The sequence below is a fragment of the Dactylosporangium darangshiense genome, assembly GCF_039537565.1.
GTDB classification, from domain to species: domain Bacteria; phylum Actinomycetota; class Actinomycetes; order Mycobacteriales; family Micromonosporaceae; genus Dactylosporangium; species Dactylosporangium darangshiense.
On sequence record NZ_BAABAT010000004.1, the window covers coordinates 280972 to 338642 of the forward strand.

Below are 57671 nucleotides of genomic sequence, written 5' to 3' on the forward strand. Positions count from 1 at the left end.
CCGGGTCGGCCTGACGGCCATCAGCGTGCTCGCCCGCAACAACGCCGCCTACGCGCTGCTGCAGTCGGGCCGGCCGGCGGCGGCGCGGGCCGCCCTCGAGGCGGGGCTGGAGATCCTGTCGGCCGCCGGCCTGCCACCCAATCCGGTGCTGCTGGACAACCTCGCCTCCGCACACGCCCTGGCCGGCCGGTACCGCATCGGCGTGGACCTGCTCACCCGGGCCATCGCCGCTCGGCGAGAGCACCGCGACGTCCGCGCCGAGGCCAAGGCGATGATGCATCTCGCCAACATCCTCGGCGCGGCGGGCCGAGGGCGCGAGGCGCTCGACGCCGGCCTCGCCGCGGCCGCCATCGCCCGCGACTACGGCGACCGGCGCACCGAGGCCACGGCGCTCGTCGTGATCGCCGCGACGCAGCTGGCCGACGGGCGGACCGACGCGGCCGGTGAGACCCTAGCGGTGGCGGCCGAGATCGCCGCGGCGGGCCAGGCCAGGCTCGTCCGCACCGTCGTGCGGGCCGGCGGGGCCGAGGTGAGCCTGGCCCACGGTGCCGCCGAGGAGGCCCTCGCGCTCGCCGGCGAGGCGCTGGCCGACGCGCGAGCCAACGGGTTCGTCCTGGTCGAGGGCCAGCTGCTCACCCTCGCGGCCCGGGCCCGGCTGGCGCTGGGCGACGTCGCCGGCGGCGTCGAGCACGCCCGGCGGGCCGTGCGGCTGCGCCGCGCCGCCGGCCACCGGCTCGGCGAGGTCCACTCCGGCCGGGTGCTCGCGGATGCCCTGCAGCGCTCGGGCGAGGACGCGCTGGCCGGCGCCGCGCGGCGCCGGATCGCGCGGGTGGCGGCCGGCATCGACGCGCCGGCGGAGTCCGGCCGGTTCCTGTTCGGCGTCGGCTGAGCCGGGGGATCGACGGGGAAGAATCGGTTCGCCGGTACGGGCGCAAATCGCGGCTGTCGGGAATGGGACATCGTTTCGAAGCGAACGATTTCGGATCGGTACAGTGCGTGCCGCGTAAGGCCGCGCGCGAAGCGCTGAATGTCCACTTCGGACCTCGCCGGCGCGGCGGATTCACGAACCTTCCCGTTGATCGTGCGCACGAAACCGGCTGAAGTGGGGCACCGATGGGCCTTCGCATGCGAATTCTGGGCGTGTTGCTGCTGGTGTTGGCGATGGGGGCCGTCGCGGTGCCCCAGCGCGTCTACGGCTCGCCGCCGCCCAACTTTCAGACCTCGCTGGTGCAGGGCACCGACCTCGACGGGCCGTCGGGGTTCGACATCGCGCCCGACGGGCGCATCTTCGTGCTCGAGCGCGGTGGCAAGGTAAAGATCATCAAGAACGGCGTGCTGCTGCCGGAGCCCTTCGCCGACCTGCCGGCCGAGCCGAGCGGGGACCGCGGGCTGATCGGGATCGCGTTCGACCCCGAGTTCGGGGTCAGCAACAACTTCGTCTACTTCTACTACACCGGGCACGACCTGCTGAACCACCTCGTGCGCTTCGACGGGGCCGAGGACGTGGGCACGCAGGGGCCGTACCCGCTGTTCCAGACGTCGTCGCCCTCGACGCTGCTGCACGTGGGCGGAAGCATCGCCTTCGGGCCGGACGGCAAGCTGTACCTCGCGATCGGCGACAACGGCGTGCCGGGCAACTCGCAGGACCTCAGCAACCCGCACGGCAAGATCCTGCGCATCAACAAGGACGGCTCCGTCCCCACCGACAACCCGTTCTACGGGCAGCCGGGCAAGCTCGGTGCGATCTGGGCATACGGGTTCCGCAACCCGTGGCGCTTCCAGTTCGACAGCGCGACCGGGCAGCTCTACGGCGGCGATGTCGGCGACTACACGTGGGAGGAGCTCAACCACATCGTCAAGGGCGGCAACTACGGCTGGCCGCTGCACGAAGGGCTCTGCACCTCCGCCTGCAACGGGTTCATCGACCCGATCCACACCTACAACCACAACGGGCAGAGCGCCGCGGTCACCGGCGGGCCGATCTACCGCGGGTCGATGTTCCCGCCGGAGTACCAGGGCAGCTTCTTCTTCGGCGACTACGCGAGCGGCTTCATCAAGCGGGCCCAGCTCGACGCCAGCGGCAACGTGACCGCGGTGTACGACTTCGACAACCAGGCCGGTGCGGTCGTCGACATGAAGATCGCGCCCGACGGGTCGATGTACTACATCACGTACTACCCGGGCGCCCTCTACCACATCGTGTTCAACACCACCGCGCACGCGCCGGTGGCCAGCGCCAGTGCCAGCGTCACCAGGGGCGTCGACCCGCTGACGGTCGCGTTCTCGAGCGCCGGCAGCAACGACCCCGACGGCGACGACCTGTCCTTCCTGTGGAATTTCGGCGACGGTACGACCAGCACGGAGCCGAACCCGACCAAGACCTTCACGGAGAAGGGCGTCTACACCGTCCACCTCACGGTCTCGTCCGGGACGGACCATACGCAGGCCCAGCCGATCGTCGTCCAGGTGGGCATACCGCCGACCCTGACGGTCGCGACGCCGACCGAGGGCCAGCTGTACCGCGCCGGCGACACGATCACCTACAACGCCTTCGCCAGCGACGCGGCCGGCTTCGACCTCAACGACGCGAACATCAAGACGGTCGTGCGGCTGCACCACGGCTCGCACTACCACCCGTTCGCCGGCCCGCTGACCGGCCGCGCCGGCTCGTTCACGATCCCGACGACCGGCGAGGCCTCCGCGGACACCTCCTACGAGGTGACCGTGACCGCGACCGACGGCAACGGGCTGTCGACGACGAAGACGGTCACGATCCGGCCCCGCACGTCGCACCTCACCCTGCAGACCTCGCCGCCGGGGCTGGGACTCACCCTCGACAGCGTCCCGGTGGCCACGCCGACGACGGTGGAGGGCGTCGCGGGCTTCCAGCGCCAGATCGCCGCGCCGAGCAGCGCGATCGCGCCGGACGGCACGGTGCTGCAGTTCGCCGGCTGGTCCGACGGGCACTCGATCCGCCATGTCATCACGACGCCCGACGCCGACACCACCTACACGGCGACCTACCAGCCGTCCGCGCCGTTCACGGCGACGTTCTTCGACAACCCGACCCTGTCCGGTGCGCCGGTGCTGACCCGCCAGGACCCGAAGGTCGACTTCAGCTGGGGCGACGGCTCGCCCGACCCAGCCGTGCCGGACAACAACTTCTCGGCCCGCTGGACCAAGACGCAGTACTTCGGCGCCGGCCGCTACCGCTTCTCCGCCGTCGCCGACGACGGCGTGCGGCTGTACATCGACAACCAGCGGGTCATCGACGCGTGGCAGGGCCAGGTGGCCACGCAGTACACCTACGACGCCGACCTCGGCGAGGGCAACCACACCGTCAAGCTGGAGTACTACGAGTTCGGCGGCGCAGCGCTGGCCCAGCTGACCTGGGACAGCACCGTCGAGCAGCCCAACGAGACGTTCCACGGCGAGTACTGGAACTCCCCGCCCGACGTCAACGACTTCCCCAGCACGGCACCGGACCTGGTCCGCGAGGACCCCGCCGTCGACTTCGACTGGGGGCCGGGCTCGCCCGCGGCGAACATCTCGGTCGACCGGTTCCTCGGCCGCTGGACGCGCACGCTCAACCTGGCGCCCGGGCAGTACGAGTTCGCGGTGACCGCCGACGACGGCGTGCGCCTGTGGGTCGACGGCGTCGCGGTCATCGACCACTGGATCGACGAGGCGCCGACAACGTACACGGCGACGCTGCCGATGGACGGCGGGCCGCACACGGTGAAGATGGAGTACTTCGAGAACGGCGGCGGCGCGGTCGCCCGGCTGGCGTACCACCAGGTCGGCGACCTGCCGGAGTCCCCGGCGTACCAGGGCGAGTACTGGAACACCCCCGACGCCGGGCCCACGCCGACCCTGCCGGCCCGCCCGGCCGACCTGGTGCGCGACGACCCGGAGGTCGGGTTCGACTGGTACGACGGCTCGCCCGCGCCCGGCATCGCCACCGACCACTTCATGGCCCGCTGGACCCGCACCGACGTGCTCTCCGCCGGCGTGTACCGATTCAGCGGCGCCGCCGACGACGGCATCCGCGTCTACGTCGACAACGTGCCGGTCGTGGACCTGTGGCAGCTGCAGAGCACGACGTTCAGCGTCGACAAGGTGGTGCTCGGCGGGCCGCACGTGATCCGGATCGAGTACTTCGAGAACGGCAGCGGCGCCCGCGCGATCCTCAACTACCAGCGCATCGGCGAGGTCGTGCCGGCCGAGGACCCCTACGCCGCCGAGTACTTCGCCAACCCGGATCTTTCCGGCGTACCGGTGCTGACCCGGCAGGATCCGAACGTCGAGTTCAACTGGGCCGGCGGCTCGCCCGCCGCCGAGGTGCCGTCCGACTTCTTCTCCGCCCGGTGGACGCGCACCAGCACCTTCGAGGCCGGCCGGTACCGCTTCACGGCCACCGGCGACGACGGCATCCGGGTCAAGCTCGACGGCGTCGTCGTCCTCGACGGCTGGGGCGACCACGCCGCGACCACGTACACCGCGGACCTGGACATCACCACCGGCGCGCACACTGTGGTGGTCGAGTACTACGACCGCACCGGCGGCTCGCTGGCCCGGTTCAGCGTCACCCCCCTGGCCGTTTGACCAGGGGGGAGGTGGTCGGACAGGTGAAATGGCGTTCAGCGACGGGTTACCGACAGTAGATGGGTATCGCCCGCCTTCGGCCAGTGCCTAGGCTCTGGGCGTTGTCGTCCTCGGAGGTTGCACTATGGCCGTCTACGTCGACCCGCCGGCGTCCCCGGAGGAGCTCCGGCAGAGGCTGTACGACGGGCATCTGTTCGTCATGACGAAGCTGCCGTCCGTGGCCGCGTTCGTCGAGCACGCCCGGGAGCAGCTCAACGCGCTGTTCGCGCCGCACGACCCGGAGCACGCGCACGAGTTCATCGAGCCCGAGGAGATGGCCAGGCTGCTCGGGCCGTGGAAGCCGCGGTTCATCCACAACGAGCGGTCCAAGACGCTGGTGCGCAACATCATCGAGGAGATGGGGTTCAAGGCGCTCGAGACGCACTTCGACGTGCCGAAGCCGCGCACCTCGTTCCCCGTCGGTCACCTCACGACCGGCGTGGCCTTCGCGTTCCCGTGGCACCGCGACGTGTGGTACTCCGCGCCCAACCAGCAGCTGAACTGGTGGCTGCCGATCTTCCCGGTGCGCGAGACCAACGCCATGTCGTTCGACCTCGACCGGTTCAACGCGCCGGTCGACAACAACTCGGGCGACTTCGACTACTACCGCAACAACGTCGGCCGGCTCACCACGGCGCAGTCGGTGAAGCAGGAGGCCCAGGTCCGGCCCGGCGCCTACGAGCACAACCCGCCCAACGAGCTCATCGTGCTGCCGGCGCCGGGGCAGGTGCTGCTCTTCTCGGGCGCGCACCTGCACCGCTCGACGCCGAACACCTCGGGGCTGGCCCGCTACAGCATCGACTTCCGGACCGTGCACGTGCCGGACGTGGTGGCCAAGAAGGGCGCACCGCTCGCCGACACGTACTGCACCGGCACCGCGATCCGCGACTTCATCAACGTCGCCGACGAGTCGCGCTTCGACGAGGAGACCGTCGTGGAGATCTACGGCCCCCCGCCGGCCGACGCGATGCTGGTGTTCGAGGCCCCGAAGAGCTGAAAGCCCGGATCACGGCAGCAGGGCCGGGTCGACCACGATCGCGGCCAGCTGCGTGCCGGTGAAGGCGGGCGCCGGCAGGCCCGGCCGCCCGCCCAGGATCGTGTGCGGCGCGGTCGTGGCCGGCGGCACGGCGTCCGGCGGCGCGTCGCCGGCGCCGTCGTGCGGCGGGATGCGCTGCGCCGACTCCACCGTCAGCAGGCCGCCGTCCAGCAGCCGGACCGCGGTGTCGACCCGGCCGCGGTCGGGGTCCTGGACGCTCGCCAGGCCGACCGGCACGCCGCCGACCGTGGTCACCTCGCAGGCCGTGACGGCCAGCAGCTTGCGGATCGCGGGTGCGCAGGGGTCGGTGCCGGCGCCGGTCATCCCGCCGTGGATGGTGGCGCTGAGCAGGCCGTCGGCCGTGCCGTCGGTGAGCACGACGTCCACCGTCGACACGTACTCCGGGCCGTTCTCCAGCTGCCAGGTCGACGCGACCGAGTCGTCCGCCGACAGGTCCTGCGGCCACGCCCGAAGCCCCGACGGTGCGACGCCGACGAGGAACTTCGCCGTCCGCGAGCCGTGCGCGTGCGCGGCCTCGCGTGACGGCGCCACCGGCAGCGGCGGCGGTGCAGCGGAGGTCGCCGTCGCGACCGTCGGCGCGGCGACCTGCGGCGCGGGCGCGTCCGGGCGCAGCACCAGGGCCGCCACCACGGCCGCGGCGATCAGCGTTGCGCCGAGCGCCAGCGGCGCGACGGGGCGGCGCGCCCGCGAGATCGCGTCCGTTGCGCTCGGTAGCGCAGGTTCGGCATCGCCGTCGAGCATCGCGGTCCAGATGCGCCCGACGTCGGGGTCGGTGTCGTGCATGGTCACGCCTTCCGGTTCGGTCTGAGGTCGTCCAGGGCGGCGCCGAGCGTGCGGCGCAGGTTGGCCAGTGCGTCGGAGGTCTGGCTCTTGACGGTGCCGGGCGCGCAGTCCAGGGCCGCGGCCGTCTGCTCCACCGACAGGTCGGCCCAGAACCGCAGCACCAGCACCGCGCGCTGGCGGCGGGGGAGCGCGGCCAGCGCGGCCCGCAGCACCACGCCGTCGTCGGTGTGCGGCGCCGCGGCTTCCCCGTCCGCGAGCACCGGTGCGGGGATCTCCCGGTGCCACGGCCGGCGCCGCTCGTCCAGGAACGCGCGCAGGAGCACGCGGTGGGCGAAGGCGTCGACCGGGCCCTGGCGCTCGACGCGGCGCCAGACGCGGTACAGCTTCGTGAAGGTGAGCTGCGTGAGGTCCTGCGCCAGGTGCCAGTCCCCGCACAGCAGGTAGGCCGTGGTGCGCAGCCGGCGGGCGCGGGCGTTGTAGTACGCCGCGAAGTCGTCGTCGTGCGCCTGGCGCCGGTTCCTCACACATTGAATACGGCGCGGCCGCCGGATTCGGTTGGGTCGGCACCGAATACGGTGGTGCGGTGGGCGTTGCGGAGCGGGGGGTCGTGGCCTCGGCCGAGATCGTGCTCGGGCTGTCGGAGGCGGGCTTCCGGGCCGGCGCGGCCGGCGCCCGGGTGGTGAGCGCCGAGCTGCTGGCGAACGTGCTGCTGTCGTGGCTGCGCGCGGGGGACATCCGGTGGGAGGTCGCGCCCGGCTTCGGCGCGTCGGGCGAGGACGTGCCCGACGAGGCCGAGGACGAGGTCGACGCCACCCTGCGGCTGGGCTCCTGGCGGGCGCGTGGGCGGCTGCGCCGGCGGGCCGCCGACCCGGTGCCCGAGTGGGACGAGCGGGTCCGGGTGGCGCTGGGCCGGGCGCTCGCGGCGGCCGGCGAGGGCGAGATCCGCTACGTCGGCTTCAAGCTGTTCCTGCGCTCGCTGCTGGCCGAGTGCGACTCACCCGGCGAGTGGATGGAGTTCGTCCGCCGCTTCCACTTGCGCCCCGACGAGGAGTTCCTCGCCGACGGCACCCCGGACGCGCACGCCTGCCTCGAGACGCTCGCCCGGTCCGGGCTGGTCCTCGGTCCCGAGGACCCGGGGCCGGGCCGGGTGCGGGTCGCCGGCGCGCTGGAGCCCGCGCTGCGGCTCGAGGCGACCCGGCAGGCGGTGCGCGGCGGCTGCGCGCTGGTCGGGCCGGCGCACCTGGTGATGGCGATCTGCGCGCTCGACCACGCGATGGCGCACGTCGGCGCGCGGATGGCCGAGCCGGTCGCGGCCGCCAACGCCGCCGCGCGCGCCCTCGCCGAGTTCCGGGTCGGCTACCCCGAGGTCAAGGACTTCGCCATGGACCTCGAGAGCGAGCCGGCCGACCCGCCGCGCGGCGACCGGACGTGGCGGCCCGACCGGGAGAGCCCGGCGTACGCGGCCGGCCTGCTGAAGGTCAGCACCGACGCGGCGCGCCTGGCCAGCGACCTCGGTCAGCGGGCCGTCGGCACGTCGCACCTGCTCTACGCGATCGCCGCCGACGGCGAGAGCCCCGGCGCCCGGATGCTGCGCGGATGCGGCGTCGATCCGGCCGCGCTCGCGATGCGCCTGGGCCGCGAGCTGGCGCCGTGACCGCACCGCACCGGTTCGCATAGGCTTCGACGGTGAGCGGGCGACTGCTGGCCATCAGCGACCTCCATGTCGGTTACGACGAGAACCGGGCGATCGTCGAGCAGATGCGCCCGACGCACGACGACGACTGGCTCATCGTGGCCGGCGACGTGGCCGAGCGCTTCGCCGACGTCACGTGGGCGCTGCGCACGCTCGCCGGCCGCTTCGCCAAGGTGATCTGGGCGCCCGGCAACCACGAGCTGTGGACCCCGGCCAACGACCCGGAGCAGGCGCGCGGCGTGGCCAGGTACGACCTGCTCGTCGAGGCCTGCCGGTCCATGGGCGTCCTCACGCCCGAGGACCCGTATGCGATGTGGCAGGACCGCGTGGCGATCGCGCCGCTGCTCGTGCTCTACGACTACTCGTTCTGGCCGAAGGGCGCCGCCTCGACCGAGCAGGCCCTGGCCATGGCGCACGCCGCCGGCGTGGTCGGCACCGACGAGGTCCTGCTGCACCACGACCCCTACCCGGGCCGCGCCGAGTGGTGCCACGCGCGGGTCGAGGCCACGGAGCGGCGCCTGGCCGCCGTCGGCGGGCCGACGGTGCTGGTCAACCACTTCCCGCTGGTCCGGGAGCCGACGGACATCCTGTGGTACCCCGAGTTCGCGCTCTGGTGCGGCACCACCCGCACGGCCGGGTGGCCGGTGCGCTACCGCGCGGAGGCGGTCGTCTACGGCCACCTGCACATCCCGCGCACGACGTGGCACGACGGGATCCGCCACGAGGAGGTCTCGGTCGGCTACCCCCGCGAGTGGCGCAAGCGCTCGGACCCGCCCGGGCGCCTCCGCCCGGTGTTCCCCGGCGCGTAGCCGGCCGCCCCCACGGGACCGGGGATCTCGGGCATGATCGATGCCGTCGATCCCCAAACCACCCAACGGGAGCGCATCTTGCGCAAGCATGCCCTGCGCCGTCCGCTGCTGTATGCAGCGCTGACGGCCACCGTCGCGGCGATCGCGGCCGTGCCCGCCGGCTCGGCCGCGGCCGCGACCGGCGGCACCATCACCGGGCACCTGACCGACGCCGCCGGCAACCCCGCCGCCAACGCGTTCGTCACGGCCCGGGCGGCCGACTGGAGCACGACCTCGTCGGCGATGAGCGACGCCTCCGGGGCATACACGATCGCCGGCCTGCCCGCCAACGACTACACGGTGTCGTTCCAGCCCCAGGGCGAGATCTTCACGCAGTACCTCCACCAGAAGTTCGTCCCGGCCGACGCCACGCACTTCGCGGTGGCCGAGGGCGCCACGGTCGTCGCCGACGACCAGGTGGTCCGGACGGGCGCGATCGCCGGCACCCTGCTGGGCCGGGACGGCGCGCCGGTGCCGGCCCGCCTCAGCGTCTTCACCGCCGAGGGCTACAACTGGGTCGGCGGCAAGGACGTCGCCGCCGACGGGTCGTTCTCCGTCGCGCTGCCCCCGTCCGCCTACAAGCTCGAGTTCACCATCCGGGGCACGCGGGTGCAGTACACCTGCGTCTGGATCGCCGCGCAGCCGCCGTGGTCGTCGGGCGACGGCTGCCCGGCCGTCACCGGCGCCGACGGCACCTACAGCCTCGCCGGCCTCGGCCCCTACGCGTGGCCGGTGCAGTTCGTGCAGCGCAACTACCAGTGGCGCTGGTCGGGCAACGCGGTGAACCGCCACGAGGCGACCGCCGTGACCGTCCGGCCCGGCCGGAGCGTCGCCGCGAACATCAAGCTGCGCAGCACCGCCGGCGGCACGCTCACCGGGGCCGTCCGCGACGCCGCTGGCAACCCGCTCGACGCGAGCGTGTACGCCTTCGATGCGGTCTCCGGCGAGGCGGTGCAGTTCGGCAGCGGCACCCCTGACGGCACGCCCTACACGATCGCGCTGATCGCGCCGCAGCCGGTCAAGCTGTGGTACGTCCTGGCCGACGGGCGCCGCGGCTGGGCCGGTGGCGCCGACCTCGCCTCCGCGACGACGTACCAGGTGCGCAACAACAAGACGCTGACGGTGAACATCACCGTCACGTGAACGAACCGGCGGCCGGGGTTTGCCGAACCCCGGCCCCCGGTGTGCTCAGCGGTTGAACTGCCGGTCGAGGGCCAGGTTGTGGTCGTCGAGCGACGGGATGTACACCGGCGCGCCCGAGGCCGACAGCGAGGCCGCCGGTGCCGTGACGCCGGCCCAGCGCTGCACCGCCGCCGTCGCGGTGGCGGTCTCGTCGGGCTTCAGCAGGCCGATGTTCGCGCCGTGGTTGGCGCCGGCCGCCACGTACCACAGCGAGTCCCGCGTGCCGGGGCCGAGGCGGAACGGCTCCGCGCCCCAGGGGTCGTTGCCGCCGTACACGAACAGCAGGCGCTTGCCGGAGAACTTCACCCACGCGTCGATGTCGAGCATCGCCAGCGGCCGGAAGCGCGGCACCAGGTCGCGGGGGATGTAGGACTGCGCCCGGTCCTGGCCGCGGTAGTGCTGCAGGCGGGCCAGGTGGGGCAGCGTGATCTCGGGGTACCCGAGCTGGTAGGACGCCTGGAAGTAGTAGGGGATGAACCCCTCGATGCCCTGGTCGGTGTTCGAGTCCAGGCCGTAGACGGCGTCGAGCCATGCCCAGATGTCGTCGCTGGACGCGCTCGCGGGCGGGACGCCCGCGCACTCGCTCTCGGCGCTGTACTGCCAGAACGCCCAGGTCGTGCCGTTGACCATGAACTCGAAGGCCCGGTCGACCGAGCCGACGATGCCGAACGTGCGCTCGTTCTCGGTGGCCCAGGCCTGGTACCGCGCGTCGAACTCGGCCCGCCGCTTCAGCGCCTCGATCTGGACGCCGTCCAGCGCCGCGCGGCACTGCGCGGTGCCGACCTTGGTGAAGAACCGGTCGTAGGCGGAGTCCTCGTTGTTGACGACGTCCTGGGGCGCGACGTAGGCGACCGTGCCGTTGACGTCGTCGGGGTAGAAGCGGCGGTGGTACACCGACGTCATGCCGCCCTTGCTGTCGCCCGTCGAGATCCACTCCTTCGAGTAGATCCGCTCGAGCGCCTGCACGATGCGGTGGTGGTCGGTGGCGGCCTGCCAGATCGTCATCTGCCGGTCCCAGTCGGCCGGGTCGGGCCGCGACGGCGTGAAGAACCGCTGCTCGACCGAGATCTGGTTGCCATCGACGAGCCGGGTGGGCTCCGACCGGAAGGCGTACTCCGGCACGTTGTACCCGGTCGTGTGCAGCACCATCGGCCGGTCGGTGCCGCGGTGCAGCAGCGTGAAGCGCTGCTCGAAGGTGCGGCCGCGCGGGTTCAGGTGGTCGACGGGCTGCGTGATGCTCAGGATGAAGAACCGGTAGGGCGCCACGACCGGCTGCTCCTCGAGCACGGTCACGCCCGGCACAGCCTCCAGCCGATCCTTGATGTCGGTCTCGGCCGCCGCCGCGGGCCCGGCCACCCCGACGGCGCCGACCAGGCCGGCCATCAGCGCGACCGCCATCAGCGCTCTTCGGAGTCGGATCATGCGAGTACCTCCCCATCGAGATGTTCGCATGTCTCGATGGAAGCTACCGGCGATCGGTCAGTCCCGACCCCGCGCTCTGACCCTCGTCGGATCGAAGAGTGTCACCGGGTGTGCGGTGGTCCCGTCCAGCGCCAGGTCGGCCAGGATCTCGCCGACGACCGGCACGAACTTGAACCCGTGCCCGGAGAACCCGCAGGCCACGGTGACCCGCTCGTGCCGCGGATGGCGTCCGATCACGAAGTGCTCGTCGGGGGTGTTGGTGTACATGCAGGTCTTGCCGCGCAGGAAGCGCCCGGCCGCGGCCGGCACGCGGGTGGCCAGGTGCGCGGCGACGAACTCGATCTCCTCGGCGCGGATGCTGCGGTCGATGGTCTCCGGCGTGGTGACCTCGCCACGGCGGAAGAACGAGACCTTGATCCCGCCGCCGGGCCCGTCGAGCGCCGGGAACCCGTAGACCTGCGTCCCCGGCGGCCCCTCCCAGATGAAGATCGGCTGGACCTCGGGCCGGAACGGCTCGATCCCGCCCACCGGCTCGAACCAGAACTGCACCTGCCGCTCGACGACCAGCGGCACCCCGAGGTCGGCGAGCAGCTGCGGCGCCCACGCGCCCGGGCACACGACGAGGGCGCCGGCGGTGTAGGTGCCGGCTGCGGTGCGCACGGTGACGCCGCCGTCATCCGCCGTCCACGACTCGACCGGCTCGTGGAAGCGCAGCTGCGCGCCGTGCCCGGCGGCCAGGGCGAGGTTCGCCTCCACCGCGGCCTCCGGGCGCAGCAGCCCCGCCTTGGCCTCGTAGAGCGCGACGTCGCCGGGCGCGGGCCGGAACACCGGGAAGCGCCGGCGGATCTCGGTGGCGTCGAGCATCTCGTGCGCCAGGCCCCACTGTTCGGCGCTGCGCCGGCTGCCGGAGACGGTCAGCGAGTCCGGCGCGCCCATCAGCAGGCCGCCGGTGAGGGTCATCAGGTCGCGGCCGGAGTCGCGCTCGAGCCGCTCCCACAGCTCGTAGGCGTGCAGCAGCAGCGGCACGTAGGCCGGGTCCTCGAAGTACGACTGCCGGGTGATCCGCGAGCCGCCGTGGCTGGCGCCGCGGTCGTGCGCGGGCCCGAACCGCTCCAGGCCGAGGACCCGCTGACCGCGGGCGGCCAGGTGATACGCGGCCGAGCCGCCCATGCCGCCCAGCCCGGCCACGATCACGTCGTAGGTCGCATCGCTCACGTCAGCGATGCCCGGATCTGGAAGGTCCACAGCCGCGTGCTGTCCGGCTGCGGCCCGCCCGACGGCAGCGGCTCGGAGGCGGACTGGATCGAGCCCTCGCCTGCCGCTCGCGCGGTGAGCGCGTCGAAGTACAGCACGTAGGTGGCACCCTGGTCGGTGTAGCGCAGCGCGTAGTTCCGGTGTCCGCCGGTGGTCAGCTGGGACGCGCTCAGCCCCGGCACGGTGGCGATGAGCTTGATCAGCCCCGACCGGGCCTTCCCCGGCAGCAGCGGGTCCGCCCTGGAGAACAGGTCCCAGGCGATCGCGGCCGGCGACCGTGGCCCCGTCTTCGGCGCCAGGACTCCGGCCAGCCCGGGGATGTCGCCCGGCAGCCCCTCCAGCCACTCGGGCGTCGGGCGCTCGGCGCTCGGCCCTTCGCGAGCGAGCGCCGCCCGCATCGACTCGGCGGTCTCGGCCAGGCTGGGCCGGCTTTCGAAGTCCTTGCCGTTCTCGCGGATCTTGACCGGGACCAGGCCCTGGATCTCGAACCATTCCTCGAGCTCGCTCGTGCGGTCGCCCTCGTGGATCTCGGAGCGCCGGTAGAGGTAGCTCTTCGCCGCCGCCGTTTGCGGCACGGTCTTCAGCGCGACCTGCTGGAGCTCGCGCACCGCGACCTCGGCGTCGATCGGGCCGTCCGGCGTGTTGCCCGTCGAAGCGGGCTTCGCCACCGATGACGACGATGGCGCGGCTGCGGGCTTCTGCTCGCCCCAGCAGCCCGCGGTGAACAGCACCACGACGAGCGCGGTGATGATGCGGTACCCCCGATGCATGGCGAGAAGATACGCCGAGACGCGAACGGCCGGCACCCCCTTGTACGGAGGCGCCGGCCGTCGGGGTGCGAGCTAGGGCAGCGTCCAGCGCTGGTTCGCGCCGGCGAAGCAGTCCCAGATCTGCAGGCGTGCGCCGTCGGCGGAGCTGTTGTCGGTCACGTCGAGGCACTTGTTCGACGTCGGGTTGCGCAGCGTGCTGTTGGCGGTGTTGTACTGCCAGACCTGCGCGCCGGTGCCGTTGCAGTCCCACAGCTGGATCTTGGTGCCGTTGGCGGTGCCGGCCGAGGTGATGTCCATGCACTTGCCCAGGGCCCGCAGCGTGCCGTCCGACGCCACCGTCCAGTTCTGGGCGGTGGTGCCGTTGCAGGTGTACAGCTGGATCGCCGCGCCGTTGGCGGTGGAGGCCGCGGCGACGTCGACGCACTTGCCGGCCAGGCCGGTGATGCGCCCGGTGCGCCCGGACGGCGGGGTGGTCGGCGGCTGCGAGGTCGGCGGGGTGCCGCCGGTGGCCGTCGTGTAGGCCGCGTTGATCAGCGAGTTGTTGCCGGTCGCGTCCTGCGAGAGCTCCCAGAACATGATGCCGCCGCCGTTGGCCATGGCCCACTGGGTCTTGCGGCGCACCGTGGTCAGGCCGTTGTAGCACTCGTTGACGCCGTTGATCGTGGTGCAGTCGCGGTTGGCGTTGGCCGGGTCACGCGAGACCAGGTCGGCGAAGGTCAGGTAGCTGGGGCGGGAGTAGATCGGCACGCCGATGACGGCCTTGCTGGCCGGCAGGCCGCGGCCCTTCCAGAAGTTGACGGCGTTGACGGACCAGTCGTAGTTCGCGTGGGGGCTGCCGCCGTCGTAGGTCATGATGTTGAGCCAGTCGACGTAGCCGAAGACGGCCGGTTGCACGCCGTCGGCGGTGCCGCCCTCGGAGACCACGGCGGCGGTGAGCAGCTTGCCGCGGCTGTGCATCGCGGTGCTCAGCTGCGACATCAGCGCCGTGTAGTTGTTGCCGGAGGTGCCCGGGTCGGGGTACTCCCAGTCGATGTCGACGCCGTCGAGGTTGTACTGGTTGATCAGGTTGACGACGTTGTTGACGAACGCGGTGCGGGCGGTGGCGTTGCCGGCGAGGGCCTCGAAGGCGGAGTCGTTGCCGTCGTTCCAGCCGCCGATCGAGATCGACACCTTGGTGTTGGCGGCGTGGCCGAGCGAGACGATCGACTGCAGCTTCGACGGGTTGTCCAGCCCCTGCAGGCTGCCGTTGCTGTTGGGCAGGACGAACGCGTAGTTGATGTGGGTCAGCTTGCTGTACTGGATGGCGTTGGCGCTGCCGGCCCACGACGGCATGTAGCCGATGCTCTTGAAGTTGTTGGGCAGCACGGCGGCGTCCGCGGCCGGCTGGACCGCGAGGGCGACGGCCGCGCCCGCGGCAGCGGTGGCCGCCGCGACGGCCGCGGCGGCGAAGGCCGAGCGGCGCGCCCGGTGACGTCCGGACCTGGGGGCCCCGGACTCCGGTTGGGAGGACATGTCGGCACTCCTTCGGGTGGGGTCGCCGGCGCGTGGTCTGGGCGGTACGGCCGACGACGAGTGCCGATACGATAGGAAAGTTAACTATTAACTGTCAACCGGTCTTAATTTAAGTCCTGTATTGACTGCCTTCGCCGCTCCGCATAGCCTCCGGTAGATCTGTTAACTAACCTCACAGATCCTTCCTCGGCCGCCGGACCTGCCCGACCGGTCCGCGCGGCTTCCGCCCAGGAGGTGTAGCAAGGTGCGAAGACTCAGATCGTTGGCCACCGCCGCGGTGGTCGCCTCGATGTTCGCGACCGGGCTGGTGCTCGTGACCGCGCAGAGCGCGGCGCAGGCCGCGGTCGTGTGGAACGAGGACTTCAGCGGCGCGGCCGGGCAGGGCGTCGACTCGTCGAAGTGGAACTTCGACACGGGCGGCGGCGGCTTCGGCAACTCGGAGCTGGAGTACTACAACAGCGGCACCAGCAACGTGTACCAGGACGGGCAGGGCCACCTGGTGATCGAGGCCCGGCGGGAGAGTGGCGGGCACAGCTGCTGGTACGGCACGTGCCAGTGGACGTCCGGGCGCATCCAGACCGCCGGGAAGTTCACGCAGGCGTACGGGCACATCGAGGCCCGCATCCAGGTGCCGAAGGGCGCCGGGCTCTGGCCGGCCTTCTGGATGCTCGGCGGCGGCACGTGGCCCAACGGCGGCGAGATCGACATCATGGAGAACGTCGGCCGCGACCCCAACACCGTCTACGGCACGATCCACGGCCCCGGCTACTCCGGCGGCAACGCGGTAGGCGGCACCCGCAACATCGGCCAGGCGCTCGGCAACGCCTACCACGCGTTCGCGGTCGACTGGTCGCCGAACCTCATCATCTGGACGATCGACGGCTCGGAGTACTTCCGCGCGACCCCGGCGAGCATCCGCGGCAACCAGTGGGTGTTCGACCACCCGTTCTTCATCATCCTCAACCTGGCCGTCGGCGGAAGCTTCCCCGGCAGCCCGGACGGCAGCACGCCGTCGGTCAACCGCATGCTGGTCGACTACGTCCACGTCAGCACGTCGTCGACGACCCCGCCGCCCGGCAGCACCAGCGCACTGCGCGGCAACGAGAGCGGCCGCTGCATCGACGTGCCCGGCGCCAACCCGGCCGACGGCGGCCGGCTGCAGGTGTACGACTGCAACGGCACCGCGGCGCAGCAGTGGACGATCGGCACGGACGGCACCGTCCGCGCGCTCGGCAAGTGCATGGACGCCGCGGCGGCCGGCACCGCGAACGGCACGGCGGTCCAGCTCTACACGTGCAACGGCACCGCCGCGCAGCGCTTCACGCTCAGCGCCGCCGGCGACCTGGTGAACACCAACGCCAACAAGTGCGTCGACGTCGCCGGCCACGGCACCGCCAACGGCTCCCAGCTGCAACTCTGGGACTGCACCGGCGGCGCCAACCAGAAGTGGACGAAGGTCTGAGTGTGTCAATTGCTTCTTGCGCTCGCGGTGGGGGAGCTTCGCTCCACCCACACCCCCTCAAGACCTGCAGCGGCGTTCGCTGTGCGTAAGAGGGTCTCGGCGAGGCGGTGACAGTTAGCTGAAGAGGTCTCCGGTATGTGGTTCAGCGGTCGCGCGGAACTGCTACCGGAGACCTCGTGGCCGCCGCGTCGAGGTCACGCCCGCCCCTCCCAGTGCGCGGTGTTGCGCACCGACTCGCGGGAGATGCCCGAGCCGGTGTCCGGGTAGCCTCCGAAGCGCTCGTCGTGCAGGTGGGCGAAGAAGTAGCACATCGCCTCGCACTCGGCGTCGTCGATCGCCATCGACGGGTCCGCATCGACGGCGTCGTAGAACTCGCGCCCGGCGGCGACGATGAAGCCGCGGCAGTACAGGAACCCGTCGTCCGATCCGTCGGTGTACTCGTGGATCTCTTCCCGGTCGATGTCGTACAGCTTCCGCTCGAGCACGCGGTCCAGGTCGGTCAGCTCCGCGCCCGACATGCCGGCGCAGAGCTCCTCGAGGTGCTTGATGAAATCGTCCAGCCAGTTGTCGAGCGCGTACCGGTCGAACTCGGCCGTCTCCGGGCCGCGCGCCAGCAGCGAGCGCCGGGCGAGCGCCGCCTCCGGCCCGCACGCCGCCCACGCCGACTCGATCAGTCCCCAGAAGCGCGCCTCATCGGCCTTCGTCGCCACCACGCGAACAGCGTAGTGGTTGGATCACCGCGGTTCAGGACCGCAGGGGCTTGCGGCGGGGGTGGACGACGCGGTGGGTGATGCGCCAGCCGGCCGGCGTGCGCTCGACGGTGTCCTCGTAGGTGACGCTGCCCGCCGAGCCGTCCGCCATGATGCCCAGGCCCTTGGACTGCGCGTGGACGATGCCGTCCGCCGTCTCGCGCAGCACGATGTTGGTCACGTGGTGTGCGACCGGGTTGGCGTCGCCGAGGGCCAGGGCGGCTTCGCGGATCGCCGCCAGGCCGGCGAGCACGCCGCCGCCGAACGCCGACACGTCGTAGAGCACGTCCTGCGTGAACAGGCTCGCCAGCCCGTCGTAGTCTCCGCGGTCCGTCAGGTGGCCGTGCTCGTTGATCAGGTCGGTGATGGCGATCCGGTCGTCCATGCTCAGCGCCACGGCTCCCACCGTAGTGCACACCGGGGTGGCACGTTTCCGGGATTCGTCTTGATCTGGGGGCCCGTAGATTTCTTCTCAACAGCGAGCGATACCACCAGGGAGACATAGGCATGAGCGACGTCGACTACGGCCACTTCGAGTCGGGCCAGGAGCACGACGGTCTGGACCAGCTGCACCAGGCGGAGGGTTCGGAAGCGGACTACAACAGCCAGTTCGGGGTGTACGAGAACGACCACCACGCGGCCGAGTCCACCGACTTCTCGCAGGGCCACCACGTCGAGTACGACCAGGCGCCCGCGGTCCACTACGAGTCGGACGACTACACGAACTACTCGCACGACGCGTCGGTCGACGACCACGTGTTCGCGGCCGAGGGCTCGGAGAACTCGCACCAGGCCGAGTTCGGTGAGCTCGACGCGCTGCAGCAGCGCTTCGACGCCAGCTTCGCGCAGGGCACCGAGTTCCACGGCGGCGACGCCGGCCTCGGCGTGGCCTCCAACTGACCCAGGACCTTTCGAACGGCCGGCACCCCCGCACGGGTGCCGGCCGTTCGGCGTTTCCGCCTACCATCGGTGCGATGGGGGAACTGGACGCGGCCGCGCTCGCGCGGCAGGTGGTCGATGTGCTCCGGGAGGTCGGGCTCGAAGCGGTCTTCCCCGGTAGTGGGCCCGATGCCGGCGAGCCCTCCGGGCCGGCCGGTGCGCACGTCTTCATCAACGAGACCCGCGGCGGCGTGGTCTGCGTGCGGTGGGAGTGCTCGCCGGCGCTGCAGGCGCGCGCGGGCGCCGTCGCCGGGGACGAGCGGCTCACCGATGCCGACGTCCAGCTCGACGGGCGGACCCGATTCGCGATGTGCGAGGCGATCGAGCGCGTCCTGGTCGTGGCCGGGTATCGCGCCGGCCAGAACGTCGACCGGGTCCCGCCGTACGTCTGGGTGATGAGCTGAGGTGGAGTCCGCGGCGGACTTCGGCATGGACCTTCGACGCCACGGGGGTCTGGGTCCGGCCGCGCCGCCGCGCTGCCGCAGAATCGGGGCCGTGACGGGGACCTACTGGGACGAACAGGCGGACACCTTCGACGATGAGCCCGACCACGGGCTCCTCGACCCCGCCGTCCGCGCGGCCTGGGGCGACGCGCTGCTGCCCCTGCTGCCGGCCGCGCCCGCGCGGGTGGCCGACCTCGGCAGCGGGACCGGGAGCCTCTCGGTGCTGCTCGCCGAGGCCGGCTACGAGGTGGCCGGGCTCGACCTCGCGCCGCGGATGGTCGAGGCCGCGCGGGCCAAGGCCGCGGCCGCCGGTGTCGACGCGCGTTTCGAGGTGGGCGACGCGGCCGCGCCGCCGTGGGCGGCGGGGGAGTTCGACGTCGTGCTGGTGCGGCACGTGCTCTGGGCGCTGCCCGACCCGGATGCGGCGGTCGGGCGCTGGGTGCGGCTGCTGCGCCCGGGCGGGCGCCTGGTGCTGGTGGAAGGGCGCTGGTCGACCGGCGGCGGGCTCACCGCAGAGCGGGTGCGGCACGCGGTACTGCGGCATCGGCGCGAGGCCGACGTGACCGTCCTGGACGACCCGGCGCTGTGGGGTCGGGCCATCCAGGACGAGCGCTACGTGGTCACCAGCCGCCGCTGAAGAACCTAGAGGGCGGTCAGGATCACCGGGCCGTCGTCGGTGATGGCCACCGTGTGCTCCCAGTGCGCGGCCCGCGAGCCGTCCACCGTCGACACCGTCCAGCCGTCGCGCTGCAGGCGGTGGCGGTCCGAGCCGCTCTCCACGACCATCGGCTCGATCGCCAGGACCAGGCCCGGGCGCAGGGCCAGGCCGCGGCCCGGCTTGCCCTCGTTGGGCACGTGCGGGTCCTCGTGCATGGCGGTGCCGACGCCGTGGCCGCCGTAGCCGGTCGGCATGCCGTAGCGGGCGGCTCGGCAGACGGTCTGCACAGCGTGCGAGATGTCGCCGAGGCGGTTGCCGGGGCGGGCGGCGGCGATGCCGGCGTCCAGGGCGGCGCGGCAGGTGTCGGAGAGGCGCTGTGCGTCGGCGTCGATCTCGCCGATGCCGACGGTCACCGCGGAGTCGCCGTGGTAGCCGTCGATGTGCGCGCCGAAGTCGATCGACAGCAGGTCGCCGGGCTGCAGGCGGCGGTCGTCGGGGATGCCGTGGACGATCGCCTCGTTGACCGACAGGCACAGGACCGCCGGATACGGGATCGGGGCGAACGACGGGTGGTAGTGCAGGAACGAGCTCTTGGCGCCGTTGGCGGCGAGCATCTCCCGGGCCAGGTCGTCCAGCTCGCGCAGGGTCACGCCGGGGGCGGCGGCGTCGCCGACCGCCTTGAGGGTCTGCGCGACGACCCGACCGGCCTCGCGCATCGTCGCCAGTTCCGACGCACTCTTCAGTACCACCATGCCGGATATTCTAATACCAGGATTATCATCGTCCACATGGTGCGGAACCCGCTGACCGATGACGAGCGGCACCGCGGGTTGGTGCTGGGGCGCGTGCTGCAGGAGGCGCGCGGTGGGCGCAGCGCGGCGGCGGTCGCGCTCGAGGCCGGGATCTCGCTCGACACGCTGCGCAAGATCGAGCGCGGCGCGATCGCGACGCCGGCGTTCTTCACGGTCGCGGCGCTCGCGCGGGTGCTCGGGCTCGACCTGACCGAGCTCGCCGGGGCCGTGGCCGAGGACAAGAAGCAGGCCGGCACCCGCGTGGCGTAGCCGGCGGCGCGCCGCCCTGGACCCGACTGGCTATCTTCGTCGGATGACCCGCACCGGCGCCGTCGACGTGCACTACCCCGACACCGGCGGCGGCCGCGCCGCGCTCGTGGTCGGCGCCGAGCCCACCTTTCCGTCCATTGTGGAGGAACGGGTGTGCTGGCTCGACGAGGTCGCGCCGTACGAGCCGGGCAGCTTCTACAAGCGCGAGCTCCCCGCGATCCGCGCCGTGCTCGCGGCCACCGCCCCGGTCGAGCTGCTGATCGTGGACGGCTACGTCGACCTCGATCCCGGCGGGCGGCCCGGCCTGGGCGCGCACGTGCACGAGGCCCTCGGCCTGCCGGTCATCGGCGTCGCGAAGACCTCGTTCCACACGGCGACGCACGCCGTCGAGGTGGTGCGCGGCGAGGCCGTGAAGCCGCTGTTCGTCACCGCCGCCGGCCTGCCCCTGGCCACCGCCGCCGAGTGGGTCCGCGCGATGAGCGGCGCGTATCGCCTCCCCGACGCCCTGCGCCGGGTGGATGCGCTGGCCCGCGGCCGCCAGTAGGGCGAGCGTACGTGAGCGGGACCTTAAGAGTACTTGCGGGGACATCGATGACGTTGTACCTTCCTCCACAACGCTTAACTTTGTTAACAGTTAGCGTCCACGTCCGCAAGTGCTCGTGGAGGGGTCCATGAAACGCAAAACCCTGATCCCCCTCGCGCTGACCGCCGCCGCCACGATCGGCGCGACGACCCTCGGCGTGATCAACGCGCAGTCCGCCAGTGCCGCGTTGACCAGCAATTGGTACGCCTCCGCGCCGTACCTGATGCCGTTCGACAACAGCCCGCCCGACGCCATCGAGGTCATGAACGCGACCGGGCAGAAGGCCTTCCAGCTCGCGTTCATCCTCGCCCCCAACGGCGGCGGCTGTACGCCGACCTGGGACGGCACCCGCGCGGTCTCCGCCGACACCGAGGCGGCCAACCTCATCTCGCGCATCCGCTCCAACGGCGGCGACGTCAGCGTCTCCATCGGCGGCTACGGCGGCACCAAGCTCGGCCAGACCTGCGGCACCCCGGCCGCGACCGCCGCCGCGTACCAGCAGGTGGTCACGAAGTACGGGCTCAAGGCGATCGACTTCGACCTCGAGGAGCCGGAGTACGAGAACGCCGCGGCCGTGCACAACGAGCTCGGCGCCGCGCAGATCCTGCAGCAGAACAACCCGGGCCTGTACGTCTCGGTGACCACGGCGGGCACCGCGGCCGGCACCGGCTGGTTCGGCCAGCAGATGCTCAACGACGCCAAGAGCCTCGGCTTCACCCCGAACAACTACTCGATCATGCCGTTCGACGGCGGCTTCAACGGCGCGTCGGCGCAGACCAGCGCGCTGGAGGCCTTCCACGGCATCCTGATGAACACCTTCGGCTGGGACAGCGCCACCGCCTACGCCCACGAGGGCGTGTCGATGATGAACGGCCGCAGCGACGCCGGCGAGTACTTCCGCCAGGCCGACTTCCAGACCGTCCTCGACTACGCGACCGGCCACCACCTGGCCCGCTACACGTACTGGTCGGTCAACCGCGACCGCCAGTGCCCCGACCCCAACCAGAGCACGACGTCGGGCACCTGCAGCAGCGTGCCGCAGACGGCGTGGGAGTTCACGAAGTACACGGCGCGCTTCGCGGGCGCGACGCCGCCCACCAGCATCCCGCCGACCTCGAAGTCGCCGACCCCGTCGACCGGCGCGTGCAGCGCTCCGGCCTGGGTGTCCGGCACCGCGTACACCGGCGGCGCGCTCGTGTCGTACAACGGCCACACCTGGAAGGCCCAGTGGTGGACCCAGGGCGAGACGCCCGGCACCGCGAGCGTCTGGGTCGACCAGGGCGCCTGCGGCGGTGGCGGCACCACGCAGCCGCCGACCTGCCCGCCCGCCTGGTCCTCGTCGACGGCCTACAACGGCGGCGCGACGGTCTCCTACGGCGGCCACAAGTGGACCGCCAAGTGGTGGACGCAGGGCGACATCCCCGGCAACAACGGGCAGAACGTCTGGACCGACAACGGAGCCTGCTGAAACGACACTGGCGCCTGCTGAGACACACCCGGTAAGAACAGGCCGCCGCCCGAAGGTCAGTCGGGCGGCGGCCTTCTTAATGCCCGCCGCGGCAGCAGCGCGCCCGCGCGTAGAGCTCCTGCATCCGCTCGCCCGTGTCCTCCGGCCGCTCCAGCGGCGTCAGGAACGGCAGCCGCACGTCGCGCGCCCGCGCCGCGAACTCCAGCCGCAGCACCACGCCGTAGCGGTCCAGCCGCACGGGCACGATCCGGCGCACGCCGTGCAGGTGGTGCGGCGGGATCAGCCGGGCCAGGCGTTCGACCGCGTCCGGGTGCGCCGAGCTCAGGTGGCACAGCAGGTCGGCCTCGGCGTGCGCCAGCGGATCGGGCGCCGCGGCGGCGAAGTCGGCCGGCTCGACCGCGACCTCGGCGTCCGCGCCGTACGCCGGGTCCTGCAGCGTCGCCTCGGCCAGCTCCAGCGCCATCTCCCTGGAGCCGGTCGCGCTCAGCCACCCGCCGAGGGTCGCGCGGGCGCGCACCCGCGAGCGCACCGGGGTCGGCGCCACGTCCGTGAGCTCCAGGACGGCGGCGACGTCGGGCTCATGGAGTACCACATCCGGCACCTCCAAAAAGATCCGACCGGCCTCGACCCGATGGGCGCCGACCAGGTCGCAGCGCCGCCCGGGCACGTGCAGGGTCAGCGAGGCGGCGGTGGCCAGCAGCGAGCGCAGCCGCTCGGCCGGGGTGGGGAGCGTTGACATCCGACCTCCTAAGGTTAGGCTTACCTTAGTAGAAAGGAGAGTTGTGAACCAGTCACGACCCAAGGTCCGCCGTTCCCGCGCGCTGGGCATCGCGCTTACCCCCAAGGACGTCAAGTACTTCGAGCGCCGCCCGTTCCCGCCCGGCCAGCACGGCCGGAGCCGGCCGAAGGTCAGCGACTACAAGGTGCGGCTGCTGGAGAAGCAGCGGCTCAAGGCGCAGTACAACATCCGGGAGGACCAGCTGCGGGCCGCCTTCGAGCGCGCCGTGCGCCGCCCGGGCAAGACCGGCGAGGAGCTCGTCGCCGACCTCGAGACCCGCCTGGACGCGCTGGTCCTGCGGGCCGGCTTCGCCCGCACGATCTACCAGGCGCGCCAGGTCGTCACCCACCAGCACGTCAACGTCAACGGCCGCCGCGTCGACCGCCCGTCGGCCCGCCTGCGCCCGGGCGACGTCATCGAGATCGCCGAGCGCAGCCGGGCGAAGACCCCGTTCGTCGTCGCCGCCGCGGGCGCGCACGCGGGCGAGCGCACCGCGCCCTACCTGGACACCGACCTCGCCGGCCTGAAGACCCGCCTGATCCGCCTGCCGCTGCGCCAGGAGGTCCCGGTGCTGTGCGACGAGCAGCTGATCGTGGAGTTCTACAGCCGCTGACGCGCGGCGGACCACCCGTCGGCTCATGCTCCGCGGCGGCCCGGCGCGGCTACGTTGACCTTCATGGACAGCGCGCCGGTCGTCATCGGGTTCGACGGTTCGCCCGCCGCGGAGCGCGCGATTCGCGACTCGGCGGCCCTGCTGGGCACCCATCCCGCCCTCGTGGTGACCGTGTGGGAGGCGGGCCGCTCCTTCGCGGCCGCCACCGCGCCGATCGTGGGGCTGCAGCCCGCCCCGATCATGCTCGACATCCGGGGCGCGCTCGTGGCCGAGGCCCGTGAGCAGGAGGTCATGCAGATCACCGCCCAGCGCGGCGCGCAGCTGGCGCGGGAGGCCGGCTACGCCGACGCGACGGGCCTGGCCGTCGCCGAGGACGCCACGGTGGCCGCGACGCTCATCCGCGTGGCCACCGAGCGGCACAGCCCCGGCCTTGTCGTCGGCGCGCACGGCCACAGCCGGGTCGCCGAGTTCCTGCTGGGCAGCACCTCACGCGCCCTGGTGGCTCGGGCTCCCTGCCCGGTCGTCGTCACCGGCCCGCACGGCTCGTAGCGGCCGGGTCGCACCGGCGACGAGCACGGCCACTGCCTGCAGCGCCGCGACGACCAGCAGGGCGCGCAGCACGGTCACGTGGTCGCCGACCATCCCGATCAGCGGTGGGCCGGCGAACGACGCGACCTTGCCGAGCGTCGACACGACGGTCACGCGGGCGGCGGCGTGGCGCGGATCGTCCGCGCCGGCGCTCATCCCGACCGGGTAGCCGAACGCGGTGCCGACGCCCCACAGCAGCGCGCCGGCCAGCGCCACGACCAGGTTGGGCCCGAACACGAACAGCAGCAGCCCCGCGATCGTGACGCCGCCGAGCGCGCGCAGCACGGCCACCCGGCCGTATCGGTCCAGCAGGCCCGCGCCGAACCAGCGCACCGCCGTGGTCGCGGCCAGATAGATGGCGTACCCCAGGCTGCCGACGGCCGCCGCCGCGCCGTGCCCGTCGATCAGCGCGACGCCGATCCAGTCGCCCGCGGCGCCCTCCCCGAAGGCGAACGCGAGCACGAACAGCCCGATGAGCAGCGTGCGCGGCTCGCGCCAGGCCCGCAGCGGGCTCGCGGGCCGCCCGGCCGCCTCGTCGTGTGGCTCGTCCGGGAGGTAGTCGCGGGTGGCCCACGGCACGGCGAGGATCACGAGGAGGGCGACGGCGCTCAGGTGTACCGTCACCGGCACCCGCAGCGCGACCAGTCCGGCGGCCAGCCCCGCCCCGGCGACGGTGCCGGCGGCGAACGCGGCGTGGAAGCGCGGCATCACCGACCGGCCGAGCCGCCGCTCGACCTCGGCGCCCTGGACGTTCATGGCGACGTCCCACACCGAGACGGTGAAGCCGATCGTCAGCAGCCCGGCGACGAGCACCCATAGCCCGGCCACGTCGCCCAGCCCGGCCACCACGACGCCGGCGCCGCCGAGCGCCCCGGTGATCGCCACCGTCCGGCGCTGCCCGAGCCGGGCCAGGATCGGCCCGGAGAACGGTCGCGCCACCAGCGAGCCGGCGGCGCCGCCGAGCAGCACCCAGCCGAGCTGCGCCGGTTCGAGGTGGAGGTGGTCGCGCAGCTGCGGGATGCGGGCGACCCAGCTGGCGAGCAGGAACCCGCAGCCGGCGAAGACCAGGTAGGTCGCCCGGGCGGCGGCAGTGAGGGGTGTCACAGGCGCGCACGGTACGGGCGAGAGCGCTCTCAGGAAAAGGTGCTCTCCCGCGGTACCAGGTGCACGGGGAACCGCCGCCGCAGCCCGGCCGGCGGCGCACCCTCCAGCAGCAGCCGCGTCGCTTCGGCCGCCATCTCCTCGACCGGCATCCGCATCGTGGTCAGCGGCGGGTTGGCGCAGACCGCGGCGACGCTGTCGTCGAAGCCGACGACGCTGACGTCGTGCGGCACCCGCCGCCCGGTCGCGGTGATCGCCTGCACCGCGCCGGCACCCATCAGGTCGCAGGCCACGAACATGGCGTCGATGTCCGGCCGCCGCTCGAGCAGCCGCCGGGCCGCGGCGTAGCCGTCCTCGCGCAGGAAGTCGCCGCCGTCGCTGATCTCCGGAAGGCCCAGATCGCGCACCGCCCGCCGGTAACCCTCGCGCCGGTCGATCGCGCACGTGTTGTCCTCGGGCCCGTGCACCGCCGCGATCCGCCGCCGCCCCAACTCGTGCAGGTGCTCGATCGCGGCGTACGTGCCGGCGGCGTTGTCCGCCTCGAACGCCGGCACCGCCTCCGCCGTCGCCACCAGCGACACCGCCCGCCGGCAGCGACGGTAGAACCGGGCCGCGAGCGGCGGCGTCACGTTGGCCAGCAGCGCGCCGACGGTCGCCTCGGCCGCGACCGCGTCGAGCGCCTCGCCCGCACCGTCGGTCCTGATGGCATGCACGCGCAGCTGGAGGCCGGCGCTCTCCGCCACCGACATGGCACCGGCGAGGACGCGGCTGTAGTACGGGTGCGTGCCCAGCCACCCGCCGTCCGTCACGGGGCTGACGGCGATGACGTCCACGGCCCGCGGCCGCCCGGAGGCGAGCGCCCGCGCGGTCTGGTTCGGCCGGTAGCCCAGCTCGGCGATCGCCTCGTGCACCCGCGCCCGCACCGCCGGGGCCGCGCCCGGCTCGTTGTTGATCACCCGCGACACGGTGGCGCGCGAGACCCCGGCCGCTCGCGCGACGTCCTCGATGGTGGGCCGGCTCATCGCTCGACCATACGGTGCGCTGATCAGGACCGGCTCATGTTCAACCTTGTGGCACTGTGCACGGCGTGGTCCGGGCATGAGGACCTGCGCGGCCGCTGAGGCCCGGGTGCGGCAGCCGGACCGGGCGGCCGTCCGGGCGGTACTCGAAGTGCCACCACTCGTTGTCATAGGTCCGGTACAGTCCATGCCGCCCGCCGTGCCGCTCCAGCCACCGCGCGCCCTCGGTCGGCCGCACGTCGAGTGCGGTGCCGGCGACGTGCCGCGACGCGTAGGGCGGCAGCACGTGCCGGCTCGCCGCGGCGACCGACCCCTCCCGCGCCACCGCGCGCTGGAACAGCCGCGCCTGCTCCAGCGGGTCGCGGTATCCGGAGGTCAGCCCGATCAGCTCTCCGTCGCGCCATAACGCCTCCGTGCGCGCCGCCTCGAACGCCGCCCGCGCCGGCCCGAGCAGCCCGCCGAGGTTGTCCGCCGGGAAGCGCGCCGCGAGCGCCCACTGGCACGCCGTGTGCCTGGCCCGCCCGGGCGCCACGAGCCCGGCCACCGGCACGAGCACGACGGCGAGCATCCGGGTGATCCGGCGGTACACCTGGTCCCGCTTCCGCATGCCAAGGACGATGCCGGTCGCGGGTGCCGCGGTCCTGAGTCGCGTTACCTATCTCGCGTAAGTACGGCCGCTCACGTCCGCATGGCGATGATCGTAAGAAAGGCCGGCACCCCATGCGGAGTGCCGGCCGTTGGAGAGCTTTGGTCAGCTGGACGCGACGCCCAGGCCGGCGTCGCCGCCGTGGAACTCGGTGCCCTGCGCGAAGCTGGCGTCGAAGCGCTGCTGCAGCGCGTCGAGCTCACCGAACTCGGCCTGGTGCGAGTTCTCCGAGCCCTCGGCCGCGAAGACGTGGTCGTCGACCGACGCGTCGTGCGAGTAGTTCGTGTAGTCGTCCGACTCGTAGTGGACCGCGGGCGCCTGGTCGTACTCGACGTGGTGGCCCTGCGAGAAGTCGGTCGACTCCGCGGCGTGGTGGTCGTTCTCGTACACGCCGTACTGGTTGTTGTAGTCGGCCTCCGAGCCGTGGGCCTGGTGCAGCTGGTCGAGAGCGTCGTGCTCCTGACCCGCCTCGTAGTGACCGTAGTCCACGTCGTTGCCGCCGTCGTACGAGCCGGTGTCGATGTCGCTCATCTTCGCTGTATCCCCTTCAACCGTGGTGGCCGTCCTCGCTGTTGCACCCAACGTTACGAGCCCCACGATCAGGTTGAATCCCGGAAACGTGCCACCACCTCCGGGTGGCCGATGTGCACGCGCATCCGGGGTAGGACGCGGCCGGGGATGGCCGTGGACGGGGTCGTGCCGATGAGCTCGGCGCCCATCGCGGCGTAGAAGCCCTCGGCGTGCGGATCGGCGTCGATCAGCAAAGTTGCGAAGCCGAGGGTGCGGGCCGTGTCGATGGCGTGTGTCCAGAGGCGGCGACCGATGCCGCGGCGCAGGTGTGCCGGCTCGATCCACAGGTTGCCGAGCTCGCCCACCGGGGGTGTGCCGTCCAGGGTGTAGAAGCCGACGACCTCGCCGGAGTCCTCCGCCACGACGGCGCGGCGAGTGGCGATGTCGTCGGGGTGGAGGGTCAGGTCGGCGCGGCAGGCCTCCAGGAACCGGGCGTCGTAGCCCCACTGGGCCTTGGAGCGCAGCGCCAGTGCGCTCAAGAGCTCGGCCTCGTCGGGGCGGGCCGGTCGCAGGTCCATCGAGTAAACCTTACGCGCGGGTCGCGGCTCAGAAAGGGTGGATCGGCCCAGGGAAGGGGAAGCGGTACGTGCGCCCGGACGGGGAACATGACTTCTCGCAGTACGTTGCGAGTCGCAAGCAACGGCTGTATCGCGTCGCCTACCACCTGCTGGGCGACCGCGACCAGGCCGACGATGCGGTACAGCACGTGCTGACCGTGCTGTACCAGCGCTGGAACCGCATGCACGACGTCGGCAACCTCGACGGGTACGTGCACACGATGCTGGTGCGGCAGTGCCTGCGCGACCGGCGGCGCTGGCTCGGGCGCGTGCAGCTGTGGGGTGTCGCGCCGGACGCGGTGCTGGTGGCCGACGATCCCGAGATCGAGCAGCGGATGCTGCTGCGCGCCGCGCTGCGCGAGCTGCCCCGGCGGCAGCGGACGGTGCTCGTGCTGCGGTTCCTGTGCGACCTGCCAGTGCTGGAGGTCGCGCAGCTGCTCGGGCTGGCCGAGGGCACCGTCAAGGCGCACACCGCCAAGGGGCTCGACGCCCTGCGCCGGCGGCTGGACACCACGACCGCGCAGCGGCACTCCGGGAGGGTGGCATGAGCGAGAACCCGTTCGCGATCCTGGACCGCGAGCCGGTCCCGGACAGCCGCCTCGAGGTCGAGGCGGTCATCGCCGGCGGCCGGGCCCGGGTGCGCCGGCGCCGGGCGGTGCGCGTGGCGGCCGCGGGCGTCGCCGTGGTGCTCGTCGTCGGGGCCGTGGCCTTCGCGCAGCAGCGGCCCTCGCCGGGGCCCGACCCGGTGGGGCCGGCGCCGTCGGCCTCGGCGTCGGCGTCGGCCTGCGCGCCGCAGGAGCTCACCGACCTCGGCTCGCCGGTCTCCGTGCGCATCGACGCCTCCGGGCGATACATCGTGGCCTCCACGGGCGACGGCACGGTGCTGCTGTCCGGTCCCGGCGGCACGCAGCGGCTCACCGCCGTGGCGCGGCTGATCGCCGACGACGTCAACGGCGCCGGGACGATCATCGGCAACGTGGAGAACGACGTGGACACCGACGGGTACGTCATCGAGGGCGGCACCACGACCAGGCTCGGCGCGCCACAGGGCGCCCTCAACGTCCGGGCCGGTGCGATCAACGACACCGGGGACGTCGTCGGCGACGCCCGCATGCCCGGCGGGAAGTTCCGGGCCGTGGTGTGGCGGCACGGGCAGTGGGGGCGGCCGCAGCTGCTGGCGACGCCGGCCGGCGGGCAGTCGTCCGCCTACGGCATCGGCACGGACGGGCGCATCGTCGGCAGCCTCGGCAACGGCGCGCAACCCTACCTGTGGCGGGCCGACGGGGCCGGCGAGGTCCTGCCGGCCCCGCCGGGCAAGCCGGGCGGGCTGGCCGTCCGCATCGTCGGGGACTGGGCCGACGGGCCGGTCGACTACACCGCCGGCACGACGGTGCGGCCGAACGGCCGGCGGGTCGCCAACGGCCCGCTGACGTGGGCGCGCTGGAACCTGCGCACCGGTGAGGTCAGGGAGATCCAGGCCGGGCCGATGAGCGCGGGCGCCGCCGGGCTGCTGCCCGACGGCGCGGTCGCGCTCAACGTGGCCACCGGCGCCGTGCTGTGGACCGACGCCGGGACCGTGCGCCTGCCCCTCCCGCCCGGGCGCAACAGCACCCAGGTCACCGGCGCCGGCGGCGGCGTACTGGTCGGCACCGCGTGGGATGGGAGGGGAAGATCGAGCGCCTACCGATGGGTCTGTGGCTAGGCCGGCTACAGGTAGCTGTCGAGCTTCATCGCGGCGTTGATCAGGCCCAGATGGGAGAAAGCCTGCGGGAAGTTGCCCAGCTGTTCTCCCGTCGGGCCGATCTCCTCCGAGTACAGCCCGAGGTGGTTGCCGTACGTGAGCATCTTCTCGAACGCCAGCTGCGCATCGTCCAGCCGCCCGGAGCGGGCCAGCGCGTCGACGTACCAGAACGTGCACATCGAGAAGGTGCCCTCGTTGCCGGCCAGGCCGTCGGGTGACTGGAGCGGGTCGTAGCGGTACACGAGACTGTCCGACACCAGGTGCCGGTCGATCGCGTCCAGAGTGGACAGCCACTTCGGGTCGGTCGGCGAGACGAAGCCGACGATCGGCATGTACAGCAGCGCGGCGTCGACGACGCTGCTGCCGTAGCGCTGCACGAACGTCTGCTCCTTCTCGTCCCAGCCGTTGTTCATCACGTCGAGGTAGACGGCGTCGCGGGCGGCGCTCCAGCGGTGCACGTCGGCGGGCAGGCCCAGCCGGTCGGCCAGGCGGATGGCGCGGTCGAAGGCCACCCAGCTCATCACGCGGCCGTACGTGTTGTGCTCGCGGCCGCTGCGGCTCTCCCAGATGCCGTCGTCGGGGCGGCTCCAGTTGTCGCACAGCCAGTCGATCGTCTGGACCGTCTTCCGCCAGCCGTCCCAGGCCGGGCGCAGACCCGTGTCCGAGGCGCGCAGGAAGGCGTCCATCACCTCGCCGAAGATGTCGAGCTGGAGCTGGCCGTTCGCGTCGTTGCCGATGCGGACGGGGCTGGAGCCGCGATACCCCTCGAGGTGGGGCAGCGACTCCTCGGCGAGGTCGGTGTCGCCGTCGATGCGGTACATGATCTTGGGTGCCGAATCCGCGATCCGGTCGCGAAGCCAGTACATGAACTGCCGGGTCTCGTCGTGGTAGCCCAGGCCCAGCAGGCTGCGGACCGAGAACGAGGCGTCGCGGAGCCAGGTGAAGCGGTAGTCCCAGTTCCGTTCGCCGCCCACCTGCTCCGGCAGGCCTGCCGTGGGAGCGGCGATCAGGGCGCCGGTCGGTGCGTACGTCATGAGCTTGAGCGTGATCGCCGAGCGCTCGACGTTCTCCCGCCAGCGGCCGCGGTACTGCGAGCGGCCGACCCACTCGCGCCAGAAGCTGCGCGTCTGGTCGTACAGCTGCCAAATCTCCTCGGGCGGGACCGCGCACGGCGGGTATTCGGCGCCGGTCTCCAGGATGAGCCCGCCGTCGTCGCCCTCGGCGGCGTCGATGGTGTAGCGGACCGCATGGTCGGTGATCTGCGCGTCTCCGACGTGTTCCGAGCGCACCGGGCACAGGTTGAGCCGGTGCGGGCCGGAGCGGAACTGCACGCCCTGGGGGTGGCTTACGACTTCGTGCCGCGCGCGGGCGTAGTCGAAGGCGGGCTTGCACTCGAAGGTGTACCGCATGTGCCCTCGAACGGTCCGCAGGACGCGCACGATGCGGTGCCGGTCGGTCGGCTCCTTGCCGGTCACGGGCATGAAGTCCATGAGCTCGCCGACGCCCTCGGGGCTCATGAACCGCGTGATGAGGATCGCGGTCCCGGGCAGGTACAGCTGGCGCGCCACGACGTCGTCGCGCTCGGGGCGGATGCGGCAGTAGCCGCCGGAGTTGCGGTCCAGTAGCGAGGCGAACACGCTGGGCGAGTCGAAGCGGGGCGCGCAGAACCAGTCGATGGTGCCGTCCTGAGCGATCAGCGCCGACGTCTGCAGGTCGCCGATGAGCCCGTGGTTCTCGATCGGGGGGTAATCACTCTGCATGGGCTAAGCGTCGTTCGGGTGAGTCCCCGTGACCTCACCCGCGGGGTTGAGGTGTGAGCAGCGGCGGGGCCGACGGCGGGTGGAACGGCGGGGGGTTGTCCACGCCCGCGGCCAGCCGCAGCAGCGCCTCCAGCCCGGCGCGGGTGGCCACGACGACCATGGTCTGCGTGCGGTCCAGGGTCCGCCAGCGGTTCTGCTCCGGCGCCCAGAACGTCTGCACGCCGACGCCCAGCCCGGCCCGTCCGGTCTGCACCGCGACCAGGCGCACCTTGCCGGCCTCGTTGACGTCGCGGAAGTACTTGCCTTCCAGTTCGGAGCCGGCCCCGACGTGGACCTCGGCGACGAGCAGCACCCGGCGCCCGACCGGGATCGTGTCGATGACCTCGCCGCCGACCATCGACGCGGCGAAGGCGGGCGCGGCCAGGTACGACACGCTGCGTGACAGGTTGATGTCGAACGCCGTCTTGATGCGCCGGGCGAAGTCCTCCTCGAACAGGCGCACCACGACCCGCAGCCGGCGCTCCGGATCGGGGTGGCGCCACAGGTTGCGGCCCAGCAGCGCGGCCTCCAGGTTGGTCACGTCGGAGGTGGTGACCACGACCAGGCAGCGGGCGGTGCCGACGGAGGCGTTCCTGAGCGTGTCCGGGTTTGTGGCGTCGCCGATGATCACGGGCAGGCCGAGGTCGCGGCCGACCTGCACGCCGCGGGCCTGCTCGTCGCGGTCGACGGCGACCACCTCGATGCCGAGGTCGTACAGTTCGCGCAGGACGCGGGTGCCGACGTTGCCCAGGCCGACGACGACCACGTGGTCGGAGATCGGTTCGGTCAGCCCGCCGGCGGCGATCGCCAGCCGGGCCTTGACCACGATGCCGACGACGGCGGCGGTGAGCGCCGGGATGAGGGCGGTGCCGGCGACGACCAGCACGAGGTCGACCGCCTGGGCCGGGACCGGGGCGCCGGAGTCGGGGTTGGCGCCGCCGAGGGCGGTGAGGACGGCGAGGTAGATGGCCTGCCACACCCCGACGTGGCGTGCCGTCGCCACCGCGACCGTGCCCAGGGCCAGGATGCCGACCGCGGTGCCCAGGATCCGGCGCAGCCCGCCGCCGAGCAGCAGCCGCGACGCGCGCAACGGGTGCCGGCGCCGCCGGCGGCGGTGCTCGACCGCCCGCCGGCCGTAGATGCTCTCGAGCACCAGGTCGGCGCGGTCCTCGTCGGCCGGCAGACTCTCGGCCTCTGCGGTGACGGCCAGCCCGCAGCGGATGTTGCCGGGGTTGGCCAGGGACCGGTCGACCGCCACGAGCTGCTGGCCGTCGGACAGGCGGATGACGGGCGGGTTGCTGTCGCCCAGCGCCGCGGCCACGAACGCGGGCGCGGCGATCTCCGACGCCGACAGCACCGCGCAGTTGGACAGCTGCCGGACGATGCCGGCGCCGAGCACGGTGTTGAACATGCGCAGCACCACGCGGATCGTCGGGTCGACCTCGCGCGCGATGAGGGCGGCGTCGACGTTGGCCACGTCGTCGGTGTCGACGAACGCGATCGCGTCGGCGTCGGTCAGGTCGGCCGCCTCGAACACGGCCCGGGTGAGCTTGCGCGCGGCGATGACGACCGGCCTGACCTCGGGGTCGTCGTCGGCGCGGATGTCGGCGATCTCCGGCGCCTGGCCGCCGGCCGGGTCGGCCACGATGACGGTGACCTGGGCGGAGTACGTGTTGATGAGCTCGCCGACCAGCCGTCGGGCGAGCGCGTTGTCACCCCAGACGACGAACTTGCGCACGGCGCGATCGTATCGACGGCCCGCTACCCGCAGTGCGGCGGAAAGCCTTCCAGAAGGTTGACGTTGTACAGCAGGATCGCGTACTTGCCGACATCGTGGCGCTCGGCCGGCGGGCCCCACATGTGTTCGGCCTGCTCGGGCGTGCCGTAGAAGGGCCGGTCCTTCTCGAAGACGACGAACCGGGCATCGTGCGCGGCGGCGTCGTACATCGTGTCCTTCGACTGCCAGCAGAACGGCACCAGCCGGTCGCCGCCGCCGGTCACGGGCGCGACGGTGACCTTCCGCTCGGTGGTGACGGTGATGTTGTTCGAGGCCCAGTAGGCCCCCAGCCCGTAGCTCAGGCCGCGCTCGCGCAGGTAGTCGGCCGCCTCCTGGGCCTCCGACGGGTCGGCGCGCGGCGGCGAGTAGGCGACGAGCGTGACCAGGAAGACCGCGAGGACGCCGGCGAGCACGCCGCGGCCCGCCCTGACCCTGGCGTCGGCGGTGCCCCGGGCGAGCCACGGGCCGGCGAAGCGGGCGGCCAGCACGGCGCTCATCGGCAGGACCGGCGCGATCTCGCGGGCCGCCATCAGGTCGACGGAGATGGTGGAGACGATCTCGGCGCCCAGGTCGCAGGCGATGGCCACGATCAGCACCGAGTCGAGCCGCTCGGCGGTGCGGCGCACCATGCGGACCAGGGTGACGCCGAAGGCCGCCAGCGCCACCAGGAAGCCGATGAGGTGCAGCGCGGACAGGACCAGCTCCAGCGCCGGGGAGTGCCAGCCGGGGCGATGGGTGCCGAAGATCACGCCGACCATCCGGGCGGTCATCCAGGCCCGGTGCGGCCAGTCCGACAGCGGTGCCAGCTCGATCGGCGGGTGCGGCGACTGGAACGCGCCGACGGCGTCGAGCAGGTGCCGGAAGCCGCGCGAGACGAGCACCGAAGCCGCGGCGCCGGCGACCAGCGAGAACTCGTAGATCCGATCGGCGCGCAGGCCGCGGTAGGCGCAGACGACCGCCAGCGGTACCGCACCCACGAACGTGATGAGCGGGTCGCCCATCGCGCCCCAGCCGAGCAGCAGCGCGATCAGTACCGGCGTCCACACGCGGTGGCGCAGGCGGTCCAGGACGAGCCAGGCCAGCAGCAGCGGTACCGCGGATCCGGTGTGGTTGGGCGAGGACAGCAGCGTCTGGTAGCCGGTGCCGGGCACCGGCAGCAGCAGGATCGCCACGGCCACGCCGACGCGCAGCCAGGCCTCCCGGCCCGTCGAGCGGCCCTTTGCCAGTACCGCCGCCAGGAAGACGATCATCGTGTAGGTGATCGCCGCCGTCACGTGCACCTGGCCCGCGCTGACGCCGGTGAACCACTGGACGATGCCGTACTGCACCAGTTCCGTCGGGTAGAACGACACGTCCGACAGCGCCCAGCCCCGCAGCAGCGGGTTGCCGTGGAACATGTCCCACGCCTGCAGTGCGTTGCTGGCGCCGTCGCCGTTGATCGGGAACGCCCACGCCATGCGCAGGTAGGCCAGGAACAGCCCGACGGCCGCCACCGCGCACCCGATCCCGATCATCACCCTCTGCCGCACCCCGGGAGAGTAGCCGATCGGCCCATATCAGCCGTATTCGTCGGCCAGCTCCCGATACGCCGCGAGCACGACCTCGGTGCGCTCGACCAGGTTGGGTTCCGGCCGCGAGCGCAGCGACCCGAGCAGCGCGTCGGCCGCCGTGACCCGCATCCGGGCGCGCGACTCTGCATTGCGCTGGTTCAGGAAGTCCTGGCACAGCACGGCGAGCTTGCGCAGCTGCGCAGAGCGGCGGCGCACCTCGGCATCGACCTCGGTGAGCCGCTGCGAGATCTCCGCCTGACGGTCGGTGACCGCGCTGAACAGGCTACCGGCGCCGATCGGGTCGCCGACCGAGGCGCGCAGGTCGCGGTCGGCCGCGCGCAGCTCGCCGCGCTCGGCCAGGGCCTGCGCCAGCTGCCACAGCGCCCGCTCGAGCGTCGCCGTCGGGTCGGCCGGATCGGCGAGGCGCTCCAGGGCCGGCCAGGTCAGCCGGATCAGGTCGGCGTTGGCCGCGGCGGCCTCGAACTCGGTGCGGTCGCGCGGGTCGGTGAGGTACCGCCGCATCGCCTGCCCCCGCCGCGTCGGCGTCGCCACGAGCATGTAGCCGACCAGCAGGAACATCGTCGCCGCGACCGCCGCCAGGAACGTGCGGACGACCGCCGGCGGTGCCAGCCAGTTGATCGCGACGGCGACCGCGGCGGCCGCGGTGAGCCCGGCGGCATAGAGCGCGTGGACCCACTTGTCGACGGGCCAGAACGGGCCGGATCCGCTACCCCGGGTGCCTCGCCCGGCCGGCGCCTCGTCCCCGACGGCGGCGAGGCTGCGCTCGACCGCGTTCCCGCCCCGCCTGAGCACTCCGACTCGGAGCCCGCGCAGGTACTCAAGCATCGCGGTGAGGGGCCGGCCGATATGTCGGGCGACTCCGTCGCCACGACATATCGGATTTATACCCTGACAGGTGGAAAGTCCGAACCGCTCCTTCGGCGCTCTCGGCGATCATGGTCTCTCCCGGCGGAGGCGATGGCGGATGTGAGCGGCGATGCTGGCGAGGACGAGTGCGAAGAGCGCACCGAACACGCCCCACACCGCCCCGCCCAGCACCGCCGCCGCTGAGGCCGCCGGGATCGACAGCGGGCCGAGCCAGCCCGGCGGGTGTTGCGCCGGCGCCGCGGCCAGCGTGACGAGCGCGGCGGCGGCGAGGCCCAGTAGCGGGGCGTACGGCTGCGGAGCCAGCGCTGCGAGCACCGCCGCCAGCAGCACGCCCAGCAGTGGCCCGAGCCACGGCAGCAGGGTGAGCAGCCCGACGCCGACGGCGCCGACCTGCGGGTGCGCGACGCCGCAGGCGCCGAGCACCGGCCAGGCGATCGCGGCCGCCAGGGCACCCCACAGGGCCCGGTGCGTGCCGGCCATCGCGGCGCCCGGCCCGGCGCCGACGTCGACGGGCCGTACGAGGCTCGCCGGCGATCTGCTCACAGCAGCCGCAGTTCCCGCGCCCGCTCGACGGCCTCGCGCCGACGACCGGCGTGCAGCTTGCGGTAGATGTTCTTGACGTGCGTCTTCACCGTGTTGACCGACACGTAGAGCGTTGAGGCGATCTCCAGGTTCGACATGGTGCCCTGCAGGTAGCGCAGCACCGTCAGCTCGCGCTCGGTCAGCGGCTCGACGAGGTTGCCGTCCCCGCCACCGCGCGAGCCACCGGCCAGCGGCGATGAGCCGGCGGCCAGCTCCGCGGCGAGCGGATGGTAGACCGGCAGCAGCGGGGCGAAGTTCGCCAGCAGGTCGCGCACCGGGTGCCCGCCCACCAGGAACGGACGGCGGAAGCTCTCCTCCTCGGCGATGTCCAGCGCCACCTCCAGGCCGCGCAGCACGCGGTTGCGGTCGCCGAGCGCGCGCCCGGCGAGGCTGGTGAGGATGGCGGCCTGCACGGTCCACGTCAGCGCGTTGTCCACCGACGGCGTGGCGAACTGCGCCGCGGTCGTCGCTGCTGCCGCCGCCTTGCCCTCGATGAGCGCGGCGGAGGCGTCGACGCAGGCGGCCCAGCCGGGGAAGACGTCCGGGTCGCCGCCGGTGGCCACGAGCCGCCGGGCCGCGCCGAGGTCGCCGCCGCTGATGCGCAGCTCGGCCTCGGTCAGCGCGAGCGAGCGCTCGACGGTGGGCGCCAGCGGCGCGCCGCCGAGCTCGCGGCGGGCGGTGTGCAGCACCTCGAGAGCGGCGGCGAGCCGTCCCGAGCCGTGGCGCAGCTTCGCTCGTACCGTCGCGATGGAAACCAGCAGGTCGGGGTCGCCGGCGGCGAGGTCGAGCGCCTCGTCGAGCAGGCGGTCGGCCTCCGAGATGCGGTCCCACTCGCCGTAGACGCCGGCCAGGGCCATGCGCACCCAGCCGAGGTCCGTGGCGTCGGTGATGCCGAACCGGTCGGCGGTCACCAGCGCCTGGCGACCGAGCCGTGCGGCGGCGCGCAGCCGGCCGCGCAGCGACTCGAGCACGGCGAGCTGGCTGGCCGCGCAGACCTGGGCCTGCGCCATGCCGGCCCGCTGCGCCAGCACCAGGGCGCCGTGCAGCGGAGCGCCGGCCGCGCCGAGCTCGCCGAGGCGGAGCCGGGCCTCACCCTCATCGAGAAGCGTCAAAGCCCTGGATTCATCGGTATTTGCCGATATTTCGGACATCTCGGAGATCATCTTGCGTGGGTCGCCGGCCAGCCACGCCTCGGCCGCCGTGAACGCGCGGAACATCGGCTCCGTGCGGTCCCCGCCGCAGCGGCGCAGGAAGTCGCGGGTGCCCTCGAGGTCGCCCACGCGCAGCCGCTCGGCCGCGAACGCCAGCGGCAGCCGCGGGTCGGTGTTCTCCTCCGACGCGGGCGCGTGCGGCGCGGCCTCGTGCGGCCGGTCGAAGCGCACGCCGCCGACGATGTCGGGCCAGCTGCGCTCCAGCGTCTCGACAGCGCCGGACCAGTCCTCGGCCAGCAGCGCATGGCGCATGGCCTCGGCCGGAATGCCATAGGTGTTGTGCCAGGCGGCGGCCCGCCGGTGCAGGTCGCTGACCCGCTCCGGGCTGCGCCGCAGCAGCTCCGCGTGCAGGGTGCGGGCGAACAGCGGGTGGAAGCGGTACCAGCCGCCGGGGCCCGCGTTGCGCGTCAGGAAGGCGTTGGAGCCCTTGAGCTCGGCGAGCACCCGGGCGCCGTCGTCGCGGCCCGTGATCGCCTCGACCAGCCCGGCGTTGAGGCGCGGCGCGATCGCGGTCTCCAGCAGCAGCCGCCGCGTCTCGGCCGGGAGCGGGTCGATGACCTCGCCGGTGAGGAAGTCGCCGACCGCGGTGCTGAACGCGCCGCCGTCGTCGAGCACCCGCTCCGGCTCCGGGTGGCCGCGCATCGCCATGGCGGCGAGGCGAACGCCGGCGGGCCAGCCCTCGGTGATCGAGTGCAGCGCGTACAGCGTCGCGCTCGGCAGCACCACGTCGTGGGCCGCGAGCAGCTGCGCCGTCTCGGAGATCGTCAGCGAGAGGTCGTTCGTGCGCATCTCGGCCAGCGAGCCGTTGACCCGCCAGCGGTACAGCGGCAGCGACGGATCGCGGCGACAGGACAGCACCAGCCGCAGCCGGCCCATGCCGTGGCGTACCAGTGCCTCGAGCTCGGCCAGCGCGTCCGGGTCGCTGATCTCCCGCACGTCGTCAACCACCACGACGTGCGGCTGCTGCAGTGAGTCGACCGCCCGCAGCAGATCGTCCCCGTCGCTCTTCTCCTGGTGCGTGGAGAGCGCGCCGAGCAGTTGGCCCGGTACGTCCGCGCCGCTCTCGGAGTGCGACGTGACCCAGCGGACCACCGGTGTCTCGGCGCTGTCGCCGATCCGGACCGTACGCGCCCACGCGACGAGCGCCGCCGTCTTGCCCCAGCCGGCCGGCGCGGTCACCAGCGTGAGCGGCGAACGCACTGCGGCGTCCAATTGGGCGACCACTCGTTCCCGCATCACGTAGCCCGGCGGCAGATCCGGCACCGCCAGTGACGGCGGCGGCGCGAACCCTCGGCGATCCTGCTGTACCAACGCTTGTGACACCCGTGCCCCCCGAAATCGCTTTCCCGGCTGTACTCCCCGCGGCTGGTCGCGGTTTTTCCACTTCTCTTTCATCCGGGTCAAACGTGACGAGCAAAGCACCGCCGCACGCTGCGGCGCCTCACCCTGGCTGGGTGGTCTGCCCGCCTCTGGCACGGCGATTTCCCTTACGTGCCAACGGTTCCATCGACACAATTGCACCGCCGCGCGCCGCGCCGGAGGCTCACCCGGATCGGATGAAGCGCGGTCACCACACTCGTCGGCAGCGTTCGCGCTATCGCCCGTCGCGTGAACGGGCCGGCGCCCGTCGTATGACCGGGCGGGGGAGGAGGATGAGCCAGCATGAGCGCGGTTGTGGGCGAGATCGAGCTGCGTCCTGAGAACGGCTTCGAGCTGAGCCTGCGGGGGTATCATCGCGCCCAGGTCGACCGGTACATCGCCACCTTGCAGATGCGCCTCACGACGGCGGAGACCGAGCTTGCCTCGGCCCGCTATCGGGAGCAACAGCTCGCCGGCCGCGCCGAGCGGCTCGGCGCCGAGCTGAAGAAGTGCACCTGCGGCGGGGAGTCCTCCAAGGTCGTCGGCGGGCGGATCCAGAAGATGATCGACCTCGCCGAGGAGGAGGCCGCGGCCCTGCGCACGCAGGCGCAGCAGGACCTCGACAACGCCCGTGTCGCCGGTGAGGCGCTGCTCGCGGATGCCCGCACGCACGCCGAGGACACCATGCGCGAATTCCAGGAGGCCCTGCACCAGCGCCGGGCCGAGGAAGCCCGCACCGAGGCGAACCGGCGCGCCCAGTGGGACGCCCGCCGCCAGCGGCAGCGCGAGGCGGCGGAGAACCTCCTGGCGACCACGCGCTCGGTCGGCACGGACAGTGTCCAGGTGACCCGTCGCCTGCTCGACGCCCTGATCGTCGAGCACAACAAGCTGCTCGCCGAGGTGGAGATGGCCGAGAAGGAGATGGCCAACCTCTCTTCCGCATGATGTCGATCAGGCAGGTGCTTCACCTGTTTCGGGTGACGACGGATCACTCCGGCTGACGACAGGATCTCTTACGTGACAAGGCAAACGACGGACGGGCCAAGGCCAGTGACTGCTGCACTGTCCAGTGTGTTCCGTCCGGTCCCGCCAGCCGCGGGCGTCGCGTCGTCGGTGGTCCCCGGCGCGACGGACCCAGCTGGGTCGGTCGGTGAAAACCGTTGAGCAGGGGGTACTCAACGGTCCAGGAGTCAGCGGTGAACATGGCCCGCGTCCTGAGCACCGGCCGGCCTTCAGCGAGGGCGGCGGGAGCCGATGGGTGGGCGGCTGATCCGGAGGAGGCCGCCCACCCATCGCAAGTCACCTTCTAGAACGTTCCTGCTCCACCAGGACGGCGCCCAGGCGCCGGCGCGCTCCCAGGCCCGCGCCGGCGCCGCACGCGCCGTTTTCTTTTGCTCGCTGGCCGAAGCTTCGTTGCGTTTTCTGCGACCCTGGTCATATGGCGTCCTCGCTGCTTCACCGCCTGCACCACGTCCTGGTGCCGCATTCCCACGACGCCGCCGCGAAGGTCGACCCGGCGATGGAGGGTTCGCGCGAAGGCATCCGTGCGCTGTGGATCTCTCTGGCCGTCCTCGGCGTCACCGCCGCCCTGCAGGCCGTGGTCGCCGCCTGGTCCGGCTCGGTGGCCCTCCTCGGCGACACGTTGCACAACGTCGCCGATGCCCTGACCGCCGTACCTCTGGGCGTCGCCTTCGTCCTCGGCCGCCGCCCCGCCAACCGCCGCTACACCTACGGCTACGGCCGCGCCGAGGACCTGGCCGGCATCGCGATCGTGCTGACCATCGCGGCGTCGGCCGCCCTGGCCGCGTACGCCGCCGTCGAGCGGCTCATGCACCCCGCCACCGTGACCCGCCTGCCCTTCGTCGCCGCGGCGGCGATCGTCGGCTTCGCCGGCAACGAGCTCGTGGCGCGCCTGCGCATCCGGGTCGGCCGCCGCATAGGCTCGGCCGCCCTGGTCGCCGACGGCCTGCACGCCCGCACCGACGGCCTGACGTCGCTCGCGGTTCTCCTCGGCGCCGGCGGGGTGGCCGTCGGCTGGCGCTGGGCGGATCCGCTGGTCGGCCTGCTCATCACCCTGGCGATCCTGTTCGTGCTGCGGGACGCGGCGCGCGAGGTGTACCGCCGCCTGATGGACGCCGTCGACCCGTCCCTCATCGCCAAGGCGGAGGAGGCCCTGTCCACCACGCCGGGCGTCCGGCGGGTCGCGGCGCTGCGGATGCGCTGGATCGGGCACCGCCTGCACGCCGAGACCGACCTGGTCCTGGCCGCGGACCTGTCTCTGCCGGAGGCGCACGCGATCGCGGTGGAGGCGGAGCATCGCCTGCTGCACGCGGTGCCTCGGCTGACGGCGGCGACGGTGCACACGGACCCGGAGTCCCCGCACGCCCACGCCTCGCTGGACCACCACCGCCCCTCGTAGCCACCGCCCGCGACCGGCCCGGCCGGCATTTTGTTTCCGCGATCATGCGTTTTTCGCCCCGGTTGGAGGCCGTTCTTCAACAACGCGGAAACAACATGATTATCTTTCCACGATCATGCAAAACCGGCCTCTCGCAGGCTCGAAATCGCATGATCGTGGAAAGAAAATGCTGCTGGCGACCGGGAGCGCGCGTAGGTGCGCAGCAGGCCCATACCGGCGTCTGCTTTGCCCCGATAAGTCGAGCGCTGGCGCGCCACGACTTATCGCATTTTTCGCCTGCCGGGGCATAAATCCGACAAGTCGTGGCACGGAGTGCCCGACTTGTCGCAATCACGCCGGTCAGCCACAGGAAAACGATAGGTCCGGCGACGCTCGGTCGCCGGACCTATCGGGTTGCAGCTGGTTCGACGGTTAGATTGCTCCGGCGCCGTGGCCCGACGTGGGAGCCGACGAGTGGGCCGGGGAGTTGGTGCCGCGGCCCGGCGGGTAAGGGCCGGCGTTCGGGCCGGTCTGGCCCTGGGTCGATTCCGCCTGCTGGTGCGCGCCCTGCTGATACCCCTGCGGGTAGGAGCCGGGCTGCTGCTCGTACGAGGACTGATAGTCGCTGCGCCGCTGCCCCTGGTATTCCGCATACTCCGCCGACGTCGCCTCTTGTGCGGATTTTTCGGGCACGTCCGAAGGCGCGGCGTGCGCGCCGGGGCGGGGCTGGTTCATTGGGAACCCTGCGGCCTCACGAGCCTGCTGGTCGCGGTCCGCGCGGTGCACGCCGCCCATCGGGGGCGCAGGTACCGGGGTCTCGAGCTCGCGCGGCGCCCAGTGGACGGTCAACGCGTACAGCACGACCACGTCGAGGGCGATCATCAGCAGCGACCACACCGGATACGCTCCGAGCGACCCGATCTGGGTGAGCGCGTGCAGCGCGACGATCACGATCGCGGCGATGCGGGCCACCGGGTTGCCGGTGAAGAGCCCGATGCCGCAAAGCGTGAGCAGCGCGCCGAAGATGACCATCACGACGCCCAGACCGGTCAGGTCCACCACGACGAGGCTGTCGCCGTCGATGAACGTCACCTGGTTTCGTATCAGCGCTACGAGGCCCTCGAGGATATTCAGCACCCCCAGCACGGTCAGCAGGACCGCGGCGAAGGTGATCCAGCCCGACCAGGCGCCGGCTCGGCGCGTAGTACCGGTCTCAGCCATCCTTGTCTCCCTTCCTATGCCACCGATTCGGAGATTCGAAGGCGGACGACACGTACCCGTCAAACGACGACGTATCCGTAGGGAGGGTCACAGATTCGCCGTCCGGCCGCGGCGGACAAGAGAGGAGGCGCCGCGGCCGAATCCGGCGAAGCTCGTGTGGCTACCTCCCTCCCTCGCAAATGCGTTTACCGGTGCTTTTGGATGCGATCGTTCGACCGGCCCGGATGACGGGGCATCACCCCGCTCGTGTGAAAGGCTCCGCTGGTGGCGAGCGGAGCGCGGCTGGCATCGACCCGGGCCCTCACCCGGGGTGGGTGAGGACTAGTCACCCGCGGCCGTCCGCACAATGCGCTCGTGGAGATGGCCTGGATCCCCGGTGGCACCTTCGCCATGGGTGCCGAGGGCTTCTATCCGGAAGAGGCGCCCGTACACAAGGTCGCCGTCGATGGGTTCTGGATCGACTCGCACCCGGTGACGAATGCCGAGTTTGCCCTGTTCGTGCAGGAGACCGGGTACGAGACGATTGCCGAACGGCCCACCGAACAGGGGCCGCCGGGCTCGATGGTGTTCGTGCAGCCACCGGGTCCGGTGCCGCTGCGCGACTGGCGCGTGTGGTGGGAGCTGCGGCCGGGCGCGTCCTGGCGGCAGCCGTTCGGGCCGGGCTCGGACATCGGCCGCCGTTCCGCGCACCCGGTCGTGCACGTGGCCTACGAGGACGCGGAGGCGTACGCCACCTGGGCCGGCAAGGCCCTGCCCACGGAGGCGGAGTGGGAGTTCGCCGCGCGCGGCGGGCTCGACGGCGCGCCCTACCCGTGGGGCGACGACCCGGAGCCGGGCCGCGCCAACATCTGGCACGGGATCTTCCCCTGGCTGGACCGCAGCGAGGACGGGCACGGCACCAGCCCGGTCGGCGCGTTCGCGGCCAACGCCTACGGCCTTTTCGACGTGGTCGGCAACGTGTGGGAATGGACGTCGGACTACTATCGCTCCGGCAGCGCGCGCTTCGGGGAGGTCGAGGGTGAGGTCCCCGAGAACCCGCGCGTTGACACGCCCCCCGGGGCTACGGTGTTCGCCAGCCGGGTGGTGAAGGGCGGTTCGTACCTGTGCTCGACGGGGTACGACCACCGGTTCCGGCCGGCGGCCCGCCAGCCCGAGGCGATCGACAACGGCAGCTGTCACGTGGGCTTTCGTTGTGTGAGGCGGCAGTCCCCAAATACCGGGTGACCACGCAACGTCATTTGTTCACCCCCTACGGGTGAGGCGACATCACCTTTTGTCGCCTCACAATCCCGTGGTCATCCGCCGTGCTGCGGTGGGTGGGAGGGGGCGAAATACGTTGGGGCAGAAAACGCTCGTTGACACCATCACCCGTCCCGCACTGCACTTCGCAGTGCCCGAGCCGCCCCGCTATCACGTGCCGCGACCGCGTCTGCTGGACGCATTGGATCGCGCCGTTGCGGGGCCTTTGACATTGATCTCCGCTCCGGCGGGGTGGGGCAAGACCACCCTGCTGGCCGAGTGGGTGGCGGCGGGGCGAGTGCCCTGGCCGCTGGCGTGGTTGACGGTAGAGGCGCACCACGGCCCACGTTTTTGGGAGCACGTGCTCGACGCTGTCACCCAGGTGACCGGTGAGGCGCCGGTCGAGGTGGACGGGGGCGAGGGGCCGGGTGAGGCGCTCGAGCAGCTCGTCACCCTGCTGCGCCGCGCCGGACCGCCTGTGGTCCTGGTCATGGACGACCTGCAGGAACTCTCGGTGCCACGCGTGTGGGGGGAACTCGAGACGCTGCTTTCCCAGGCGGGTGAACGCCTGCGTCTCGTCATCGCGTGCCGCACCGATCCGGCGCTCACGTTGTATCGCTTCCGGATCCGCGGCGCGCTGAGCGAGCTGCGCACCGGGCCTCTCGGGTTCACCCTCGACGAGACCGCGCAGATGCTCAACGCGCACGGCGTGCGCCTCGCGGAGTCGGCGCTGGTCGAGCTCCACGCGGTGATGAAGGGGTGGGCCGCCGGCCTGCGCCTCGCCGCGCTCGCGGTGCAGGGGCATCCGGAGCCGGACAGCCTCGTGCCGCGGTTCGCTCTGCAGGACCGGGCACTGGGGGAGTACCTGGTCGGCGAGGTCTTCGACACGTTGCCGGAGGACGTCCGCGAAGTCGTCCTGTGCACGTCGGTCCTCGACCAGGTCAGCGCCGAGCTCGTAGAGGCGCTCACCGGCCGTGTCGACGGCGCCCGCATCCTGGGCCAGCTCGAGCACTCGAATCTCTTCGTGGTGCAAGGCAGTGGCAACGCCGGCATGTACCGGTGTCACCCGCTCTTCGGGCTGATGCTGTACGACGAGCTGCGTCACCGCCGGCCCGAGCAGGTGCGACAGCTGCACCGGCGCGCCGCCGACTGGTTCGCCGCGCACGACCTGCCGGCCGACGCGTTGCGGCATGCGCTCGCGGCGCGCAACTGGAGCCAGGCCTCGGACCTGCTGGCCGCGAGCTGGCAGGAGCTGGTGCCGGGCGCCCGGATGCGCACCATCAAGGAGCTCGTGCCGCCGCCTCCGCAAGAGGTGCGCAACGACCCGAAGCTGGCGCTGGCCTTCGCGGCCGAGCGGCTCGACGCGAGCGATCCGCAGGGCACGGAGACGTTCCTGCACCTGGTGGACCGTTCCCAGCACACGCTGGTCGACTCCGCGCGGGCGGCGTTGCGCCCAATTGTGGACAGCTTTCGGATGGCCGAGGCGCATCAAAGCCAGAAGCCGGAGTTGGTACTCGCGACAGCCCCACTCCTGCTGAGGGAGGACACCGGCCTCGACGACCAGGACGCCGCTCGCATGCGGGCCCTGGCGCTCGTCGCCGTCGGCGGCGCGCGGCTCATCCAGGGCGACCTCGCGGCCGCCGAGCACGCGCTGCAGGAGTCGCTCAACCTCGCCCGGCGCTGCGGCGGCGTGCAGTCCCAGCTCGCCGCGCTGCGCCAGCTCGCGCAGCTCAACGCGACCCGGGGCCGGCTGACCGCGGCGATGCGCTACGGCAAGGAGACGCTCGCCCTGGCCGACCGCGAAGGCCAGACGCAGGGCAGCGACGTCGTGTGGGCCCAGCTCACCGTCGCCGAGGTCTGCTACCTGCAGGCCCGGGTCCGCGCCGCCGAGCACTACCTCGACCGGGCGCTGGACGGCGGCGGCCTGGCCGACCCGGCCCTCGTGGCCACGGCGACCATGACGCGGGCGCACATCCGGGCCGCGGCCGGCGATGCGCGGGCGGCGTGCACGGAGCTGGCGGCGATTCGCCGGCAGCTGGCCGACTGGCGGTACACGCCGCGCATGCAGCACTGCGTCACGCTCGCCGAGGCGGAGCTTCGCCTCGCGGCCGGCGACGTCGAGGCGGCCAAGCGGCTGCTCAGCCTCGAGCCGGTGGAGATGCTGGCGCCGTGGCTGGGCGTGGTGCGCGCGAAGGCACACCTGGCCGAGCGTCGCCCGGCGGCCGCGCTGGGCGCCGTGCAGCCGTACCTCGAGCCCACCACGGGCTCCCTGGTGTGGACCGTCGATGCCAACCTGACCAGCGCCCGGGCGCTGCGGGCGCTCGGCGACCGCTCCAAGGCCGGCCGCGCGCTCGAGCAGGCCCTGCGCTTCGCCGACGACGAGACGATCCGCTGGCCCTTCGTCGCCGGCGGGCAGCCGGTGCGGGAGCTGCTGGTGACGTACCTCCCGGCGGGCAGCGGCTACCGCGGCCTGGCCGAGGACATCGCACAGGAGCTCACCGGCTTCGGCCGCCCGGCCGCGGCCGCGGGGGAGCTGGCCGAGCCGCTCACGGAGCGGGAGCTGGCGGTCCTGCGCTACCTGCAGGGCACGCTGTCGGCCGGCGAGATCGCCTCGATGCTGTACGTCTCGGTCAACACGGTGAAGACGCACATGAAGAACATCTACCGCAAGCTCGGCGTGGGCCGCCGGCGGGAGGTGATCGAGCGCGCACGTGAGCTCAATCTGCTGTAGCGACAGCACACGTACATAAGGAGCGCGACCCGACGGGGGCGCGCTCCTTTTGTTTGTCCATACAGAGGGGGAATTCGTCCGTACAGAGGGGGATTCGTCCGTACAGAGGGGAAAGGAAAAGGGTGAGACCGGTGGGCCGTACCGGTCTCACCCTTTTGGGATGAGGATGAGGGTCCCTCGTGTGGGTGACCACGGGAACGAAAGAATCCGGGCCGACCTGAGCGCAAAACGAAGCGGCGGCGTCCTTGTGGGGACGCCGCCGCTTCCGGCGGGGTGGGTGGCTCCTCAGCGGTTCACGTACGGCCGCGCGCCGATCGCGGCCAGCTCCACGACCTCGCCCTCGCCGTCCTCGTCGCCGATCCGCTCGCCGGGGGTGGCCTGCGCGGCGATTGCCGCCTCGCCGGCCAGCACCAGCGGCAGCGGGTCGATCAGCGGGTCGAACGACTCCAGCGACGCGCGCTGGACCGGCACCCGGACCTCCTCGGCCTCGTCGACGGCCGGAACCGTCGCCTGGCCGATCGCGCGGACCCAGACCGTCGGGGTGTCGCCGACGAGCTCGGCCTCGACCGTCTCCTCGACGAAGGCGGCGTTGACCGGGGCGCCCACCGACGAGCTGACGACGACGGTGTCCTGCATCGACAGGCCGACCAGATCCGACAGGTCGACCGGCGGCGGCGTGGCGGCGGCGACCGGCACGACGGGCTCCTCCGGCGACACCACGAGGTCGATCATGATGATGTCGTTGAGCTCCGCGCTGTGGCGCACCACCGGGCGGCCCATCTTGTGCCGGCCCCGGTACGAGTTCGACCGGCTGTTGCGGCGCAGCGCCAGCTTCGTCGTCGGGGCCGGGCGGGCCGGCTCCTGCGCCTCGGGCTCTTCGGCGGCAACGACGCTGCCCCGCGGTACCGTCAGGATGAACAGGATGATCACGTCCAGCGTGACCATCAGCAGCGACCACGCCGGGTAGGCCCGGAGCATGGCCAGCTGCGAGATCGCGTGCAGCGCCACGACGCTCACCGCGGCCAATTTGGCACTGGGTTTACGGGCGCGCAGCGCGAAGCCGGTGAACGCGAGCAGAAAACCGAGCGTCACCGTGGCCGCGGCCCAGGTGCCGGCGTTGGTGAACGCCACGTCGTTGCGGTTGAACCCGACCCCGCCGCTGGCGAAAGCCACCAGCAGCCCCTGCGAGACGTTCAGCGTGCCCACCAGCGCGAGCATCGTCGTGCTGAACGTCCGAAATTCCTTCACCCGCATCCGCCCGTCTTCTCCCTTGATCGCTTTCCCTAGATGTGATTCGGCGCGGCAAGCTGTTGCCGGTGGAAATAGGTGAGGCCGTGCCGGCCCCCGGTCGAAACCGAAGACCGGCACGGCCTATATCCCCCGTTACTTGTTCCCCCCGGAACAGGCCCGACCCGTGGTGTCCGGTCCCGCCGCCCGCGGCACCGGACACCGGCGCAGACCCCTCCGCGCCGGTGACGCGGGTGCCGGTTGATCCCTCCCGCGGACATGGGTGGATCCCCCGGCCTCCCACGCTTCCCGGACATCGGCGCCTGCCTCAGTCGGCAACGTGTCGTGCCTGCGGACATACTTCGAGCGAGGCGGGTGAATGAGGATCACCCTCGATGGGTGAACGGCCGGGTGGCGCACCGGCTTAAGGAAGCAGACCCTGCGGCGAGCGGACCAGCCACTATGGGCCGCCGGTCGGAAATCCTTGTGTCAGACCGGTTCGGCGGCCAGGAGGCAGGCGTCGTCGTCGGGGTTGCCGCGGCGGGCGATGTCGAGCGCGGTGCGCAGCCGCTCGCCCGGCGCGGAGCCGCGCATGGCGAGGCGCACGTCGTCGGCGAGGTGCTGCACGCCCTGGTCGATGGCCTGGTCGCGCTGCTCGACGACGCCGTCGGTGTACATGAGCAGCAGATCGCCCGGGTCCACCACCACGCGCGCCGTGGCGTAGCGGGCCGCCGGGTCCACGCCGAGGGCCATGCCCGAGGGCTGTGCGAGCGCGCTCACCCCGGTGGCGCTGGCCCGCAGGATCGGCAGGTGCCCGGCGCGCGACCAGGTCAGCGAGTGGTCCGCGGGGCGGAAGCGGCCGCAGACGGCGGTCGCCAGGGTGGTGCTGGGGCGGCGGCACAGCATCCGGTTGAGCGCCGCCAGGATCGCGCCGGGCTCGTCGCCGGCCAGCGCCAGCCGCGTCATCGCGGCGCGCAGCTGCACCATCGTCGCGGCGGCCGCCCGGCCGTGCCCCATCACGTCGCCGACCGCCAGCATGACGTCCCCGCTGGGCAGCGGGGTGGTGAGGTACCAGTCGCCCCCGATGTCGCCGGTGTGGTCCGCCACGGCGTAACGCACGCCCACTCGGACTCCGTTGACCTGCTCCCGCACCGCCATAGCCATGCCGCATATCGTGTCCCCGTCGCGGCATCCCGTGGCTCGCCTAACTCGGGTGAGAGCCTAGATGAGGCTGAGCTCCCTTCCCTTTCGCACGGCGTCACGCCGACGGCTGACGCCCAGCTTGCGGTACACGTGCCGCACGTGGGTCTTGACCGTGTTGGCCGAAACGCTGAGCACGGTGGCGATCTCGGCGATCGACAGCATGCTGCGCAGGTACTGCAGCACGAGCGTCTCCCGCTCGGTCAACGGCTCGGCCATCTGCTCCGCGGGCACGTCGAACACGCTGGTGGCCGGCGCCGCGGCCGTCGCGGTCGCCGCCGCGCCACCCGGGGTGACCTCCGCGCCGTTCGAGGTGAAGGGCGCCGCCGCCGGGGTGAACGACCCGCCGCTCGGGATGAACGCCGCCGGCGCCTCGCCGGCCGGGCGCTCCAGCCCCAGCGGCGCCGGGGCCGGCTCGGCGCGGTAGCCGTCGCCGGGCGTCACCTCCGGCGGGGACTCCAGCAGCTCGGCGATCCACGCGCCGTGCCCGAGGAACGGCGCCCGGATGCCCTCGGGCGCGGCCAGGCGCAGCGCGTGCTCGATCTGCTCGGCGGCGCCGGCGAGGTCGCCGAGCTGCCGGAGGGACTGCGCCAGCAGTACCGCCGCGGAAACCGTCGTGACCAGAGACGGCGGCTGCGTGGCGAGCACGTCCTCCAGCGCGCGGGCCGCGGCCTGCGGCCGCCCGAGCGCGATGTTGAGCCGTGCGCCGCCGAGGGCCACCGCCGCGGACTGCGGCCAGTGGTGCGCGAGCTCGTCGAGGACGGCCCGCGCCTTGTCCAGCCGCCCCTCGGCCAGGCACAGCTCGGCCTGCAGCACCCGGGCCGTGACCTCCGCGGCCGGCGGCATGGTGCCGATCCGGCTGCCCAGCAGCGGGTCCAGCGCCTCCGCCGCGCCGGCCAGGTCGTCGGCGTCGACCAGCAGCTGCGCGAGGCTGATCGCGCCGCTGACCCAGCTGTGCGGGTCGGGCTGCACCTGCGCGGTGACGCTCTCGTCGATGTGGAACCGGGCCTCGTCGAGCTGGCCGCGGATCCGGCAGACGGCGGTGAGCACCAGCCGCGCGTAGCTGATGTTGCGCGACTCGCTGATGCCGGCGTCGCGGCTGCCGTCGAGCACCCGGCGCGCGCACGCGGCGGCCGCGGACAGCCGGCCGCGGAACAGGTGCACGAGCGCCTGCTGGCGGTTGGCCTGCACGACGAGCAGGTTGAAGCCGGACTTGCGGGCCAGCGCCGAGCCGATCTCCAACGCCGTGTCGGCGTCGTCGAGCTCGTCGTAGGCGACGCCGGAGCCGGCGAGGCAGAGGTACCCGGCCGCGCGCGCCGCGTCGGCGGCGTCGGCGTAGAGGTGCTCCCCGGCCGCCTCGTCGGTGCGCCGCAGTAGCCGCGCGGCGGCGTCGCTGGCGCGCTCGGGGTCCTCGGTCGCCATCGCCTCGGCCAGCCGCATGGCGGCCAGGATCTCGGCCTGCAGCGTGTCCGGCGACTCGCCCAGCGCACGCTCGCCCAGGCGGATGAACGCCGACATGCCGGACGTGTCGCCGGTGTCGCGGCAGCAGATCGCCAGGGCGAAGGCGAGCATCGGGCGGTCGGCGATGTCCGCCGGCGGGTGCGGCCCGGTCCGCGGCGCCATCGCGCGCGGGCCCGAGCCGCACAGCTCCGGCCAGTACTGCAGGAATAATCGTTCGGCGCTCACCCAGTCGGCGCCGAACACCGCGTGCACGACCGCGTCGCCGGGCAGCCCGTTGGCGGCGTACCAGCCGGCCGCCGCCCGGTGCAGGCCGCGCTCCTCGGCCGCGAGGGTGGTGCGCACCTCGGCGCGCAGGACCGAGCGCAGTAGGCGGCGGTAGCGGTACCACGAGTGCGAGCCGCCGTAGAAGGTCGCCAGCGCGTTGGCGCGGCTCGCCTGGGCCAGCTGCCGCGCGCCGTTGCGGCTGCCTGTGAGCGCCTCCACGAGGCCCGGGCAGACGGTCTCCACGACCGACGTGCGCAGCATGACGTCGTACACGTCGGGGTCGAGGTGCGCGAGGATCTCCCGCTGCACGTACTCGGTCAGCCCGACCTGCTCGTTCAGCCCGGCCTCGCCGGCGATGAGGTCGGTGACGATCCGCTCGGGCTCGTGCCGGCCGACCATCGCCGAGAGCGCCACGGCCACCGCCGCGGGCCAGCCCTCGGTGATGTGCCACAGCGCATAGCGGAAGTGCTGCGCCAGGCGGACGTCGAAGCGGTCGGCCAGACCCGCGATCTCGCCCTGCGAGAAGGCGAGGTGGTCGGAGCGCAGCTCGGTGAGCTGGCCGCGCACCCGCCACCGGTACAGCGACAGCGGCGGCTCGCTGCGCGCCAGCAGCAGGAAGCTGACCCGCTCGCCCAGGCGCGTCATGAGCCGCTCGAGACGGCGCAGCACCGTGCGGTTGGTGACGTTGTGCAGGTCGTCGAGGACCACCACGGCCCGCTCGTGCAGCCGGCCGTTGTTCCATGCGTAGGTGGCCGGGTCCAGGGCGATGCCGGCCTCGGTGAGCGCGCTGGTGAACTGCCGCCACGCCGCCGCGCCGCAGTTAGGCTCGAAGCGCACGTAGGCGGTGCGCCCGCGCACCCGTCCCGCCCGCAGCCAGGAGTTGGCGAGCACCGTCTTGCCCCAGCCGGTGGGCGCGCAGACGAGGGTCACGGGCTGCTCCACGGCCGCGTCCAGCTGGTCGAGCAGCCGTCCGCGCTCCAGGTGTACCCCGGGCAGGTGCGGAACCTCCCGATCGGCCACGGCTACGGCCGTGCTCGGCCGCGTCTCCAGGGGCCGGACCGTGGCGGCCCAGCCGGACGAGCCGAGGAAGCGCTCGGCGGCGTCGTTGTGCGCCAATCTGTCAAGTGTGGTCTCGCCGTGGTGGCTCGTATGCACCGTCACTCCCGAAGCCGCGGGGTTTACGACGTGCCCGGAAACTGGCACCTTTCCCTTGCTGATTGGCCATCTGTCGACGTCGAACACCTTAGAACTCGAAGCGCGTTTCGTGGAGAGCCTCATTCAGATCTATCGATCTAAGTGAACGTGGAGATCCCCCCGTTTTCCACGATTGAGCGACAGGCAGTTTGACGGTCATCGATATATTGCATGGTTGCAGCGAACACTTCGTGCGCATGCCGAGGGGCGAACAAAGGTTTTTGTCCGGTTTTGCAGTCCGCGTGACTTGTGACCGGGTAGCCGTTGACTACTGAGCGTGATGCTGGCAACGGCGGGCACCATTGCGCTTCCAGGTGTCATCTCGGCCGACACGGTCGCGGGGTCCCGTGACCCGGCGGGAGGTGCCCCAGTTGCGGATACCCTCGGCGTGTCGCCGCACGACTTACTCAGACGTGGCGCGAGCGCTACTCACTGAGCGAAGTTCTTGCCCGTTTTGCTACCTAGAATTACAAGCTTGTCATCAGTGAAACTCCTCGGAGATCAGCCTCCGATCACTCAAACCCGTGCCAATCTGCAAATTGCATCCGTGGAGAGCGCACAATTCACCACAAATCGGACAGGGTATCGAAAGGGTGACGGCAGCCAAAACGGCGAGCCCGGCTGTACTCAATTGGCGCGCGCCGCAAACAAGGCACAAATCGGGCGTTACGGGTCGGTCAGCTCGCCTGGGCGGCCGAGCCGTCCTCGGCCAGCGGCACGCCGGAGGCACGGGCGAACGACGACAGCCCCTGCATGAGCGCGGCCCGGTCGTCCGGCGACATCCGGCGCAGCACGGCGGCGATGGTCTCCTGCCGCTGCCGGCCCAGCCCGTCGAGCAGGCGGCGCGCCGTCGGGGTCAGCACCAGCCACACCTCGCGGCGGTCGCGCTCATCGGCGGTGCGCCGCAGCAGGTCCGCGGCCTCCAGCCGGTCGCACAGCCGGCTCGCCGATGACGGCGCGGTGTGCAGCGCGACGGCCAGCTGGGTCAGGTTGACCGAGCCGGCCTGGTCGACGACGCCGAGCACCCGCAGCTGGGCCGCGGACACGCCGGAGTTGTCGTTGGCCGCGCTCGTGGCGAGGACCAGCGCCTGGCCGGCCGCATCGACCAGTACTGCGGCGTTGGCGGCCGTGTCATCGGCGCCAGACGGGTGCGGTGAGGGTCGGGTCCGCACGTTGTCCTCCGTGTCTCGCGGGGGTCACGGGTCGGCTCGGGGCGACCAGTCCAGGCAGATGATCAGGGCATCGTCGGCTAGCTCCGCGCCCGCGTGGTAGTCACGAAGGCTGCGCATGACGCTGCTGATCGCCTCGGCCGGTGGCTGCAACCGGGTCGATCGTATGGCACGGCTCAACTCGCGCTCACCGAACGTCGGCTCGTTCTGCCGCACGGCGGCATGCACCCCGTCGCTGACGACGAAAAGCCGGTCGCCGGGCTCGAGCTGAGTGCGCTCCTCGACGTAGCGCGTGTCGCCGAACATGCCCAGCGGCAGCTGCGGGTCCAGGTCCACGTCGCGGACCTGGCCGCCGCGCACGAGCAGCATCCGCGGCGAGCCGGCGTCGATCATCCGCAGCTCACCGGTGCCCATGTGCAGCGACAGCAGCAGCGTCGCCACGTGCCGCGCACCGCCGTACTGCGAGAAGATCGCGTCGGCGGCCAGCACCGCCTGGTCGGCGAGGTCGCCGGGGCTGCTCTGCCCCGCCGGGATCGACCGGCGGGCGTTGCGCATGGCGTTGACCGCCAGCGTGCTCAGCAGCGCGGCGTCGAGCCCGGTGCCCATCCCGTTGAGGGCGGTCACCGTGAGCCAGTCGCCGTTGACCGACCAGTCGAAGTGGTCGCCGCAGACCGCGTAGGCCGGCTCCAGCTGCCCGGCGAACTTCACGCCCGGCTGGTCGTAGCCGCGGGCCGGCAGCAGGTCCCACTGCATCTCGGCGGCCATGGTCAGCCGGCCCGTGCGGCGGCGGTCCATGTGGTAGCGGTCGGTGCGCCGGTATGCGGCCGCCAGCGCCACCGCGAAGGACTCGGCGAGCTCCTCCAGGCGGGGGCGCTCCGAGGTCAGCCGCGCGGCGTCCAGCCCGACGCTGAGCACGCCCACGCGCTCGCCCCAGGCGGTCACCGGCAGGTGCAGCCGGGCGAACGCCTGGCCCTCGCGGGCCTCCAGCACCGGCGTCTGGCTCGCGAACGCGCGCGTTGCCGGGCCGAGCTGGTCGCCGACCGACTCGGGCGCGTCGGCGTCGGCGCCGGCCGGCGACAGGGTGGTGCTGCGATAGTCGGCCAGCCACACGGTGCTGTTCTTCGCGCCGTGGGTCGCGCTGAGGTACGCGTCGAGCGTCTCCACCAGCCGATCGGGCGGAGCGACGCGCAGTGCCTTGTCGATGGAGCCAACGCCGGACATGCGAGCCTTTCCCCAGCCTTTGCTTGCCGTATGGCAAATAATATAAGGCAGGTTCTTCGGCTCTTCAGGTACCCACTACCGGCGTCGAGCTACACCCAACGAGACCCCAACCACATCCTGGAGAACCAATCGGTGTATGAAATGTCCATACCTGCGTAGATCGGGTAGAAATACGCAAAGCAGGCGGCGACGAGCAGCACGTACGCCCCGGCGATGATCGATCCGATCAGCCGCTGGTCGCTGGCCGGGCGCAGGTGCCGCGGCGGGCCGATGATCGCGCCGAGGACGTAGACCACCGCGAGGATCAGGAACGGCTCGGACGGCAGGGCGTAGAAGTAGAACATCGTGCGGTGCTCGGGCATCTCGTTGAACCAGGGCAGGATGCCGGTCAGGGCGCCGGCCATGATCAGCCAGGCCCGGCCGTCGCGGCGCGCGATCGCGAACCAGCCCAGCGCCACCAGCGCCGGCAGGAACGACCACCACAGCAGCGGCGTGCCGAGCAGCAGGATCTCCGAGGCGCAACTGGCCGCGCCGCACGGGCCGCTCTGGTCCCAGTAGAACGCCACCGGGCGGCCCAGCAGCAGCCACTGCCAGGGCCAGGACTGGTACTGGTGCTTCGTGCTCAGCCCGGTGTGGAAGCTGTACGCCTCGACGTGGTAGTGCCACAGGTTCAGCAGTGGGTCGAACCATCGGTCGTGCGGCAGGCCGTTGGTCTCGGCGTACCAGTGCCGGAAGTAGCCGTTGTCCGACAGGAACCAGCCCCACCACGTGTTGATGTACACGACGATCGCGATGGCGAACGTGGCCAGGAACCACAGGGCGCCGTCGGTCCAGATGCCCTCCGCCACCCAGTGCTTGAACCCGGCGCTGCGGCGGGCGCTCATGTCGAACAGCACCATGGCGACCGCGAAGATCAGCACGTAGTAGACGCCGCTCCACTTCACGCCGCACGCGAGGCCCAGCGAGACGGCGCACAACAGGCGGTACCACCGGAAGCCCAGCCTCAGCCGCGGCCCCGGCCGTTCGGGGTCGTAGCCGTCCTCCAGGGCGCGCAGCAGCCGTGCCCGGCGTTGCTCCCGGTCCAGCACCAGGAAGAAGAACGCCACCACGATCCAGAACATCAGGAAGATGTCGAGCAGGGCCACGCGGGAGAGCACGAAGTGCATGCCGTCCAGCGACATCAGCAGCCCGGCCGTGCCGGCCAGGATCGTGGAGCCGAAGAGACGGTACGCAGCGATGACGATCAACAGGATCGAGATGACGCCGACGGTCACCGCCGAGATGCGCCAGCCGAAGGAGTTGTACCCGAAGAGCTGCTCGCCGATGCCGATCATCCACTTGCCGACGGGCGGATGGACCACGTACTGCGGCGTGTTGTCCTCGGGGTTCCACTCCACCCCCTTCTGGAGCAGATCCTGCGCCTCGTTGGCGTAGTAGACCTCGTCGAAGATCACTTCCTTGGGGTGCGCGAGGTTCACCAGGCGCACGAGCGCGCCGATGCCGGTGATCAGCACGGCGACCAGCCAGAAGTTCAGACTCGCGCGCGGCGGGCGGCCGAGCCGGCGGCGGACGATGTCGGGCACCGCGCGCGGCGTCGGCTCGGCGGCGGGGCTCTCCGGCTCGCTTGCTTGGGTCAGCACACCCGAGGTCATTGGGCGATCGTAGGGCCCGGGATGCCACCATCGCACATGTGCCATTGATTCTGCTCGGAGCGCCGCTGGGAAATCCCGAGGATGCGTCGCCGCGGCTGCGTGAAACGCTCGCGACGGCCGACGTCGTCGCCGCCGAGGACACCCGCCGGCTGGGCCGCCTCGCACAGTACCTCGGCGTCGAGATCCCCGGCCGGCTCGTCAGCTACTTCGAGGGCAACGAGGAGCGGCGCACCCCCGAGCTCGCCGACCTGCTGGCACAGGGGCTCACCGTCGCCGTGGTCACCGATGGCGGCATGCCGAGCGTGTCGGACCCCGGCTTCCGGCTCGTGCGCGCCGCGATCGCCCTCGGCGTGCCGGTGACCGCCGCGCCCGGCCCGAGCGCCGTCGTCACCGCGCTCGCGGTCTCCGGCCTGCCGTGCGACCGGTTCTGCTTCGAGGGCTTCCCGCCGCGGCGGCCGGGCGAGCGGCGCACCTACTTCGCCTCGCTCGCGTCCGAGCCGCGCACCCTGGTCTTCTTCGAGTCGCCGCACCGCATCGCCGACACGCTGCAGGACCTCGCGCTGGCCTTCGGCGAGGACCGCCCGGCGGCGCTGTGCCGCGAGCTGACCAAGACCTACGAGGAGGTCCGCCGCGGCACGCTGGCCTCCCTCGCCGCGGACGCCGAGTCGGCCCGCGGCGAGATCACGCTGGTCGTCGCCGGCGCGCCGCCGGCCGCCGCCGAGCGCCCCACCGACGCGGCCCTCGCCGCGGAGGTGGCCGAGCTGGTGGCGGCCGGCACCGACCGCAAGCAGGCCACGCTGGAGGTGGCCAAGCGCCACGCCCTGGCCAAGCGCGAGGTCTACGCGGCGGTCATCGCGAACAAGTAGGCCCGCCCAGCCAGGGGGCGAGGTCGGCGTCCTCCGTGTCGGACGCCCAGGCGACGTAGCCGTCCGGGCGCACGAGCATCCGCGGTGCGCCCTCGGCGGTGGCGTGGGTGAGCCGGTCCTCGTAGCCGTCCGCCTTGGCGTTGAGCAGCAGCGCCTTGCCGCCGTGGAGCCGGTCGGCCAGGCGCGTGCCGTCGGACAGCTCCAGATCGGGCGCGGTCCGGCCGGTGAGCGGGTGGTCGCCCGGCAGGTCGTAGCCCTGCCACACGCCCGAGATGCGGGTGGCCAGGTACGTCGCGCCGTCCGTCGTCCCGGCCAGGTCCGCGAGCACCCGCCGCAGCGCCCGGGCGTGCCGGTCCGGGCGCATGATCGCGATCTGGGCCCGGGTCCAGTCCAGCACCCAGGCGCCGATCGGGTGCCGCTCGGCCGTGTAGGTGTCCAGCAGGCCCGCCGGCGCCCAGCCGCGCACGGTGGCGGCGAGCTTCCAGCCCAGGTTCATCGCGTCGCCGATGCCCAGGTTCAGC

The 57671-nt window shown here is 72.2% G+C and carries 51 protein-coding genes (2 of these 51 only partly in view); 22 read left to right on the top strand and 29 right to left on the bottom strand.

The genetic code is table 11. The features are described from left to right. From ABD901_RS11180 to ABD901_RS11190, 3 genes are all read left to right on the top strand, one after another. On the top strand, positions 1-889 hold the 3' portion of the coding sequence (locus ABD901_RS11180) for an AfsR/SARP family transcriptional regulator (RefSeq protein ID WP_345124110.1). It extends 2375 nt beyond the left edge of the window; the window shows 889 of its 3264 coding nt (coding positions 2376-3264); the start codon falls outside the window, past its left edge; its stop codon occupies positions 887-889. 236 nt (positions 890-1125) lie between these two features. Further along, positions 1126-4605: a PA14 domain-containing protein gene (locus ABD901_RS11185; protein WP_345124112.1), complete on the top strand. Its 3480-nt coding sequence runs from the start codon at positions 1126-1128 to the stop codon at positions 4603-4605. A 124-nt stretch (positions 4606-4729) separates the two neighbouring features. Continuing rightward, on the top strand, positions 4730-5641 hold the full coding sequence (locus tag ABD901_RS11190; RefSeq protein WP_345124114.1) for a phytanoyl-CoA dioxygenase family protein: 912 nt from the start codon (positions 4730-4732) through the stop codon (positions 5639-5641). Positions 5642-5650: 9 nt separating this feature from the next. Here the strand turns inward: ABD901_RS11190 and ABD901_RS11195 are convergent, their stop codons facing one another. Both ABD901_RS11195 and ABD901_RS11200 read right to left on the bottom strand, forming a co-directional pair. Continuing rightward, complete coding sequence (locus ABD901_RS11195; RefSeq protein WP_345124116.1) at positions 5651-6484, bottom strand: hypothetical protein; 834 nt, start codon at positions 6482-6484, stop codon at positions 5651-5653. A gap of 2 nt (positions 6485-6486) precedes the next feature. After that, positions 6487-7008, bottom strand: a complete 522-nt coding sequence (locus ABD901_RS11200; protein ID WP_345124118.1) for a SigE family RNA polymerase sigma factor — start codon at positions 7006-7008, stop codon at positions 6487-6489. 59 nt (positions 7009-7067) lie between these two features. Here ABD901_RS11200 and ABD901_RS11205 point away from each other — a divergent pair, with 59 nt between their 5' ends. The 3 genes from ABD901_RS11205 to ABD901_RS11215 are packed head-to-tail and all read left to right on the top strand — an operon-like array spanning position 7068 to position 10168. Continuing rightward, complete coding sequence (locus tag ABD901_RS11205; protein ID WP_345124120.1) at positions 7068-8138, top strand: Clp protease N-terminal domain-containing protein; 1071 nt, start codon at positions 7068-7070, stop codon at positions 8136-8138. 32 nt (positions 8139-8170) lie between these two features. Continuing rightward, on the top strand, positions 8171-8986 hold the full coding sequence (locus ABD901_RS11210; protein WP_345124122.1) for a metallophosphoesterase family protein: 816 nt from the start codon (positions 8171-8173) through the stop codon (positions 8984-8986). A 33-nt stretch (positions 8987-9019) separates the two neighbouring features. Continuing rightward, positions 9020-10168: a carboxypeptidase-like regulatory domain-containing protein gene (locus ABD901_RS11215; protein WP_345124124.1), complete on the top strand. Its 1149-nt coding sequence runs from the start codon at positions 9020-9022 to the stop codon at positions 10166-10168. A 45-nt stretch (positions 10169-10213) separates the two neighbouring features. Here ABD901_RS11215 and ABD901_RS11220 read toward each other — a convergent pair whose 3' ends face one another. From ABD901_RS11220 to ABD901_RS11235, 4 genes are all read right to left on the bottom strand, one after another. Beyond that, positions 10214-11629 carry a S28 family serine protease gene (locus ABD901_RS11220; RefSeq protein ID WP_345124126.1) on the bottom strand — a complete coding sequence of 472 codons (1416 nt, stop codon included), beginning with the start codon at positions 11627-11629 and terminating at the stop codon, positions 10214-10216. 57 nt (positions 11630-11686) lie between these two features. Beyond that, the gene (solA, locus tag ABD901_RS11225; protein ID WP_345124128.1) at positions 11687-12844 is read right to left on the bottom strand and encodes an N-methyl-L-tryptophan oxidase; all 1158 of its coding nucleotides are present in this window, start codon (positions 12842-12844) and stop codon (positions 11687-11689) included. Further along, positions 12841-13653 carry a hypothetical protein gene (locus ABD901_RS11230; protein ID WP_345124130.1) on the bottom strand — a complete coding sequence of 271 codons (813 nt, stop codon included), beginning with the start codon at positions 13651-13653 and terminating at the stop codon, positions 12841-12843. The genes solA and ABD901_RS11230 overlap by 4 nt, the downstream gene beginning before the upstream one ends. 72 nt (positions 13654-13725) lie before the next feature. Next, entirely contained in the window at positions 13726-15165 is a 1440-nt protein-coding gene (locus tag ABD901_RS11235; RefSeq protein ID WP_345124132.1) for a glycosyl hydrolase family 18 protein, read from the bottom strand. Between the two features lie 244 nt (positions 15166-15409). Between ABD901_RS11235 and ABD901_RS11240 the strand changes: the two genes are divergently transcribed. Continuing rightward, positions 15410-16627: a ricin-type beta-trefoil lectin domain protein gene (locus ABD901_RS11240; RefSeq protein WP_345124134.1), complete on the top strand. Its 1218-nt coding sequence runs from the start codon at positions 15410-15412 to the stop codon at positions 16625-16627. Between the two features lie 194 nt (positions 16628-16821). Here the strand turns inward: ABD901_RS11240 and ABD901_RS11245 are convergent, their stop codons facing one another. After that, positions 16822-17340, bottom strand: a complete 519-nt coding sequence (locus tag ABD901_RS11245; protein WP_345124136.1) for a DUF4240 domain-containing protein — start codon at positions 17338-17340, stop codon at positions 16822-16824. Positions 17341-17371: 31 nt separating this feature from the next. Further along, a complete protein-coding gene (locus ABD901_RS11250; protein WP_345124138.1) occupies positions 17372-17773 on the bottom strand; it encodes a nuclear transport factor 2 family protein in 402 nt (133 codons plus the stop codon). A 110-nt stretch (positions 17774-17883) separates the two neighbouring features. Here ABD901_RS11250 and ABD901_RS11255 point away from each other — a divergent pair, with 110 nt between their 5' ends. From ABD901_RS11255 to ABD901_RS11265, 3 genes are all read left to right on the top strand, one after another. After that, positions 17884-18276, top strand: coding sequence for a hypothetical protein (locus ABD901_RS11255; RefSeq protein ID WP_345124140.1), 393 nt, complete (start codon positions 17884-17886; stop codon positions 18274-18276). 74 nt (positions 18277-18350) lie between these two features. Further along, positions 18351-18719 (top strand): hypothetical protein, encoded by a 369-nt coding sequence (locus tag ABD901_RS11260; protein ID WP_345124142.1) that lies wholly within the window; start codon positions 18351-18353, stop codon positions 18717-18719. Positions 18720-18810: 91 nt separating this feature from the next. Next, the gene (locus ABD901_RS11265; RefSeq protein ID WP_345124144.1) at positions 18811-19395 is read left to right on the top strand and encodes a class I SAM-dependent methyltransferase; all 585 of its coding nucleotides are present in this window, start codon (positions 18811-18813) and stop codon (positions 19393-19395) included. Positions 19396-19400: 5 nt separating this feature from the next. Here ABD901_RS11265 and map read toward each other — a convergent pair whose 3' ends face one another. Next, the gene (gene map, locus ABD901_RS11270) at positions 19401-20168 is read right to left on the bottom strand and encodes a type I methionyl aminopeptidase (RefSeq protein WP_345124146.1); all 768 of its coding nucleotides are present in this window, start codon (positions 20166-20168) and stop codon (positions 19401-19403) included. Between the two features lie 36 nt (positions 20169-20204). Between map and ABD901_RS11275 the strand changes: the two genes are divergently transcribed. The 3 genes from ABD901_RS11275 to ABD901_RS11285 all read left to right on the top strand — a co-directional run bounded on the left by ABD901_RS11275 (position 20205) and on the right by ABD901_RS11285 (position 22528). After that, complete coding sequence (locus ABD901_RS11275; RefSeq protein ID WP_345124148.1) at positions 20205-20477, top strand: helix-turn-helix domain-containing protein; 273 nt, start codon at positions 20205-20207, stop codon at positions 20475-20477. A gap of 43 nt (positions 20478-20520) precedes the next feature. Further along, positions 20521-21021, top strand: coding sequence for an endonuclease V (locus tag ABD901_RS11280; RefSeq protein WP_345124150.1), 501 nt, complete (start codon positions 20521-20523; stop codon positions 21019-21021). Positions 21022-21148: 127 nt separating this feature from the next. Continuing rightward, positions 21149-22528, top strand: a complete 1380-nt coding sequence (locus ABD901_RS11285; RefSeq protein WP_345124153.1) for a chitinase — start codon at positions 21149-21151, stop codon at positions 22526-22528. 76 nt (positions 22529-22604) lie between these two features. Here ABD901_RS11285 and ABD901_RS11290 read toward each other — a convergent pair whose 3' ends face one another. Further along, positions 22605-23267, bottom strand: coding sequence for a DUF2470 domain-containing protein (locus ABD901_RS11290; RefSeq protein WP_345124157.1), 663 nt, complete (start codon positions 23265-23267; stop codon positions 22605-22607). Between the two features lie 43 nt (positions 23268-23310). Between ABD901_RS11290 and rpsD the strand changes: the two genes are divergently transcribed. Beyond that, a complete protein-coding gene (gene rpsD / locus ABD901_RS11295; protein ID WP_345124159.1) occupies positions 23311-23919 on the top strand; it encodes a 30S ribosomal protein S4 in 609 nt (202 codons plus the stop codon). A 63-nt stretch (positions 23920-23982) separates the two neighbouring features. Beyond that, positions 23983-24468 (top strand): universal stress protein, encoded by a 486-nt coding sequence (locus ABD901_RS11300; protein ID WP_345124161.1) that lies wholly within the window; start codon positions 23983-23985, stop codon positions 24466-24468. Here ABD901_RS11300 and ABD901_RS11305 read toward each other — a convergent pair. The 5 genes from ABD901_RS11305 to ABD901_RS11325 form a co-directional block, all read right to left on the bottom strand. Further along, complete coding sequence (locus tag ABD901_RS11305; RefSeq protein ID WP_345124163.1) at positions 24406-25611, bottom strand: MFS transporter; 1206 nt, start codon at positions 25609-25611, stop codon at positions 24406-24408. The genes ABD901_RS11300 and ABD901_RS11305 overlap by 63 nt on opposite strands. Positions 25612-25640: 29 nt before the next feature. Next, positions 25641-26630 carry a LacI family DNA-binding transcriptional regulator gene (locus ABD901_RS11310; protein WP_345124165.1) on the bottom strand — a complete coding sequence of 330 codons (990 nt, stop codon included), beginning with the start codon at positions 26628-26630 and terminating at the stop codon, positions 25641-25643. A 40-nt stretch (positions 26631-26670) separates the two neighbouring features. Continuing rightward, positions 26671-27234, bottom strand: a complete 564-nt coding sequence (locus ABD901_RS11315) for a D-alanyl-D-alanine carboxypeptidase family protein (protein WP_345124167.1) — start codon at positions 27232-27234, stop codon at positions 26671-26673. Between the two features lie 144 nt (positions 27235-27378). Further along, positions 27379-27804: a hypothetical protein gene (locus ABD901_RS11320; protein WP_345124170.1), complete on the bottom strand. Its 426-nt coding sequence runs from the start codon at positions 27802-27804 to the stop codon at positions 27379-27381. A gap of 68 nt (positions 27805-27872) precedes the next feature. Next, on the bottom strand, positions 27873-28361 hold the full coding sequence (locus ABD901_RS11325) for a GNAT family N-acetyltransferase (protein WP_345124172.1): 489 nt from the start codon (positions 28359-28361) through the stop codon (positions 27873-27875). A 68-nt stretch (positions 28362-28429) separates the two neighbouring features. Between ABD901_RS11325 and ABD901_RS11330 the strand changes: the two genes are divergently transcribed. Both ABD901_RS11330 and ABD901_RS11335 read left to right on the top strand, forming a co-directional pair. Next, a complete protein-coding gene (locus ABD901_RS11330; protein ID WP_345124174.1) occupies positions 28430-28948 on the top strand; it encodes a SigE family RNA polymerase sigma factor in 519 nt (172 codons plus the stop codon). Continuing rightward, a complete protein-coding gene (locus ABD901_RS11335; RefSeq protein WP_345124176.1) occupies positions 28945-30102 on the top strand; it encodes a hypothetical protein in 1158 nt (385 codons plus the stop codon). The genes ABD901_RS11330 and ABD901_RS11335 overlap by 4 nt, the downstream gene beginning before the upstream one ends. A 5-nt stretch (positions 30103-30107) precedes the next feature. Here ABD901_RS11335 and ABD901_RS11340 read toward each other — a convergent pair whose 3' ends face one another. The 6 genes from ABD901_RS11340 to ABD901_RS11365 all read right to left on the bottom strand — a co-directional run bounded on the left by ABD901_RS11340 (position 30108) and on the right by ABD901_RS11365 (position 39271). Continuing rightward, a complete protein-coding gene (locus ABD901_RS11340; protein ID WP_345124180.1) occupies positions 30108-31901 on the bottom strand; it encodes a glycoside hydrolase family 15 protein in 1794 nt (597 codons plus the stop codon). Between the two features lie 34 nt (positions 31902-31935). Then, positions 31936-33678, bottom strand: a complete 1743-nt coding sequence (locus ABD901_RS11345) for a potassium channel family protein (protein ID WP_345124183.1) — start codon at positions 33676-33678, stop codon at positions 31936-31938. A 23-nt stretch (positions 33679-33701) separates the two neighbouring features. Then, positions 33702-35246: a hypothetical protein gene (locus tag ABD901_RS11350; RefSeq protein ID WP_345124186.1), complete on the bottom strand. Its 1545-nt coding sequence runs from the start codon at positions 35244-35246 to the stop codon at positions 33702-33704. Between the two features lie 27 nt (positions 35247-35273). Beyond that, positions 35274-36113 carry a hypothetical protein gene (locus tag ABD901_RS11355; RefSeq protein ID WP_345124189.1) on the bottom strand — a complete coding sequence of 280 codons (840 nt, stop codon included), beginning with the start codon at positions 36111-36113 and terminating at the stop codon, positions 35274-35276. A gap of 108 nt (positions 36114-36221) precedes the next feature. After that, on the bottom strand, positions 36222-36698 hold the full coding sequence (locus ABD901_RS11360; RefSeq protein WP_345124191.1) for a hypothetical protein: 477 nt from the start codon (positions 36696-36698) through the stop codon (positions 36222-36224). After that, positions 36695-39271: a helix-turn-helix transcriptional regulator gene (locus tag ABD901_RS11365; protein ID WP_345124193.1), complete on the bottom strand. Its 2577-nt coding sequence runs from the start codon at positions 39269-39271 to the stop codon at positions 36695-36697. Before ABD901_RS11365 ends, ABD901_RS11360 begins: the two co-directional genes overlap by 4 nt. A 339-nt stretch (positions 39272-39610) precedes the next feature. On the opposite strand from ABD901_RS11365, the gene ABD901_RS11370 reads away from it, so the two are divergent. After that, positions 39611-40252, top strand: coding sequence for a hypothetical protein (locus tag ABD901_RS11370; protein WP_345124196.1), 642 nt, complete (start codon positions 39611-39613; stop codon positions 40250-40252). A 493-nt stretch (positions 40253-40745) separates the two neighbouring features. Then, positions 40746-41726 (top strand): cation diffusion facilitator family transporter, encoded by a 981-nt coding sequence (locus tag ABD901_RS11375; RefSeq protein WP_345124198.1) that lies wholly within the window; start codon positions 40746-40748, stop codon positions 41724-41726. Positions 41727-42137: 411 nt separating this feature from the next. Here ABD901_RS11375 and ABD901_RS11380 read toward each other — a convergent pair whose 3' ends face one another. Further along, a complete protein-coding gene (locus ABD901_RS11380; RefSeq protein WP_345124201.1) occupies positions 42138-42926 on the bottom strand; it encodes a DUF7144 family membrane protein in 789 nt (262 codons plus the stop codon). Positions 42927-43286: 360 nt separating this feature from the next. On the opposite strand from ABD901_RS11380, the gene ABD901_RS11385 reads away from it, so the two are divergent. Next, entirely contained in the window at positions 43287-44150 is an 864-nt protein-coding gene (locus ABD901_RS11385; protein WP_345124597.1) for a formylglycine-generating enzyme family protein, read from the top strand. A gap of 190 nt (positions 44151-44340) precedes the next feature. Beyond that, positions 44341-46896, top strand: a complete 2556-nt coding sequence (locus ABD901_RS11390) for a winged helix-turn-helix domain-containing protein (protein WP_345124204.1) — start codon at positions 44341-44343, stop codon at positions 46894-46896. Positions 46897-47181: 285 nt separating this feature from the next. On the opposite strand, the gene ABD901_RS11395 is transcribed toward ABD901_RS11390, so the two are convergent. From ABD901_RS11395 to ABD901_RS11420, 6 genes are all read right to left on the bottom strand, one after another. Then, positions 47182-48150 carry a DUF7144 family membrane protein gene (locus ABD901_RS11395; protein ID WP_345124206.1) on the bottom strand — a complete coding sequence of 323 codons (969 nt, stop codon included), beginning with the start codon at positions 48148-48150 and terminating at the stop codon, positions 47182-47184. Between the two features lie 462 nt (positions 48151-48612). Further along, on the bottom strand, positions 48613-49287 hold the full coding sequence (locus tag ABD901_RS11400) for a PP2C family protein-serine/threonine phosphatase (RefSeq protein WP_345124208.1): 675 nt from the start codon (positions 49285-49287) through the stop codon (positions 48613-48615). 57 nt (positions 49288-49344) lie between these two features. Next, a complete protein-coding gene (locus ABD901_RS11405) occupies positions 49345-52164 on the bottom strand; it encodes a winged helix-turn-helix domain-containing protein (protein ID WP_345124210.1) in 2820 nt (939 codons plus the stop codon). Positions 52165-52919: 755 nt separating this feature from the next. Next, on the bottom strand, positions 52920-53414 hold the full coding sequence (locus tag ABD901_RS11410; RefSeq protein ID WP_345124212.1) for a MarR family transcriptional regulator: 495 nt from the start codon (positions 53412-53414) through the stop codon (positions 52920-52922). 24 nt (positions 53415-53438) lie between these two features. After that, positions 53439-54632, bottom strand: a complete 1194-nt coding sequence (locus ABD901_RS11415) for a PP2C family protein-serine/threonine phosphatase (RefSeq protein WP_345124215.1) — start codon at positions 54630-54632, stop codon at positions 53439-53441. A gap of 89 nt (positions 54633-54721) precedes the next feature. Beyond that, on the bottom strand, positions 54722-56329 hold the full coding sequence (locus ABD901_RS11420; protein WP_380136986.1) for a dolichyl-phosphate-mannose--protein mannosyltransferase: 1608 nt from the start codon (positions 56327-56329) through the stop codon (positions 54722-54724). Between ABD901_RS11420 and rsmI the strand changes: the two genes are divergently transcribed. Further along, complete coding sequence (rsmI, locus tag ABD901_RS11425) at positions 56323-57150, top strand: 16S rRNA (cytidine(1402)-2'-O)-methyltransferase (RefSeq protein ID WP_425556680.1); 828 nt, start codon at positions 56323-56325, stop codon at positions 57148-57150. The genes ABD901_RS11420 and rsmI overlap by 7 nt on opposite strands. On the opposite strand, the gene ABD901_RS11430 is transcribed toward rsmI, so the two are convergent. Further along, a protein-coding gene (locus ABD901_RS11430) for an FAD-dependent oxidoreductase (RefSeq protein WP_345124220.1) crosses the window boundary here: on the bottom strand, positions 57134-57671 show its end. 953 nt of this gene lie beyond the right edge of the window; the window shows 538 of its 1491 coding nt (coding positions 954-1491); the start codon falls outside the window, past its right edge — the gene reads right to left on this strand; the stop codon is at positions 57134-57136. The two genes, rsmI and ABD901_RS11430, sit on opposite strands and share 17 nt — an antisense overlap.

What these genes read in the sequence shown, in the direction of transcription:
- ABD901_RS11185 (WP_345124112.1), top strand. Translation starts at nt 1,126, where the DNA reads ATGCGAATTCTGGGCGTGTTGCTGCTGGTGTTGGCGATGGGGGCCGTC.
- ABD901_RS11190 (WP_345124114.1), top strand. Translation starts at nt 4,730, where the DNA reads ATGGCCGTCTACGTCGACCCGCCGGCGTCCCCGGAGGAGCTCCGGCAG.
- ABD901_RS11195 (WP_345124116.1), bottom strand. Translation starts at nt 6,484, where the DNA reads ATGCACGACACCGACCCCGACGTCGGGCGCATCTGGACCGCGATGCTC.
- ABD901_RS11215 (WP_345124124.1), top strand. Translation starts at nt 9,020, where the DNA reads ATGATCGATGCCGTCGATCCCCAAACCACCCAACGGGAGCGCATCTTG.
- ABD901_RS11220 (WP_345124126.1), bottom strand. Translation starts at nt 11,629, where the DNA reads ATGATCCGACTCCGAAGAGCGCTGATGGCGGTCGCGCTGATGGCCGGC.
- ABD901_RS11230 (WP_345124130.1), bottom strand. Translation starts at nt 13,653, where the DNA reads ATGCATCGGGGGTACCGCATCATCACCGCGCTCGTCGTGGTGCTGTTC.
- ABD901_RS11235 (WP_345124132.1), bottom strand. Translation starts at nt 15,165, where the DNA reads ATGTCCTCCCAACCGGAGTCCGGGGCCCCCAGGTCCGGACGTCACCGG.
- ABD901_RS11255 (WP_345124140.1), top strand. Translation starts at nt 17,884, where the DNA reads ATGAGCGACGTCGACTACGGCCACTTCGAGTCGGGCCAGGAGCACGAC.
- ABD901_RS11260 (WP_345124142.1), top strand. Translation starts at nt 18,351, where the DNA reads ATGGGGGAACTGGACGCGGCCGCGCTCGCGCGGCAGGTGGTCGATGTG.
- map (WP_345124146.1), bottom strand. Translation starts at nt 20,168, where the DNA reads ATGGTGGTACTGAAGAGTGCGTCGGAACTGGCGACGATGCGCGAGGCC.
- ABD901_RS11275 (WP_345124148.1), top strand. Translation starts at nt 20,205, where the DNA reads ATGGTGCGGAACCCGCTGACCGATGACGAGCGGCACCGCGGGTTGGTG.
- ABD901_RS11280 (WP_345124150.1), top strand. Translation starts at nt 20,521, where the DNA reads ATGACCCGCACCGGCGCCGTCGACGTGCACTACCCCGACACCGGCGGC.
- ABD901_RS11285 (WP_345124153.1), top strand. Translation starts at nt 21,149, where the DNA reads ATGAAACGCAAAACCCTGATCCCCCTCGCGCTGACCGCCGCCGCCACG.
- ABD901_RS11290 (WP_345124157.1), bottom strand. Translation starts at nt 23,267, where the DNA reads ATGTCAACGCTCCCCACCCCGGCCGAGCGGCTGCGCTCGCTGCTGGCC.
- ABD901_RS11300 (WP_345124161.1), top strand. Translation starts at nt 23,983, where the DNA reads ATGGACAGCGCGCCGGTCGTCATCGGGTTCGACGGTTCGCCCGCCGCG.
- ABD901_RS11310 (WP_345124165.1), bottom strand. Translation starts at nt 26,630, where the DNA reads ATGAGCCGGCCCACCATCGAGGACGTCGCGCGAGCGGCCGGGGTCTCG.
- ABD901_RS11315 (WP_345124167.1), bottom strand. Translation starts at nt 27,234, where the DNA reads ATGCGGAAGCGGGACCAGGTGTACCGCCGGATCACCCGGATGCTCGCC.
- ABD901_RS11320 (WP_345124170.1), bottom strand. Translation starts at nt 27,804, where the DNA reads ATGAGCGACATCGACACCGGCTCGTACGACGGCGGCAACGACGTGGAC.
- ABD901_RS11325 (WP_345124172.1), bottom strand. Translation starts at nt 28,361, where the DNA reads ATGGACCTGCGACCGGCCCGCCCCGACGAGGCCGAGCTCTTGAGCGCA.
- ABD901_RS11335 (WP_345124176.1), top strand. Translation starts at nt 28,945, where the DNA reads ATGAGCGAGAACCCGTTCGCGATCCTGGACCGCGAGCCGGTCCCGGAC.
- ABD901_RS11340 (WP_345124180.1), bottom strand. Translation starts at nt 31,901, where the DNA reads ATGCAGAGTGATTACCCCCCGATCGAGAACCACGGGCTCATCGGCGAC.
- ABD901_RS11355 (WP_345124189.1), bottom strand. Translation starts at nt 36,113, where the DNA reads ATGCTTGAGTACCTGCGCGGGCTCCGAGTCGGAGTGCTCAGGCGGGGC.
- ABD901_RS11370 (WP_345124196.1), top strand. Translation starts at nt 39,611, where the DNA reads ATGAGCGCGGTTGTGGGCGAGATCGAGCTGCGTCCTGAGAACGGCTTC.
- ABD901_RS11375 (WP_345124198.1), top strand. Translation starts at nt 40,746, where the DNA reads ATGGCGTCCTCGCTGCTTCACCGCCTGCACCACGTCCTGGTGCCGCAT.
- ABD901_RS11380 (WP_345124201.1), bottom strand. Translation starts at nt 42,926, where the DNA reads ATGGCTGAGACCGGTACTACGCGCCGAGCCGGCGCCTGGTCGGGCTGG.
- ABD901_RS11385 (WP_345124597.1), top strand. Translation starts at nt 43,287, where the DNA reads ATGGCCTGGATCCCCGGTGGCACCTTCGCCATGGGTGCCGAGGGCTTC.
- ABD901_RS11395 (WP_345124206.1), bottom strand. Translation starts at nt 48,150, where the DNA reads ATGCGGGTGAAGGAATTTCGGACGTTCAGCACGACGATGCTCGCGCTG.
- ABD901_RS11400 (WP_345124208.1), bottom strand. Translation starts at nt 49,287, where the DNA reads ATGGCTATGGCGGTGCGGGAGCAGGTCAACGGAGTCCGAGTGGGCGTG.
- ABD901_RS11415 (WP_345124215.1), bottom strand. Translation starts at nt 54,632, where the DNA reads ATGTCCGGCGTTGGCTCCATCGACAAGGCACTGCGCGTCGCTCCGCCC.
- ABD901_RS11420 (WP_380136986.1), bottom strand. Translation starts at nt 56,329, where the DNA reads ATGGCACATGTGCGATGGTGGCATCCCGGGCCCTACGATCGCCCAATG.